Here is a 51,841-nt window from a genome sequence, read left to right as displayed (position 1 = left end):
AGCAGATAAGTGAAGAACCTACCTGCTTACTACTGTAACAAAAGAAAGAAGTACCAGCCGTGGATTAAGCGGCTTGGAAGTAGTATGTATTCATTTGGAAAAATTATTCAAGGGGTGAAGAGAAGAATGGCATCGATAGTGAATAATGTATGTGAAATAATTCGGTTAATGAGTAAAACGAAAGTAGAGCGCATCCAAATCACATACGAAATTGGAGATATCATCGAGCAGAAATGTAGACGTTGTTATTACAATCGTTCAGAAAAAGAATGTTTTAGTACCAGTGTTTGTAATAATTGCCCGACTGGCGAAGAATTACGCCAGTTGGGTAGATACCTTAATACACATCCGAAAGAACGCGGTGGAAAACGAAATGATATACCTATTGGACTTACTCCGGAGCGTGTACGCGAATTGAATCAGAAAGGCATCCCAGATAAAGATATCAGCATTATGTATGATCGTAGTCCTTCTTATGTCGGGAAAATGAAACAACAATGGAAACAAGCTGGTGTTTGGAAAGGACCAACTTTAATGTGGGAAATCAAAAGGAGTGGGGAGAATGACTGAAACCGTTGATGTGAAAGCCATGTCGGATGATGAGTTTATGAAAAAATACAAAAATCTAGTTTATAATTTCGTTTGGAAAAAATACAGTTCGACTGCTGAAGTGATAAAAAGTAATACGGGATTAGAAATAGATGATTTAATTCAATACGGTATGATCGGTTTACTGAAAGCGAGAGAGGGTTTTGATCCTGCATATGGATGCAAATTTTCTACCTACGCCATTCCAAAGATATTCGGCATAATTGCAGTGAACATTAGAGACGCTCAAAAGGTAAAGGTACCACGTGATGTTTATTACTTAAAAGGGAAAATCATGAATCAGGGACTTTGGGGAGAGAAACCAGAAGAAATTAGTAAGCAGTTAGATGTATCCCTACAAGAGATTGAAGAAGCCTTACAGTATCAACAAATAACAAAATCATTACATGAGGTAGCTCATTCAGCTGGGAATGGCGACGATGATTTAACAATAGAACAAATGCTGGTTGATGAATGGTCAATGAGTAAAACAGAAGAGATTGAGGATGAAATGTTGGTTAATTCTTTTGTTTGGACTTTACCGGATCGAGAAATGATTGTTTGGGATATGCATTCACAAAATAAATCGCAACAAGAAATAAGTAAACGAGCTGGCTTTAGTCAACCACATGTAAGTCGCATTTTAAAAGAAATCAATAAAAGAGCTGCAACTTTTGGGAAGGCGCAGGGAGTTGCAAAGTAGCATCAATTTTGAACGTTGTACAGAAAGGTGGAGTTACATTATGTTTTGGTTAGGATGCTTTTTAGGATTCATTGTAGGTTCAATTATTACATGTGCGCTACTTTACTTTGGTTTTAGAGCTGAGGAAAACCAGAAAGCAGATATACAAAGAAGAATGTTTGATGAATCGGTAAGGAAGGAAATTGAGCAACTGAAAGAGATTAAAAATGATGAAAAGAAAGCTCAATAAAATTGTTGTTTGATTGGAGGAACTCTTATGATTTATGAAGTTATAGATTATTGCAGTCAATGTGATAGAAAAATAGAGAATTGCGATTGTTGTTGTAATAAGTGTGATGAGTGGTTACATGATTGTGAATGTAAATGAAATAAAAAGTCCCAGCTTAAAATGCTAGGACTTAAGGAAGTAAAGTTGTTGCAATTGTCCATTCCATATTAATGACTGTTAGGAACTTTAATAGTATAAATAATTATTGAATATAAGTATATATAAATTTAAAAAAATTCTACAAAATAGTTATTTAATAGAATTTTGATAAAAAGCTATTCAGTTATTTGAAATATAGTTTCATCAGGTCTGGAGAATCCATACAATTTCCTTGCGAACTTTAAAATACCTTCTTCACTCTCTGTTAAAGTTTTAATATCGCTTTCAAAATAACGTCCTGTAATTTCTAATTCAGATAATCTTTTCTTTTCTTTATTAAGTGTAATTTGTTTTTCTTGAATCATTTGTTCTTGCTTATAAATGGAAATTTGAATGGAAATAACCATAGGTAGCATAAAAGCAAGCGCTAATAAAAGACGACGTCTTAGCTTTTTATTCGTTTGTAGGTTCATGTTAGGATTAATTTGTTTTTTTGAGATTGATTGTTGTGGTGGTAAATTTGGGATAATCCCCATTTTAATGCCTCCATTACTTATGTATAGAATTTAAATTGCTTAAAAGTATTATATATGCTAAATAGATAATTTTGAACCTATTTAGGCAAAGATAGGTTTTATGAAATTTAAATAAAATCCTTATTTAAATAAAAAAGAGCGCTTTTTAAGGCGCTCTATGACCAAGGTTTATTGTGATCTTTTTAGGATTGTGGAGTATTTGAACAATAATTTAGTTTAAGACAAAGATAATTTCTTATTAGTAATACCGACTTGCTTCAGTAGACATGGCAATTGCTTTTGTTTCATGAACTGTACCATATGGATGCTCTGGAGGTGCGTATATAGAGTAAATTTTAAGTGGTTTATTCCCCGTATTGATTACATTATGCCATTTTCCAGCAGGTATCATAATTGCATAGTCATCATAGGCCATTTCTTGAAAATATAATGTATCTATGTTATCACCCATTTGAACAAGTCCCTGTCCTTCTTCAATACGTATGAACTGATCAGTTGTAGGGTGTACTTCTAAACCTATGTCATCTCCAACATTAATACTCATCAAAGTTACTTGTAAGTTTTTTCCTGTCCATAAAGCGGTGCGATAAGTATGGTTTTGTTTAGTGGCCTGGTTAATATTCAATACAAATGGTCTAGCTCCATAATCTGTTAATCTAATGTTTTCACAATAAGGATTCCGGTTGTGATTCCAGGCGTTATTGTTGTTACTGTAATAATAAGGATTCCAATCGTAAATCCAATTATTGTTATTCCAGATGCTATCCATTGAGCTTTGACATTGATAGTAAAAACGTGGATTATGTTGCATATCCAAGCTCCTCTCATGATTTTATCATTTACCTTTTATCCTATGCTGTTGTCTATTTATAGGAATGCAGAATAAGAGGAAATGGGTAGTAATAAAAAATCATAAGCAAACTTTATTGTTTTTTCTATGGAATATGAAAATAAAAGGTTAATAAAGGATGTACAATTGGTGTAAAAAAGAATACTTAATAAAATTATTATTTAGATAAAAGAAACCCCGATTGTCTGCGGGGTTCCTAAGGGTAATCGTCAAGTAATGACGTACTCGACTAATTAACGATATCATGAATTTTTTGGTAAAAATACTGGTAAATGTGTCCAAATGGATAGGGCATCATTTTGAACAAAAACGCTATTTGGTATGAACCTTTAAAAGTCCAAAAGAGCTCCGTCTACTGGTCGGAAGCCCTTTTGGGGAAATCTAGTGAGTTTCGTTCATCCATTCATTATATGTGTAAATTATTTTATTGTGATATATTACAATAAACAACAAGCTAATAAAAATTTCATTTTGTAGAAAAAAGAAACTAGAAAAGAGCACCATGCACAAGTGCTCTTTAAGAAAGGAGGTAACCCAGTGAAAGAAACGTCTGGATTAGAATTATATGTTGAAAAAAAGAAAAAGAACAATGTTTTATTAACGTGTCAATACAAAAGAGCAGCTAGCAAAAGCTAGCTGCTAAGCCCTCGGGTATGAAGGGAAATCAGAAACTGTATCTACAGTATTGACGGGATATTGAGTTGTATTCAGGGAGGAAGAGGGAAATGAAAGAAAAAAAGAGCTCAAAATGGTACCTATGGCATCTTATGGGTGGAATACAGAAAAACAGATACATTATTTCATAGCAAATACAAAAGAGCACACATATATGCGTGCTCTTAGTTAAGAAAGGTAAGAATCTTATGAATGGAGAGTCTCCATACAATAATATATGCTTGTCTATTTTAAATGTGAAAATTTTTAATAAATATGCTATTTGATCAATAAGTTATGGAGACAAAAATGGTGCACAAAGTCTTTTGTGCACCACTATATATAAACTATGTCTTGTTAATTATATGTCTACCTCAGAAAAACGGGATTTTTCAAAAAATCGAAACTATTTGCAGTTTACACAAGCATTGATTAATTATACAAACAAAAAAGAGCACCTTGTATAGGTGCCTCAATAATCAAGATAATTACTTACCACCATTTTGATTTATATGTTTTAAATAAAAAAATAGAACAAGATCCTGATTTGAAAAATAGAGAGCTCTTTTCAAAGAGCTCTCCGACTAAAATTTATATTGAATATGAATACATACGATATTGTATGCGTGCTATTTAGGTAGGTGCAATTTTAAAACAAAATCCTTATTTGAATGGCGAAAAAAAGACAACAACCGGAGGGCTTGTTGTCTCACAAAAAAAGTGGAATGTCACTAATATATTAGTTGAAGACAAAACAGGTTATTTAAAGTATATGAATTGCGTAAAAAAATATACAGTAGAAATTAAGCAAAAAGAGTGCTTTCCAAAGCGCTCCTTAAGTAAAACTAAAATTAAAAAAGAATACCACATGATATTGTATGTATGCTTTTTAGAAATGTGCGGATTTAATACAAAATCGTTATTTGAATAGAAAAGTGGAATGGAAAATGAAACCAATATTTGAAATGTTAACTGTATCTTGATATGTATACGTAACTTCTGTAGAGCTGGGCATATCGATAAATATAAGGCTAAGTTACTAATCATAAATTTTAGGACTATTCACTTGAACATCTACGTACCCGTCACGGTCCGCAGTTATAAAGGTATCCAACTGTGACGGGTATCTGACTTATATTATTGAGGGAACAGGCCGGAAGGATGCTACGGTATTGTTGTAGGGTTCCAGACGGACCTGCGCGCTTGCCCCAGCATTTGCGAGTGCAGTCACCGCATTCAAGATAGCAGTTCTGCTACCGGATATGAAGGCTGTGCTATAGTTCATGATTAGGGGATGAACGGGATGTTGATTGAGAACTTCTTGATGATAAATTGTTTTCATCGTGATGTTTTGGGGATGAACGGGGTGTTGATTGAGAATTACTTGATGATAAATTGTTTTCATCGTGACGTTCGCTGTCTGTGTGAAGCCTTCTGTAGTGATGCCAGTCAGCGAAGTCCCATTAAATGAAGTGAGTTTGACTGTAAGCATGTGACCTTTTTTTATATTTATTCCTCCTTTATTATTAGACTCAATTTATTTTATGCTTGTCCAGCAATTTAGTGTGGGCACTTGCATCATAATAAGTTGAAAGATATTTGAGATTATATTTTGACAAGGCGCGGGGATTAAAAGGTATAAATTGAACAAAATCGTTATTTGATATAAAATAATCCCCTGAAATCTTGGGGATTTAGGGAAATATCTATGGAAAATTATTTTATAAGTACTGGCATTCTTTTAGTTTCAAATCTTTCGAATTCTATAGGACAATATGCAAATGTTGCTATAGGTTCTGAAGTTTCGTTTGTTAAAAAAGTGTGGTTAATTACTTCACCAGAAGAAGAATAAAATGTAATTTTGGTTTTTGATATAGGAGGAAGCGTTATTACTAGTGGTTTATTTGTCATACTAATCAACTCCTAAATTATTTGATTTTATAAGAACTTAAAATGTATTCAATAAATATGTATGAACTCATTTTATAAAGTTAGTACTTTGTGAATTGAGAAATTTAACAAAATAGTTATTGTATGATGATAAAAATTAAAGAACCTGTTAGTTATAACAGGTTCTGTGTACAAGAAGTTCAAGGAATACAAGGAAACTGGTCCGGAGAAACCTGTTTATTCCTGTATTTAATGGTAGTATATTCCGAAATTAATAAAAAAGAATAAAAATAAAAAAATCGTGTCCAAAAATGCACACGATTATAAAGCAACTATGTCTTGTCAGTTTATTTTATGTTGACTTTATGTAAAAGGTGACATATCCAAAGAAATTAAAAGAGCGCTTTTCAAGGCGCTCTCTGACCAAAACTAATATCGAAAAAGAATACCACTTGATATCGTATGTATATTTTCTATGTTTGTATGGTTTTAAAGCGAAAAAAAGAGCACCTAATAAGACGCTCCCAATCGCTAATAAATACCCAATCTCATTAAAGTATATGGGATGTTATCTGAATAATGATTACAAAAATTTCATTTTGTATTAGTTTAAAAGCAAAAAAGAGCACTTAATAAAGTGCTCCCGTGACGAGTTTCGTTCTCTCAAAAGAAAGGACTGACTATATCATACGGAATTTTTCTGAAATGTGCTTGTGTTAATTAATTAGTATATGTAAAAAGAGCAGCTAGCAAAAGCTAACCGCCCCATTGCAACTTGTTAAAAAAAGAAGAAGGTCGCTATTCAGGGAGTGAACAGCTTGTAGATATTATGTGGAAGTTTTGGGATTTTATTCAGATAAATTTAAAAAAGCAGCTAGCAAAAGCTAACTGCTTAGCCCCGAGGAAGAGAGAGGGGCGCTTTATTAGGTCTAAGGCTGAAATAAGGGTTTTAGATGTTAAGACCTAAGACTTAAGAGCTAAATATAGTATGGATCTCACTTCAGAAATTATGCATATACTTGTATTCCTATAAAAATGGTTAAAAAACAAAGCAGCTAGCTCAATTAGCTAACTGCTCGGTATCTCCAAGGGAGAACAAGGAGAAAATCTAATGTCATATACAGTATTGACGGGATGTTTATTAAATAATCATTCACTTATGGTTGGTTCCAAAAAAGTGACATACCAACAAAATATAAAATTATTAAAAGGACAATTGCTATGAGGATAACCAGAGAAAAAGTTTTCCATGATTTTTTCATCAATAGACCTCCTTTATGAAGAATTTTAACATCTATCTAAAATTCGAACAAAATAGTTATTTTATAGAAAAAGGAGACTGATAGAGAAATATAATTTTAATATTTTTATTTCATAAGTTTTACAGGTATGTGGGTATTATATGAAAAGATGCAATGGCCATAATTAAACATCTTCATTATGTCCGATTGATTTGTCTGTTCATATAATAAAACTAATTGTATAAAAAACAAATAAAAGATTAGAGGGATATATATGCAACAAAATAAAAAGGCTAAATCCCGTCTGCATGAACTTCAGAGGCAATGTAGGATTGCTTTTCCTGTTCCTGGTCCTCAAGGACCGTCCGGACCTCAAGGGCTGCCCGGACCTCAAGGGTTGCCTGGGCCTCAAGGAATGACCGGACCTCAAGGGCCACCCGGACCTTCAATTCCAAGTCCAATACCAGCAACAAATTTAATGTACTTTACTTTTTCTGACGGACAGAAACTGGTTTATACAAATAGTGATGGTAAACCTTTACTTGGAACAACTCAAATATTACCACCAGGTGAAGTCTCGTATATGAATTTATTTATTAATGGTATGATTCAACCGCAAACTGAATATCAAGTTACAGCTGGACAATTGACTTTATTAGGTCCGGAGCCTCCTTTTGAAGGAGTACCAATTGTTTTACAGTTTATCATTATTAATTAGTGTGTAGGTGGCTAAAAAAGGCAGGGTGACTTGTCACCCTGCAAAAAAGTTAACTATGTTACAACAAACTCAATGATGAGTGGAGTAGCTCCATCAAGCACAGCACCACCAACAATGGTGATTGCAGTAGTGGTAACTCCTGTTACAGTATCTGCAGTTTGTAGCACACCGTTAATATATAAGCTTAAATACGCATATGAAGCTGGAAATGTCGTGACAGCACCTGCATCATTTGTAAAATCAGTATTAGCAAAAGTTAAATCTGCCCCAGCCACAGTCCCTGCTCCTGCTGTACTGACAAACCTTCTACCAGCTATAAAGGGTTTAACAATAGGCATTTATGTTCACCTCTTTTTAAGAATTAACTCGGACAAGTTTTTAGAAAGCTTGGCCCTGTATTTTATACTATGTTGTGTTTCTTTGAAAAGAAACGGCTTGTACACTAGTATAAAAACGCTATTTTAGTAGGAGAAAGGGGAGTGAAAAATAGTGTCGGTCCTGTGGGTTCAGTCGGCCCTGTAGGTCCAGTAATGCCGGTGGGTCCTGTAATACCCGTTGAACCAGTAGGTCCAGTGTTCCCGGTAGGACCGGTTTCACCAGTTGGTCCAGTGAATCCAGTAGGTCCGGTGTTCCCGGTAGCTCCAGTAGCTCCAGTAGCACCCGTTGAACCAGTGGGACCAGTAGGAATTGAAAGGGTTGCACTGGTGGGAACGTCGGTCCAATCGATCCTTAAAAAGAACTGTATATTAGTGCTCTTCGGACCAAGTTTTTTATGGTAACAGTTATTGGTATTATGTGTAAGAATTAACGTGTGCCCTGAAAATAATGATTATTTATTCACATGTAAATTCACAATTAGAGCACAATCGCATCAATACGCTCACAGTTAACTACAGTGATATCTCCGTTTTCATCTATAAATGTAGCAAGGGATGATTTATTATGGAAACCTACAAATATAGAAGCTGTTAATATTGTGCCGTTAACTAAAAGTTGTTTTATTTTCTTTCCTAAGTAAAATGTTTCTAAAAGGTAGCAAATATCTTTGGAACTCTCTTTTGGGGGTGGGATAAAAGAAGATTGATTATTTGGAAGAGATGTTAGATTAGGACTAAATACTTTGGGAGTAATAGCATAGTTTATGAAAACTGACATTTTTCCGGCTCCTCTATTTTAAAATTTATAGTGAAATATACTTATGGAATTATGAAATAGGGCTTTTTTCAAAGCCCTATGTTTACTTTAATCAGCTTCAATTCTAAGCGCTTGAATATCACGACAGTCCAAAACAATTACAGAGCCAGGTTCTGTTGTGTTATCTACAAATGTTACACAAAAATTATCTGGATTAAAGTTAGTAAAAATAAGATCCTCTAGTGTTGTTCCTGTAAGGAAAACATCTACTTCTGTACCTAACTGTAATCTTTCTAATTGTTCGCAAACACATTTTGTATGCTCACCCATAAAAAAAAACCTCCTTTCCTTGGTTTACTATTAATATATGTATAAATTAAATAGAACGATTGGATTAATAAACTAGTACTAGTAACTATTTTGCAAGTTTATATTTTTATAAAATAATCCTTTTATAAGTAAGTAGAATGGACGGAGGGGAACCGTATCGTATGAATCAATCTTCTAGGCATGTAAATGAAAAGGAAATACGGCCTTTCGTGATAGAAGAATTACGAGATTATCGTGTGCTGAAAGTGAAATTTAAAAACCTTCAAGAACGGACGGAATTTGGAGTGGAATTGATGTTTCCAGAACTTAGAAAAAGTACACAGGATGAAATAAGGTACAGACAGTTAAAAAGGGCGTTTGAAGAAGCGCTTGATGAAGATGAGCAAAGGGTGCTGGAAGCGAAATATATGAGCGGTAAAGAGTTGAATAATGATTATTTGGCAACAACTTTAGGCATGAAAGAAGGAAAGTTTTATCGAAAAAGGAAGTCAGGAATTATCAATTTTGCAAGAGCATTAAACATGATATAAAAATGAAAATGGAAGTTTTGGGGTACCATTCAGGGCAGTGTTTTGGGCAGTGAATTGGATACCTTTTTACATTCAAATCAGCGATACGATATCCCTACAGTTACTTGTTCTTTGAAAAGAGCAAGTAACTGTAGGGATAACGTATCTATGCGCTCATAAATAAATGATCATAGCCCCTTTATCAAAACGTTACCGAAGAACGGGCATGGGCGGTAAGAATCCGCATGAAGGACGAAAAGACCAATTGAATTTATATATTCAGCCACGGTGCGTGAGTGTCGTGGCTTTTGTGTTTCTTATTGAGCTTAGTATTTTATATTATGTTCTGGTTAGGTTGTTTTGTAGGATATGTTGTAGGTTCATTTATTACTTGTGGGGTACTGTACTTTTGTTTTAGGGCAGAGGAAAACAAAAAAGCAGAATTACATAAAAGAAATTTAGAGGAATCGGTAAAGAAGGAAATGGAGCAGTTATCAAGATTAAGAGCTAGTAGTGATGATTAAACGAATAACAACGTTGCCGTGATCTGGTGGGCGTCTTTTTGTTGTTAAGGAAAGATAAGGGGTGAAATAGATTTGAAGCTTAAAAATTAGATAATAATATTATTACTTTAAAATACAAAAAATAGACTAGTAAACAAGCTGTTTTTGTTTTTTAGCATAGAATATGATGAATCCTAGAGTTAAGAGGAGGTAATTATATTTATGGGATGTAATTGTAATTTCAGACATTGCCGAGATTGTAATAGATTTTGGGATGATTTAATGTTCTGCAGACGCAGACATAGAGATTGTGATGACCGTCGTTGTAGACGTGACCATGACTGTGATTGTGATGAGTGTCGTCGCAGACGTAATCATGATCATGACCGTGATCATGATGATCGTCGGGATTGGTAAAGTCTTTTGAAAGAGTGCATTTCTTCATAGCACTCTTTTTTTGTTTATGTATTTTCTAAATTAATACTTATTAAATACAAAGAATGTAGTAGCAATTCGATTTAAAATCTAACAAAACAAACGAACACAACGAACAGAAAAAGAAAGCAAGAATCAAATGATTCCTGCTAGGTGGAGAGTTGTAGCTAACATTCCGATAGCGCTAATAAATCCTGGTGAAATGTAAAGGTCTGATTTAAATCCGTTTGGTAGTTTAATTTTTAGTTTCATGTTCCGTCTCCTTTTGAATTCCGTATTTTTTTGCCTTACACAGGTATATACAAACTCAAGAGGAGTTCTCCACAAAAACTGAACAAAAACAGATGGATTTTTTAAAAATAAGATTCTTTTCACAAAAAACATGAAACTATTCAAAAGTAGCTATATTTATTTTGTATAATAAATCTAAGGCGATTTGAAAGGGGATGCTATTGTGAGAAAAATAGATGAGTCAAAAAGACCGTTTTTTGAAACTCATGGAGAAAAGGGAACAACTTACTTTGTACATGGTTATGGGATAGAACAAAAGGTATACTTTGGAGAATTTAACTCATTAAAAGAAGCAAGGCAGTTTATTTACCGTTACGTTCATAGGAATCCTGAATGGTTCAATGGAAATGGTGATGTGAATGAATACAATAATAAACAGTCAAGACCGGACGCAGATGATGCATGGCATGAAAATGTGTTTAAAAACGAATATCCAAAGCAATATAAAGATCTTGAAGGTTGGAACAAATAAAAGTAGCGAATCCGCTGCTTTTTATTTTATTGAGCGATTAGCGTGAGGTGGTAGATATCAATAATCAACAATTCCAAAATCAAATAGCAGTGGCCAAAAGAGACTTAGAAATGACCGATGAGCAATTATCCCGTCATTTGAAGGTCTCTTTTTCGTATTACATGAAAATAGTGAAAGGTAAGGTGATTTTACCGGTGATTAAGCGTAAAGCATTTCTTGCACGTATTGATGGATTGTATAAAAGGTGTGGGATGAAATAGCAATACGTACCTACACCTACTATTTAAGAGGGGGTGTGGTGGTGTGACGTGAGTAAACAAAAACACGAATTAGCTGAACAGGATTATATGAAGAAAATGAAATATAAAGACATTGCTGAAAAATATGGCGTTAGTCTGAATACAGTAAAGTCGTGGAAAAAGAAACATGGATGGAACCGAGAAGGTGTGCACCCGAACAAAGAAAAAGGGTGCACACAAAAAGAGGAACCGAAGAAAAAAGGTGCACCCTACAAAAATGCAAATGCTGCAGGTAATCGTGGTAATACAAATCCTAAATGGGGTAACAAGAATGCAGTTGGTCATGGTCCGCCAAAAGGGAATGACAATGCTGTTACTCATGGATTCTTCCGTAAACACTTCCCAGAAGATGTAGCTGACTTAGCTGCTGAGATCATGGAGAAGAAACCGATTGATATGTTATGGGAAAACGTAACGATTCAGTATACAGCTATTATTAGAGCACAAAGGTTAATGTTTGTAGTAAATCAGGAAGATATGACAAAAGAATTGAAGAAGACAAAAGAAAGCTATTCTGATTCGGGAAGTTCATCTGAAGAAGAATGGGAAATTCAATTCGCTTGGGACAAACACGCTACCTTCTTAAACGCTCAATCAAGAGCAATGAGTACGTTATCTTCTCTTATTAGAGACTTTGATAAGTTAGCTAATATAGATGATGAAAGACGAATGAAGTTAGAGCAGATGAAGTTAGGTATTGAGAAGACGAAAGCAGAAGTTGAAAAATTAAGTGGTAATGAACATGATGGTCCAATCGAAATTGTGGTTTCTAGAAAGAGTGAGCGATCATGATTGAGAAACAAATAAACGAACGATTTGAAGAGTACATCTTTAATTGGGATCATAAAGACTATTTTGTTTTCGGTGGATACGGTTCTTCAAAAAGCTATCATACTGCGTTTAAGATATTCTTGAAATTACTTGAAGAAAAGAGAAAGTGCCTTGTAATGTTTCGTGATGAAGAAGGGATACTTCATGCAGTCGAGGTAGATCGTTCGCAGAAAATGAAAGTGAATGAAGAGAAGTTAAAAAAGTATGAAGAGCTTACGCAGATTTATAAACAGAAGCATAATGGGAAAATGCCGGTGATTCATTTCTTTACAGTTACAAAATACAGAGAAAAGAAACTGGAAGAGTTAGCAGCAAAATATGCTGTGTTTGTGAAGGGATATGTGATAGAAGAAGTATAAAAAGTGCTAACATGTTCTAAAACGAACTTGCTAACACTTGAAGTACGAGTGCTTATAGAAATACCTAGTACACAACAGCAAAGGTAAAACATACTATGTAACAGCAAGCGAAGCCTATGTATATGTGAAATGATTTTTAAAACCGTCTCCTTTTAGGGGACGGTTTCTTTTATCAATGAATATACTATATTAAGAAATTTAAGAGGTGATAATAATTGGATTATTTAATCGAATTAAATCAGTGGGGCATAAAAGAAGGGTTACCTACTAAACCCTATGTAGATGCAGATTATATACAAGCTGATAAGAATATCCAGGGGATAAACAATGTGCTACAATTTGCAGCATCTAATAATTACTCTGAAGTTATTCTTCCAAAAGGCAATTACGCTCTATGTTATCCACGTGAGATTGTTATGGTTTCCAATTTAGATTTTAATTTAAATGGATCAACATTAAAAGTTATATACGATTCTAATAAGAAATCGCCATTTGACAATAGAACAACTACTGATTATTACAACTTCAAAGGGAATAGTATCGTATTTAGTAAAGTCACCAATTCTAATTTATTTGGTGGAACTATAATTGGATGTAGGGACGACAGAAGTTTCTCTAATCCTTTAGAAGTGGCAATGGAGAATACGTATGGTATTCTCTTTCAAAAAAGTTCAAATTATTGTTCTGTGAAAAATTGTAAGGTTCGCGATTATATGGGCGATAATATTTCATTTAGCTCAAACTCGATATTTGACTATGGAGAATTTGATCAAGGTCTTACTTTGAGTGCCTTAGATTACAACACTGGACAACCTATTACCTCTACGAATACACTCACAACAAAGATGTTAAATATACCTCAAGATTTAACACCAAAGATTACTTCCTTTCTTATAGCTGGAGCAGGATACGCTAGAACAACAAATTTAAATAGTAAAGACTTGGATATCTTCTTTTACGATAATAACAACAATTTCATAGGGGTTATGAAGAAAAGAAGAATCTATACAGATATTTCAATCCCAGTTAACGCAATGAAATTTAGACTTCAATTTTATAATGAAAACAATGTAAATAAGAATCTGCAATATACAATTATGTTTGGTGGTATCCCTCACCATAACACTGTTGAAAAATGCGAGGTTTTTAATGGGCATAGGGGTGGTATCACTTTAGGGGGGAATTACAACGAAGTTATAAATAATAAAATCCGCGATAATGGAAAAGGATTGGTTAGGTTTTTGGATGGAAAACCTATTTTCAACAATCCAACTCGTTATTCAATAAACATGGAAGATTCATACGGAGCAAGCTGTACCATAAAAGATAACGAAATTTACGGCAGTTATCACGGTATTTTAGTTGGTTGCTATGATGTCTTAATAGAACATAATCACATTTACAATATAGATTACCTAGCGATTAATCTTTATTCTTTAATGCATGCAACTATTAAGGATAATTACTTATACAACTGTCAAAATAATATTGGACTCATGACTTCTAATTTTAGTACGGCGTTTGTGAATATAATAGACAACAGTTTCACAGGTGGTAATATGAATTTAACTAATGATTCGTATAGGGTTTCTTTATCTAACAATCAATACGTAAACCCTGATTTCGTTGCATTGGGAGATAATTGCACATTTGATAATAATTATATTATTTTTACAGAAAATCCGACTACCACACCATGGATAAAAGCAAACAAAATAAGCAAATGTACCTTTAAATCGGTTTTAACACAAAGAGAGATGACGTTTAAAGTTAAAGAATATGATAGCTGTAGATTCGAAAATTTACGAGTCAGATCAGAAAACCCTAATACTCAAACTGTAGACGTTTGTGAGTTCACAAGGTCAGAACTTCTTAATTGCGAGTTGAGAAATCATTTGTTTAGTGGGCGTCCAATGAATATTAGAGTTACTAAATCAAAACTTATAGATACAACTTGCGAAGTTGGTATTACAAATGTGGATAATCAAGTACCATACACTTCACTGGAAGACTGTGCTATCTCCATTAATACGAAAAATAATTTATTCTTATCTGATACAAATCGTCCATATACAACTTATATAGTAGAGAAATGCAATGTTACTATTAATAATCCAGCATTCGCTGCTCTCTTAGCTTCAGGAGCAGCAGCGGGGGTAAACGAGTTAATTTTAAAAGACAATGGATTTGTTTATACAGGAACAGCACCATTGAATTTAAAATATTACACAAATAAAAATCATATTCGTAACTTCATCAATTCGAATAACACCTTTACAAATATCAATTTACCTGCTGCGAATTAAAGCTGGCTCTTTCGAGTCAGCCCTTTTTTATTCTACATCCACAAATTCATTAAGTTTAAATTCTGTATTCAATCCAAATGCATCGGTGTAGTATACCGTTAATATTCTTATACATATTTGCAGTTATAATGCATGACTTTACATAGATGACAAACATACATTTTCGTGATACTTCATCTCGACAGGATAAAGATGTGGCCGTAACTGTAGATGGAGATTTGGGATTTACTATTGATGCAAAAATAATGGTAAGTGGTTCGCCGCAATATAAGGTTCATAATAGCCGCGGTAAAACATACTTTATTAATGCAAGTTCGATATATGTAGTTGTGAATTAAGAAAACTGTCTCTATAACAAACAAAAATCCCTAATACTCGATTTAATAGAGCATTAGGGATTTTTGTTGTTTGATAGAAGGAAGGAAGGTCTTCTAATCAAACATTTCAATTTTCTTGGTTATGACATTACGAATACAAAAGTTAAATAAAAACATCACCATATAAAGATACTACATTACACAAGATAAATGTTATGCAATTTTGCATAATCGTAGTTTGATATTATTTTCCTATGAAAATCATTCTTCAACGAAATGTTTTTTTAGAAAAAAACTGACTATAATCAGTCAGCTATCCCCACAAACTCATCAACTTCAAACTCTATATTCAATCCAAATGCATCGGTGTAGTATACCGTTAATATTCTTATACATATTTGCAGTTATAATGCATGACTTTACATAGATGACAAACATACATTTTCGTGATACTCCATCTATATTCATAAATTTAAGAGTAATCCTGTTATAAAAATCGTCGGTACATATTATAGTGTTATTCAATGGGTGTATATCAGTTACAGTCATATAGTTAGTAAGTAGATGACCGTCCTCAAAAAATGATAGTAAGCGATAAGAAATTAAAATGTTATAAAGAGTTCACGTAATTTTATAAACAGAAATATAATGGAAAAATGCCGGTGATTCATTTCTTTACGGTAACGAAATACAGAGAAAAGAAATTGGAAGAGTTAGCAGCAAAATATGATATATATGTGAAGGTCTATGTGATTCCGAGTATATAAGAGCGAAATAAAAAAATAACAGTCCTTCTGTGGGGACATATATCGTTGCAACGCAAGCGTCAAATCTTATTGTTTCGTTTTTGGTGATTATTTTTCTTAAGTTAATGTACATGAGAACTCGTCAACCAAATGACATAAAACACACGGATTTACCTTCTAATAGATGTATTAACTTTGGGAATGTGATGTTTCGTTGGCTACCATTATTTCCTTAATCTCTCAATTTTAAATATTACAATATGTTCCTTATATCTTTATATTTCGGTAAAAAACATGGTAGTATTATTGTTACACATCACAACTAGGAGGACATCTATGAAAAAGAAAGTAATTATTGCTATTGTAATGATAATTGGCGTCATAGGATCCATTTTTGTTTACAAAGAGTACAAGGCAATTACAGAGTTCGAGGCATTCAATAAACAATTAGATAAGGAATATAACCCATTGGTTTTGGATATGATTGATTATTTTGATGTCGTCAGCAAACACCCATTGGATTTAGCTGACTGGTACATTTCGGAATCTGGACATACGGATAAATTAAATTACGAAGATAAATTAAGAGCGCTAAGAGAAGAAATTATAAACACCGATGTCCATTACAAAGACGCATCAGATCTTAAAAGAAATGCTTTAAATACAATAAGCTTGTTAGAAGATTGCTTAAATACCTTAGATACTCTTTATTCAGATGATAATATGATGTATAAAATATTAACTAAAGATATGGAAAAAGTAACAAAATCCTTAAGCGAAAGAAATGAAATTTTAAGCAGATATGATATGGTTAAATAAACATATAAACTAAAAAAGGGATGCTCATGTCATCTCTTTTTAGTTTATATGCTATTTTTAAATTTTGAGGAGTGTTATGAAATGAACCATCAATAAGGTGCAACTAGATAGAGCGTAAGTTCAGTATAATCCTTTTGGGAGTATGCACAGCTTTTATCAGATTGGCTCCCATATTTAACCTTTCCAGTTGCTTATCGTATTCACATTGCATAGTGATTTCTTCCACGCGATTAGCTTCATTAGCTATCATTTCAAAGCGGTTTCCTTTTTTTCGTAAACAGAAAAAAGGAAATTGTCAAAGTCTGCGTTAGGAGATTGCCAGTCACTGGTACAGAAGTGGCTATTGGACTAGCGTTTACAAGTGAAGATTGTAACGTTCCTGTTGTAGCACCCGGTCGTTTGTTAGTAAATGGCATAGGATTTGCAGGAATACCAGTTACGTTCACAATAGAAGGTGCAGCAACTGTTTCACCAACTACGGTGTTTACAGAAGAAGGCGGATTTTTTAGTACGAATGTTACTGCTACCGGACCTGGAAATATAACTCTTATAGCGTCTGGTACGGTAAATGGATTTCCTTTCTTTGGAGAAACGACTACAACTTCACCTTGTCTATGATTAAGTGAAATTCCCATAAGGGGTAGGACTTCATTACTATCAATCTAAAAAATAACCCACCTCAAAACGAAAAAGCTAACTTCTTATCTTTTTTCAGATAAGAAGTTAGCTTTTTGTTTATGACTGATAAGGAAGCGACTATTATAAGTTGTTTCTTTAATTGATGATTTTCGTCATAATGGCAGTACGAGTGATGTGTAAAAGAAGAGATACAATGAAGTTTTTTAGTAGAAGAAATATAAAAAAGTGCTAACAAGTTTGCAAACGAACTTGCTAACACTTATAAGGAATAGACATAAAATATCGCTGATATGTCATCTTCAATAATAGCCATAATCAGTAAGAACACACTAATACGAGATACTCATAAAATCATTCTTAATATCAAGAAGATAATCCTAATACACAATACTCATGAAATTATTCGTGATATTAGTTATATTATTATTTAGCATCTAACTTTTCTTTTACTTTTGAAGGTAAATCATCTTTTTGAATTTCCTCATAGGATTTAACTTCCGTAGATGATACCTCTGTTTTGTTTTCATCATCTTGGCTAACATAAAGACATAAAAATGCATTTTCATTTAATTTCTTATCTTTTGATGATTTTTTACTTCTAAATGTAACCTTTTTTTTCACTCCATTTTCATCATAAGCAGGTAAGGTGTAATTACGTAAGGTGTGACCTTCAACTTCTTCAACTTTACCTTCTCCTTTTATTTGTACATAATATACATCTTTTCCAATCCTATTTAGAGAAGCTCTCTCACATCCAATAGCTAAACTAGAAAAAAGTATAAATACCGCAAAGATAGTTGAAATTCTTTTCATGCCATTCTCTCCTTTTTATGCTCCTTCAGAGAGTATACAGCTGTTTTAATAATAGAAAAATCGAATTAGATTACAAAAAGCTTACGGTTTTGTAATCTTACATGAAATGAAAGCATTCAGGATGCAATCACATACTCATCACGTTAAGATTTTGAAATATCCCCCAAAAAAAATTTTATATCTTTACGGTTATTTATGGACATTCAGCATATTTTCTCATTTTGGGGAAGAATGTGCTTCTTAACTTGATAGCGGTGGGGTAGTACCAACAAAACACGAATTTTACAGCCTAAGAAAAATTTGAAAAATAAAAAAATCTGCAAGTTAAGGAAGCGACTATTATAATTTGTTTCTTTAATTGATGATTTTCGTCATAATGGCAGTGTGAGTGATGTGTAAAAGAAGAAATACAATGAAGGTTTTTAGTAGAAGAAAAATAAAAAAAGTGTTAACAAGTTTGCAAACCAAATTGCAAACAAAACTGCAAACTAAACGAATGCTTCCAAGTAATGGTAAGAGGTAAATGGTCGCTGATATGCCCTCTAAACCCTTATGATATAACGTTTTTTAATCTTGTATACTCATGCATAAAACGTACTACTTCACCCGCACACAATCCGGGCACCACGTTGTAAAGAACTTAATAACTACTGGCTCCTCGCTTGCGATGATGTCTTTGAATTTTTTTTCAGACTTGATTTCTCTCATGTTTTTGACTCCTCTCAATGTTACACGGATAAGCTAGTATTTTTATGCAAAATCCGTAATTGCAAACATTAGTGCTTTTGAAATAGATTGTTTGCAAAATCTTCGACTGCTTTTTCTTGAAGTCCTGGTACAACATGTGAGTAGGTGTCCAGTGTGATGCCTACTCTTTTATGTCCTAATCGTTCACTTACAATCTTCGGGTGAATACCTTGTTTCAACATTAATGTTGCATGAGTATGCCTTAGATCGTGGAACCGAATATCAGGAACCTCACTTTTCTTTATAAGCTTTTTCCAGAGCTGTGTCAAACTTCTGAAATTGTAAGGTTACTATTATAAGTAGGGTAAATCAAATTGTATTCATGATAGCCATCGCTATAACGTTCTTTTCCTGAGATATTTTTATGAGTGAATGGAACAACAAGCAGGAAATTCAAAGAATGATGTAGAGGGTGCATGTATGAATTTGGAGGAATCGTTAAAAGAAATTATTCTTTAAAACAATACCCACCTTACTTTGTTTGAGAGAAACAAGAAGGTGAGCTTCAATTAAACGAAACAGATGGGATTTGTGAAAATTGCACCCAAATTATGCATGAGCTAGGTAATGAAATTCATAACTAGTACCTGTTATATCTTGTTCCATATATAACAAAATTGATTAGCTTCTGATTCAAGTGCTATTAAATGCTCATTATTAATAGAGTTATTCGTATACATTTTGTTCTTTTGGATGTTAAGGACTGTATAATTCACATCGTTATGTTCATTTGAAAATGTTGATTCATTTAATAATGTTAGTGTTGAGTTGATGTTGTATTTATCAATTCGCTCTCTTTTTCCTTTGAAAAATAGTTTGATAAGATGCGGCTCATCATTAATGAGCAAACCGAGTTCAGGTGATGAGCGGACGATTAAATCATCTGATATCCAATGTGATTTACCTGGATCGAACCAAGAGACGTCTTTGTTTTTAATAAATTTTTTGTACTGTTTTATGACATCAATGTAGTTTTGCTTTTTCTTCTGATCAACCGTTTGTACTAATGCTTCGAAACATTCAAAAGGTAGTTCATTTTGATGGAATTTAATAACAGTTTCTCGTAATTGTTTCCAGTAATCAAAAGCTGGTTGGTATTCAGGTTGAGATTTTAGATTCTTTACAAAATTTGTTTTAGCTGCACTACTTTTCAGTGTGAAGTCTAAAAATTGTGTAAGTCTCACTTTAATTTCCGCCATAGTACACCCCCTTTCCAAACATTACTAATTCGATAATAGAAGGGAAAATCCTTCCTAAAAGGGCAGCTAGCAAAAGCTAACTGCTCCACTCATGGAATATTGAGTTTTATAAAAGTCGGGATAAAATATCTTTGATTAATCCTGAAGCCCCAATTAGGAGTATCGATAGAAAAACAATTGAGAATATACTTTTTTTAGGTTTTTTAAACTCTAGGTATAAGTTAATGATTGCACCAATTGCAACAACAATAAAGATAACAAGTCTTAATGTATCTGGCAGGAATAACAATCCTATAAATCACTTAATTGTATTATACAGGAGTTTTTCTGGTGGTTAGGTTGTTTGAGTAAGATTTAAGGTAATTTCAAACGGAAAATTGCATTAAAGAAGATATGTGAAATTACTGGAGTAAGCCGTACAATTCTATAGGAGAGAGCAAATGAAAAAGGGATTATGTAGAGCTCAAGTTTTTTAGGATGATAAAATGTTTAAAATGAAAATAGGGGTTTGCCTTAAACATTTCTTGCGGTCAAGAATATTTATAACAATATGAACAAAGAAATAGGTCCAATTTTTGTAATGGTGGAGGGGATTATTGTGGACATAACTCAAAGTGTGGTAAGAATAGTGGTTAATGGGAAAGACCTTCCGTTCACTTCAGCTCAAACCTCCGCATGGAATCATGGACCTGTAAATGATTTAATCGTGTCGACGAATCAGAGAGTGAATGAGCTTTATCAATTCATGTGGTCACAAGTACCGGTTACGATCTCGGTGTATTTTCTTCAAGGGGCGGACTTAATGAGGTTCGCTAGGGTTGCTGGAATTAATGAACGTGTAACGGGAGAATATATATATCATTTCATTTGGGGATAATAAGAATTAAAAGTAGCCTAACTTATAGTACTAACTGAAATAAAGAATCATAACATACTTCTTAATAACTTATATGAAAGTGAGTTGGAAATAATGTTTTATTCATATTTTGATTCTCAAGCTGGCATGCGACCAGCGTATGGTACGTCTATAACGTATAGCGGGGAACAAAGTACAGTTCAAGCTGTTCAACAAGCATTACAAATGCAACAATAAGTGCAGCAGCAAGGTATACAACCGTATTATTCATCTATGGAGTATTTTTACCCGGTGCATCATATTACACCGTATGGAAGTACTTTTCTTACCATTCCGTATGGAACTGTATACAATTTATAAATAGTAAGGAATCAAGTTGTGTATATAAATAAGGGTGCAAGTATAGAGCGCCCTTATTAGAAAAAATAATAGCTAGCCCAAACCTTATTAATCCCTCTTACATGATATATGGTAATAAGCATGAAAGGGGAACTAGTATGTCTTGCTATTACTACTGTAAGTATTGTAAGGAGTATAAAAAGAAGAATCATGATTGTTGTAAGAAGACAAGTAAGTGTTATGCGGACAAGGACAAGCTTGTTAGGGCATCTGCATTTAGAGCTAGAAATACGGTGGATCAAACGGTTCCTGCCAATACTTTTGTAAAAGTATTGTTCCAAAATGAACAATTTGATTTAGCAAATGAGTATAATCCAGTAACGTCCATTTTTATTCCGAAGACTAGAGGGGTTTATTCTATTATTGGAACGATTGGTTTCTTTCCAAACGATATAAACTTAAATTATAGAGCGCGTGTAGAAATTCGTGTGAACGGAAACGCAGCAATCGCTATAGATAATGACTTTTTTGGTCCAATAAGTTTTGGAAATATAGTAAGTGTTTCGACGATAGTCCAATTGAATGAAGGAGATCAAGTTGAAGTCTATGCACAAAGTAGTATAGATGGAGTTATAAGTCCATCAGAAGATGGTGCACATTTTGAAGCTGCAAGATTTCCTTCTCCAACTGAATAAAGCAAATCATTAAGCATTTTTCAGTAGATTTAATCAATCCTCCCTCACCAAATGGTGAGGGAGGATTATTGTTTTTCTAAAATATATAAGTGAATAGGTAAAATGTAGTTTATTAAAAAAAATGGAATTGAATAAATACACAAATCTAACAGAGGTCAGTTTAAACGAAAAAGAGCCTGATGTGACTACCAAGCTCTTTTCTCAATGGCAAGGAGCAAGTCTTTTTATTAAAATATTAAAATGAATTATCGTATTTCAATTTATCAAATGTATAAAAAATGCAAGGGTTATTGTCGAGTCCATACTGATTAGATTGCTCATAAGCAGCAGAGAGATTTATCACTCGTGAAAATAAACATGATGAACAAGTTTATATGTATAGAAGGATACGAATGATGGTTAAATAAAAAAAGAGCATACATGAAAAGTATGCTTTAAAGAAAGATAGGTTTTATGAGTGGATAATCTCCATACGATAATATATGCTCGCTTAATGAAAACGTGTAAAGAATCAATAAATTATCAATGGAATATCATGAAATGAGTAATTTAGATCTATTAATGAGGTTGTTTTCTTTCCAAATTATCGAAGTGTCTAGTTGTAAAAATCGTGAATTACATGAATCAACAATGGAATAATGATCGTACTTCGGTTTCGTATTTCTTATAATTCGGATATTGCGTGATAGTTTGACATTTAGGGGTGAGAAGTTGATTAATTATAGAAACATTTGTAATTACTTCGTTACAAGGACCGAAAAATGTAATTTTTAGTTTTGAGTTCGGTGGAACTTTGAACACGAGAGGTCTTTTTTCCATGAAATCAGCTCCTAATATTGATTATGAAATATCATTAACCTTTTGATTCAGATGAATAGGTGTATTAATATAATATGTAATTTTCGTGAAGCTGGTTATGATACTGTAAAAAGACATTGTCATTAAAGGTAATGTTTTTAAAGGAATATGTATTTTAAAAAATAATAAAGATTCCTCTTATTTATATAATAGATTGATAGCATTAGGCATAAGGGACTTACGATAAAGCGATATTTGAATATGATAATAAAAAGGAGTTGAATGGTATGGGTTTTATTGTAGATATTTCAAAATGGAGCGGAATTATTAATTGGGATATTGTAGCCTCTCAGCTAGATTTAGTTATTGCTAGAGTTCAAGATGGCTCGAATACGGTGGACTTTATGTATCAAAATTATGTGAATGAAATGAAAAAGCACAGTATTCCATTTGGTAATTATGCATTTTGCCGTTTTATATCTGTGGCTGATGCAAAGAAAGAGGCCCAAGATTTTTGGAATCGTGGCGATAAATCTGCTAAGTTTTGGGTGGCGGATGTAGAAGTTCAAACGATGGTAGATATGCAAGGTGGAACACAAGCATTTATAGATGAGTTACGTCGTTTAGGTGCGAAAAAAGTAGGGTTATATGTAGGGCATCACACGTATATATCATTTGGAGCACGTAGTATTGAAGTGGATTTTGTTTGGATTCCCCGTTATGGAGGGAATAAGCCGGCATACCCGTGTGATATTTGGCAATATACGGATTCTGGAAATGTTCCTGGTATTGGGAAATGTGATTTGAATAAATTGATAGGAAATAAATCACTTTCATGGTTTATAGGTTCGAATCAAGAAAATCAATCTATTCAATCTAACGTAGTGGATACACAGCAATCAAGTGGTATTGGTATTGCAGTTTCAAAATATCCTGATGGATATGGCATAAATTTATATGAAAATCCTATGAATCCTCAATTTACGGGTACAATCACTCGGAAAATCCCATATTTAATCGCAAACGGTTATTGGGGATGCGATGATAAAGACATGATTTGTTTAGGGAATGATAAGCAGTGGGCATATTTAAAACATTTTGATGTGAAATGGTTTTATGCATCTTCAAAATATCCCATCGGGTACGGAGTAAATTACTATGGAGAGCCTGAATGTATTAATTATAAAGGAAATATAGATGGATCAAAATCTTTCCGTGTTTGGGGAAGAGTAAAAAATGCGGTAGATATCGGACAAAATAATTGGATACTGGAAAAACATTTAATTATTAAGTAACTAATAGTAGTTAAATGTTTTTTGATGAGTACGTAAATAATCTTCTTACTAATATATAGTAAGAAGATTATTCAAATTGGAAGATAAAAACGTGGCACATAGTCGATTCAAATGAAATGAATTACATGTAGAAAACACACTGTTTTCACAATAACAGTGTATAGTTACTTTTACATATTGATAAAAGTGAGGTATTTGAATTGAAAAAGAAAAAGCTATTTTGGGGAACGATAATTTCATGCGTGGTGCTAGCATTATCTGCATGTGGTTCCTCAGGAAACGTAGTAACATCAAAAGTGGGAAACGTTACAGAGAAAGAATTAAGTAAAGAATTGCGCCAAAAATATGGAGAAAGTACTTTATATCAAATGATGTTAAGTAAGGCGTTGCTGGATAAATATAAAGTTTCAGATGAGGAAGCAAAAAAGAAAGTAGAAGAAGCGAAAGATAAAATGGGTGACAACTTTAAACCGACCTTAGAACAATTGGGATTGAAAAACGAAGATGAATTAAAAGAGAAAATGAAGCCAGAAATTGCATTTGAGAAAGCGATTAAAGCGACTGTTACAGAAAAAGATGTAAAAGATAACTATAAACCAGAAATGAAGGTAAGTCACATTTTAGTAAAAGATGAAAATACTGCTAAAGAGGTAAAAGAGAAAGTAAATAATGGTGAAGATTTTGCCGCTTTAGCGAAGCAATATTCAGAAGATACCGGTTCAAAGGAACAGGGCGGGGAAATACCTGGTTTTGCTCCTGGGCAAACAGTGAAAGAATTTGAGGAAGCTGCGTATAAATTAGATGCAGGACAAGTTAGTGAGCCAGTGAAAACCACTTATGGTTACCATATTATTAAAGTGACTGATAAAAAAGAATTGAAGCCTTTTGATGAAGTAAAGGGTGAAATTCGTAAAGATTTAGAACAACAAAGACTACAAGATACGACAGGTAAATGGAAACAACAAGTAGTCACTGACTTATTGAAAGATGCGGATATTAAGGTAAGTGATAAAGAATTTGAAAATACATTTAAATTTCTAGAAGAGAAATAATACGAAAAGAGGAAAAACAGAGATGGAGCTTAGTGCTAAATTTCTGTTTTTTTATGTTAAAATTCCTGAAGATTGGAATAAACATTATTCCGAAGCAAATAAAACAAAATGCAGTTGGTTTATCAAAAAAAGTTACGTAACCTAAATTAGAAAAGGGAACTCATATAGAGTTCCCTTTTTTAATTAGTGTGTGTGTTATAAATAGATAGTAAGACAATATAATATTACATTTTAATATTATGAATTACAATAGAAAATTATGGATAGAATTGAAAAAGAAAAAATAATTACTTAATAGAATGTTGATATTATAATGTTTTAGTTATTTAATTTTATTAAATATAAATTAAATATAGTAATTCTTTTGAAGTAGATAAACATTATTTTATGAAAACTACATATAATATTATTGGGGAAATACTGTGGTTATAAGAACTGAAAATCTGAGCATTCTATTATAAAGGATGTTCTTTTTACTATGAAAATTTTAGGGAAATGAATGAATAATTTTTAGACTATTTATTTACTAGATGCATAAATGAAAATGGGGGAGAATATATGAAAGTTATTTAGGCTGTAATGTAAAAGTGCTACTAACGGATCCAGATTCTAATAATCTAATTGTTTTTGGCCCGTGTTTTTCAGATGAAAGTATGCTAGAAGTTGTACAAGAATTTTAGTTCCAAACAAATTATACTTATGAGGTTTCATCCGGGCGGGGAATTGAATTGGTTGAGTGGCAAAGCTTAAAGGAGAAGAAAGAAGCTAAAGAAAAGCTTTTAACTTTATGCTCGATTATGGAAGGGTATTTGAATTATTTAGTTGTTGGGTTGGTGATGAAGAGCAAGAGCGAGTAGGAGAATTAAATTTAAAAATAAATCATTTTAATATAAATGACATATGTATTCCGGAAAGAACATTAGTCAGGATAGAAAAATAAACTTGATAATATATATTTTTAGAAAAAGCGACTTCACTCTGTGTGAAGTCGCTTTTTGAGTTGTTATAAGTATTTAATTTTACTTGAAAAATGAGAGGCTTGTTTGATAAAGGAACAATAAAATATGGATATAAAAAATCAATGATTAAAATTATTTGTTGTGGAAAAATATAAGAATAACTCTTCTCAAAAGAACAAAAGTTCGTGTATAATTAAATCGAACTTATGTTCTTTTTGGTAGGAACATTATTTATAGTCTAGAAATAAATACGAATTTAGTAATTATTAAAAATAACAAAGAAACAGTATGTGCTAAATAAAATGGATAAATGATTAAGGAGATAAAGAAATGAATCAAGTAAAGATACAGAAAAAAGAAAGAGAGTGGGTTCCATTTACAGTAATGTCAGAACAATTGTTAAGTATGCGAAAGATTATTGGAGAGAAATTAAAAGTGCAAAAGCCGATTTTAACAAATGAAGCAAAAGAGAGAATTTCTGATAAATTGTTAACTTCATTATTGTCTGAGAAAGAAATGTTGGTGACATATTTTGAAGATGGCTACATACTTACAAGCTATATGACAGTCGTACATATTAATCCGGTAAAGCAGATTGTAATGTGTACAGACGCTTTTTATAAAACTTATGTATTTAATAGTATGGATATCATTGAAATAACGTAAAAGAAGCTGAAATTTAAAGAATAAGAAAAAAAGAAAAATCATACAAAAAAGCAGCTAGCTTCATACTAGCTGCTTAGCCCCAGGGAAAGGGAGAAAAAGATAGGGTACTCCAAAAATCAACAATAGCTGTGTAACAGCCTGATTATAGTATAGGCAAATTTAAAATTTCTAAACAGAACGATGGAAAAATAGGGTTAGGCCGTACCTACTTGATTTTGATCTGCAAGGTCAGAATCAAACGTATTAGTCGCACTAACGCCGCTAAAAGTATTAACAACAAAACCAACATTTGATGCGCCAGATCCATTATAAGCTTTCGTATTTTCTTTCGGAGAAACGTTGTAGAAATCACCTAAGTTAAATGAACCGTTACTATTTTGTACAACTAAATTTCCTACAACTGATGGCATAGTTTTCACCTACTTTACAATTAATTGTTAACACTACTATATGGAATTATAGTCCAAATGGTTCATTTTACAAAGAGTGTGGAACGGTAAAACGTTTGAAGTATAGTTTAATCATTCAAAAGTGTGCTAAAATTAATGTAAAGTTAAGTAATTAAAAGAATAAGTTTGTATAATTAATATATATGAAAATAAAGGAGGTAAAATGTCATGAATGATGTTATAAAAAAAGTAGATTTAACAGATGCAAAATCAAGTACTCTTGTTGCGCTTATTTATAGCAATGGAGTTATATTGGTTGAAAAAGCATTTTGTCCAAATGAAATAAAATTAAAGTTTAATGAAATTGCAATTTTATCGGCGATTAAAACAGCGCATATTACGAAAGTATCCATAAGGAAAGAACTCGAAGCGATTTTTCATGATACTGGTGTTTTATTGGTGAAGCAAAATGCTGATTATGGTAGCAGTTAATCTATTACCATGCATTTTGAACAATTTAAAAAGTTGCAAAATGAAATTGAGAATTTAAATAAGAGTATTTGTCCCAGCGATGGTAGTCAGGAAAGAAGGAATTATTATTAATATGAGTTCTAGCTAGGGAAGAGAAGATGAGCTTGCAACATACTGCGCCTCGAAGTTTGTAATTGAAGGTAAGGTATTACGAAATCTATGGCGCTGGAATTACCCCATGACATGGCTGTAGTTGCTTTAGATCCTAGAGGGAGTATTAGTACCCCAATTTTGAATTCATGTGCACCACAATATGTAAATGAATCACCTATACCTGAAATGTGGTCACATAAAGCAATTCGATATATTAAATAGATAACAATGGAGAAATATTGAAAAACGATTCGTCAAAAAAAGTACCTTAACGGTGCTTTTTTTATATTAATAGCACATAATATAATGCACAAAATTACATATAAAAAATAAAATAAGAGATTAGGGTAACATTTGTTTATTACGAAAGTACTAAAAAATTTCTATATAGGTGATAAAAATGAATCCAAGCAAATTAAAAGTTACAGGAGCATGGTTTCAAGTAGGTGGAAATCTTACAGCGGCAATTGGAACGACTAGAGGATTTAATGGAGAAGAAAAAGTTGAATCGGATCTTGTTATTGTAGGAAGCTCATTACAAGCCCTCGGGTATATATTACAAATTGTGGCAAGTAATTATAGCGAAGATGAAGGGAATAGAGAAAATCAAAATATATGTTTAGACAATCAAAGTAAGTTACTTGATAAAATGGGGATTGAATTATTAGCATTAGGAAATATATCAAATGTAATAGGAACGTATTTTAATATAAACGAACAACTGAAAGAGAATGATTATCTTATAATTGTTGGGAACAGTTTACAATCGATTGGTGCCTTTTTAGGAGTAGAAGCAGCATTGATAGAGAGAAAGGCCATACAAAGAATTATTATTTTAGGCAATTCTATGCAAAGTTTCGGAGCCGGACTTCAAGCGTATCAAGGAATTATTAATTTATCGGAAGATGAAGTTGAAAATGAAGACAGTATTATGGATAAGAAGAATAAGAGGGTAATAGCACTCATCGGTATTTGGATACAAGCAATAGGAACTGTTATTTCTGCAATTGGACTAACTATAATAGAGGAAGAAGAGAGAGTAGAAAAAAATAAAGGTATTAAAATAAAATTTAAAGGCAGTATGTAAAATTGACGTAGTAGGTTTTTTTTCCTATGAATAGAATATATAACAGTAGAAAAGTTTTTATTGTGTAATTGAAATGTATGAAATACCAAAATAATAGGGTTGGTTAGCGTACGAAAAGAAGAGAAGAGAGGTAAAAATATAAAACAAGGAGTTTTCAAGAGATGATGTATTTATTAGCAATTTTTCTTCCACCTGTAGCGGTATTATTTTGCGGAAAACCATTTCAAGCAATAATAAATTTCATATTAACATTAATATTTTGGGTGCCAGGAGTTATACATGCAATTCTTGTTGTCCATGAAAAAAAAGCTGATCGGCGTTTGAAAAAACAAATTCAAGCGTATGATGAAATTAATAAGAAAAATAGAAGATAACTGTAGCGTGAAAAAAGAAAGGGGGATTATCCTCCTTTCTTTTTTATATAGCGCTTAAGTTTAAATTTTGGTGTAGCGGTAAGAATTTTTAATATAAGTAGTATGATAATAACTTTTAGAGTGTGCGTTTAATAAACCAGTGTAAATGCTTTCTGGCACGTTAAAGAAATCATACATACCATTCTTTAGTTGAATTCTTAAAATCATAGCAAAAGGATTATAGCCAACAGCAACTAAATTTTTTGAGGTAACGGGAGCGAGCTTCATCATTACGCAACTCCTTACTTTTCATTTTAGATGGTTTCTTGTAAATAAGGGGATTGTAGTGTTGAAATCCTCATAATTAAAGAGGTATTATATTTATATGCAATATATCAAATGTTCTTTATACGTAATTATAAGGAAGTTCACACGAAGTACATATCATTGTGCTATTTTTATTTCACCTTTGGTTTATAAATAAGAAAATATTGACCATTTGAAAAAAAGGTATATTATTTATACGAGGTATTAAAAATTCACTTCTTACATTCTATGCTTTAAGGGGCAGCAATATTAGAAAAATAGAAGTGAAAATAGCTTGTATAAGAAGTATTCTGAAATTTATAATCTGTGAATTGGGAAAATATTGAATGCTCCAGGTCAATACACTTTCTTGACTAAATGTATTTATGAAAGTGACCTCAATATTTTCAAGTAAATCAACGGGAGAATTGAAAGGCAGGAGAAAGTAACATGTCAGAAAATTATCGTTCTCGAGAGGAGCGACGACAAGTTAAAAAGAAAAAACAGCCAGCTTCTAAAAAAACAAAACCAAAAGGTAAAACATCGTTTTTCCGTAAATTTTTAATCAGTTGTTTACTACTTGGTATTGTAGGTTTAGTGGCAGGGGTTGCTACCTTTTTCGTAATGATTAAGGATGCACCAAAACTTGAGAAAGCAAAACTTGTTAATCCGTTATCCTCAAAAATTTATGATAAAGACGGCAATTTGGTATATGAATATGGGAAAGAAAAAAGGACGAATGTTACGTATGATCAAATCCCTAAATTAGTAGAAGAAGCATTTTTAGCGACAGAAGATGCACGTTTTTACGAGCATAGTGGAGTTGATTTTAAGGGTACTGCACGTGCGGTTTTAGTTAGCCTTAAAGGAGATTATGGCTCCCAAGGTGGAAGTACGATAACGCAGCAAGTTATTAAAAACTACTTCTTATCGATGGAAAAAACGTCAAAGCGTAAGGTTCAGGAAATATATTTAGCGTATAAGCTAGAACAACAGTATTCAAAACATGAAATATTAGAGATGTATTTAAATAAAATTAATTTAGGTAACCGGTCATATGGAATCGCAACAGCAGCACAAAACTACTATGGTAAAGAATTGAAAGAGTTAACATTACCAGAAGTTGCAATGCTAGCAGGGTTACCGAAAGCACCAAATAACTATGATCCAACGAAACCAGAAAATGTTCAAAGAGCAACAGAAAGAAGAAATACTGTACTAGGATTAATGAATCGACATGGCTACATTACAAAACAAGAAATGGAAGAAGCTTCGAAAGTTCCAGTAACAGATGGACTTAAGCCAGCAACAGAACTTCAAGCAATGCCATATCCTGCATTTATGGATGCCGTTGTGAAAGAAGTAGAAAAAGAATTACCGGATGCTAACATTGGTTCTGACGGTTTAGAAATTTATACAACACTGGATCAGGATGCACAAAAATTAGCTGATAATATTTTAAATACAAATATTATTGATTATCCAAATGATAAATTCCAAGGTGCTTTCACATTTATGGATACGAAAACAGGAGAAGTTCGTGCTATAGGTAGCGGACGCGGTGAAAATAAAGCAGTATTTAAAGGGCATAATATGGCAATCGAATTAGATCGTGCAGCTGGTTCGACAATGAAGCCAATCTTTGATTACGCCCCTGCTATTGAATACTTAAAATGGGCTACTTATCATCAAATTGATGATTCTCCATTTAAATATTCAACTGGACAAGAAGTTCGAAATGCAGACAGAAGTCATTTAGGTCCAATTACGATGCGTGAAGCATTAAAGATGTCACGTAATGTTCCGGCAGTTAAAACTGCAAAAGAAGTCGGAATTAGTAAATCGAAAGACTTCTCTGAGAAACTAGGTATTACATTTAATACAGCCCCGACTGAATCAACAGCGATTGGTACAAATGAAGTATCACCAACTGAAATAGCGGGTGCTTATGCGGCATTTGGTAATAATGGTAAGTATACGAAGCCGCATTTTGTGAAGAAAGTAGTTTATCCAGACGGCAAATCACAAAGTTTTGGGCCAAAACCAAAACAAGTAATGGCGGATTCTACAGCATATATGATTACTGATATGCTTCGTTCTGTCGTTACATCAGGTACTGGTACAGCAGCAAATATAGCTTCATTAGATATCGCTGGTAAAACAGGTACAACAAATTATGATTCAAAACAATTAGCGCAATATAAAATTCCAGAAAGTGCAACTCGTGATAGTTGGTTTGCAGGTTATACGCCGCAATATACGATGGCAGTATGGACTGGATATATGAAAGATGGTAAAGACGAGTATATTAGTAGTAAAAATACGAAAATTGCACAGTTGATATTTAAAGAAATGATGAGCGAGATGGCTACAGATAAATCACGCTTTAAAATGCCAAGTAGTGTTGTTCAAGAAGGTAGTGAATTGCGTATAAAAGGTGAAAAACGTGATTCTTCGCCAAATAGGAGCGTGCCTGATACAACTGAAAAACCGCAGCAAAATCAACAGCAAAAAACTGAAGAAGAGAAAAAGCAAGAAGACTTAAAGAAACAGGAAGAACTTAAGAAACAAGAAGAACAAAAGAAACAAGAAGAGCTTAATAAGCACGAAGAACAAAAGAAACAGGAAGAATTAAAGAAACAAGAAGAACAAAAGAAACAAAATGAACAAAATAACGGAAATACAACACCGCCGAACAACGGAGGAGACCAAGGAAATACAACGCCGCCGAATAATGGTGGAGGTGGAGGAAATACAACGCCGCCAAATAATGGTGGAGATCAAGGGAATACAACCCCAACTCCACCAGCGACAACCCCACCGAATAATGGCGGGAATGCAGGAGAGGTTCCTGTCAATAATGGACAATAAATAAATGCATTTAAAAAGCACCAAAGGTACCGGGAAAAACGGTTTCTTTGGTGCTTTTTGTATTATAAAGAGTAATATTATTTTTAAATGTTAAAAGTACCATAGAAATTTTGAAAATAAATTGACGGAAAATGATAAAAAACTTGAGTCGGGGGTAGTGGCGCATAACTTGGAGGATAAAAGGTAGTACTACTTGGATGCATGCCATGATGCCAAAATGAGGGGGTGCCTTGACCAGGTAATTGGTATTGTTGCCAAGTTGCCGGAAGTTCAATGCCAACATCAGAACTAGCTGTATGGACGGCGGGAACGTGTATGGAAGGAACGGATGGGACCGCAATAGTTATTCTTCGTGATACCCACATGAAACGATCACTCCTAATTTTAATGATGAAATAGTATATTCTTTTAGCGTGTATAAAGGTACATGTTTAGGGTTTTTACTGAAACATAGGTACAAAGTCGTAGGACTATTTATGTTGAAAAGATACGTCTATTTGCGGAAGGAAAAGGGATAGAGAAACTGTGAAATTTATGATTTAGTTGTAAGTGATCATGAGGAAACGGAAGAAATTCAATTTAATTATGTAAAATAATAACTTTATTAAAAATAAATAAATTTTATATAAGAATTATATTTAGGGGATAGTGAAATAAATATCATATTGAAACGAGCTGTATATATGGGCAGCTCGTTTTTTTCTATTTCGTAAAGGAAGTTGGGTAAATGATATATTTCATGGGATTATATGGAGTATCTTTATACTTTGTTTTATGAATACATAAAAAGAAGTCTGTCCTTTCTTTGTAAAATACGAAAATTATTTTCAGAAAATTATATTATTACATTGGTGAAAGTATAGGAAACTTATCATTATAAAATAAATTGAAATCTTCTAAAAACTCTGATACATTGAAATAGAAATGTAGTTCCACAGTATTGTAAAGGCTTACAGTTATGTGCACGAAGATCTATTAGGATTGGAGGAAATAATGATGAAAGCTGAAGAGAAATTTTCCCCGGGATTAGATGGTATAGTGGCAGCGGAGACGAAAATCTCGTTTCTTGACACAGTGAAAGGTGAAATTGTAATTCAAGGGTATGATTTAATCGAACTCTCAAAAACAAAAGAGTATTTAGACATTGTGCACCTTTTATTGGAAGAACATCTACCGAATGAGGATGAAAAAGCAACAATTGAAAAGAAATTAAAAGAAGAATATGCGGTGCCAGAAGGTGTATTCAATGTGTTAAAAGCATTACCTAAAGAAACGCATCCTATGGATGGATTACGTACAGGTGTGTCTGCATTAGCTGGTTACGATAATGATATCGAAAACCGCTCGTTAGAAGTGAATAAAAGCCGAGGGTACAAGCTATTAAGTAAAGTACCGAACATTGTAGCAAATAGCTATCATATTTTAAATAATAAGGAGCCAATTCAGCCTCTTCAAGAATTGTCATATAGTGCGAATTTCTTCTATATGTTAACTGGTAAAAAACCGACTGAGCTTGAAGAGAAGATCTTTGATCGTTCCCTTGTTTTATATAGTGAACATGAAATGCCAAACTCTACATTTACAGCTCGCGTAATTGCATCGACACAATCAGATTTATACGGTGCTTTAACAGGAGCAGTTGCATCTCTAAAAGGTAGCTTACACGGCGGTGCAAATGAAGCGGTTATGTACATGCTTTTAGAAGCTGGAAATGTTGAGAAATTTGAAGAGTTATTACAGAAGAAACTTTATAACAAAGAAAAGATTATGGGCTTTGGACATCGCGTATATATGAAGAAGATAGATCCAAGAGCGCTGATGATGAAGGAAGCTTTAAAACAGCTTTGTGACGTAAAAGGCGATTATACACTATATGAAATGTGTGAAGCTGGAGAAAAGATTATGGAGAAGGAAAAAGGCATTTATCCGAATCTTGATTACTATGCTGCTCCAGTATATTGGATGCTCGGTATTCCAATTCAACTATATACGCCAATCTTCTTTAGCTCTAGAACAGTAGGACTATGTGCACACGTAATTGAGCAACATGCGAACAATCGTTTGTTCCGTCCACGTGTAAATTATATTGGCGAGCGACATGTATTTAGTAAATAAAAACAACTGGGGAGTTGTTAGCGCCGCCCGCCAGATGGGTGTTTGACCGACACCCATCATTAATAATAACGAATTTTCGACAGAAAGGGAAGAATAGTATGATTAAAACAAATGAAATTAAACAAAAAGATGCATTATTAGAAGAGATTACAGATTATGTATTAAATAAAGAGGTAACAAGTGCAGAAGCATTCAGTACTGCTCGCTACGTATTACTAGATACACTTGGATGCGGAATTTTAGCGCTGCAATATCCAGAGTGTACGAAATTACTAGGACCAGTTGTACCAGGAACTATCGTGCCAAACGGTACACGTGTACCAGGAACATCTTATGTGCTAGATCCAGTGAAAGGTGCATTTAATATCGGATGTATGATCCGTTGGTTAGACTATAACGATACTTGGCTTGCTGCAGAGTGGGGACATCCATCTGATAACTTAGGCGGCATTTTAGCAGTAGCAGATTATATTAGCCGTGTTCGTATTTCAGAAGGAAAAGAACCATTAAAAGTACGTGAAGTATTAGAAATGATGATTAAAGCACATGAAATTCAAGGTGTACTTGCTTTAGAAAATAGTTTAAACCGCGTTGGTCTTGACCATGTATTATACGTAAAAATAGCAACAACTGCTGTAGTTGCGAAAATGCTTGGCGGAACACGTGAAGAAATCTTTAATGCATTATCACATGCGTGGATTGATAATTCTAGTCTTCGTACATATCGTCATGCTCCAAATACTGGCTCACGTAAATCATGGGCAGCAGGTGATGCGACGAGCCGCGGTGTTCATCTTGCAATGACTGCTCTAAAAGGTGAAATGGGTTACCCAACAGCATTATCTGCACCAGGATGGGGATTCCAAGATGTATTATTCAATAAACAAGAATTAAAATTAGCTAGACCACTAGAGTCATATGTAATGGAAAATGTATTATTTAAAGTATCATATCCAGCAGAATTCCATGCACAAACAGCTGCAGAATGTGCAGTGAAGTTGCATCCGGAAATTAAAGAAAGATTAGATGAAATTGATCGTATTACAATTACAACTCATGAATCAGCAATTCGTATTATCGATAAAGAAGGTCCATTAAATAACCCAGCTGATCGTGATCATTGCTTACAATATATTACGGCAATTGGTTTATTAAAAGGTGATATCGTTGCAGACGATTATGAGGATGTAGTAGCAAATGATCCACGTGTAGATGAATTACGTAATAAGATGGTTGTTGTTGAAAACAAGCAGTACAGTTTAGATTATCTTGACCCGAACAAGCGCTCAATCGCCAACGCTGTTCAAGTTCACTTTAAAGATGGTACTGTAACAGAAAATGTGGAATGTGAATACCCACTTGGTCACCGTTTCCGCAGAGATGAAGCGATTCCAAAAGTTGTTCAAAAATTCACTGCAAATATGGCAGGTCATTATTCTAGTAAGCAACAAGAACAAATTCATGAAGTTTGTTTAAATGAAGAAAAACTAGAAAATATGAATGTAAACGAATTTGTAGATCTATTCTTAATTTAATAATAGGGGGAATCTAGAATGGCTTGGGTTGTGAATAAACAGTCAACACAAGAAGAGCTTGCGAATTGCTTCCGAGCTTTAGTAGAAGCAAATGAAATTTTGCAAATTCCAGGTGCTCATGATGCAATGGCAGCTCTTGTTGCGAAAAATACAGGTTTTTCAGCTCTTTATTTATCGGGAGCTGCTTATACTGCAAGTAAAGGGCTACCAGATTTAGGTATCGTGACGTCTACTGAAGTTGCAGAGAGAGCAAGGGATCTAGTAAGAGCTACAGATTTACCAGTTCTTGTTGACATTGATACAGGATTTGGTGGAGTACTAAATGTAGCGAGAACAGCTGTAGAAATGGTAGAAGCGAAAGTAGCTGCTGTTCAAATTGAAGATCAACAATTACCAAAGAAATGTGGACATTTAAATGGCAAGAAACTTGTTTCTACAGAAGAATTAGTTCAAAAGATTAAAGCGATTAAAGAAGTTGCGCCAAGCTTATATATTGTAGCACGCACAGATGCTCGCGGCGTTGAAGGATTAGATGCAGCGATTGAAAGAGCGAATGCATATGTTGAAGCAGGTGCAGATGCAATTTTCCCAGAAGCACTCCAATCAGAAGAGGAATTCCGTTTATTTACTAGCAAAGTGAATGCACCTTTACTAGCAAATATGACTGAGTTCGGAAAAACACCATATTATAGTGCAGAGGAATTTGCGAATATGGGCTTCCAAATGGTTATTTATCCTGTAACTTCACTTCGCGTAGCAGCGAAAGCGTATGAGAATGTGTTTACTTTAATTAAGGAAACAGGTTCTCAAAAAGATGCACTTTCTAATATGCAAACGAGAAGTGAGTTATATGAAACAATTTCATATCATGACTTTGAAGAGTTAGATACTGGTATTGCAAAAACAGTATTATCAGAAGATCAATAGATAAAACAGCGAAGGCGATGAAAATACATCTTTGGCAAAATAAAATGCTTGATGTGAAAAATCATCGCCTTCTATTTTCAAAAAAAGATATTCCACTCATCGTAGACGAGCAAAAGCAAAAAAGCTATGAAAGCCGAATGATAGGGGGATACATATGGAGAAAACGAAGTTACCATGGGATGAATTTTTTTCACTCAATAAAGATGTAAATCATACTTACTTTACACCAGAAGATTTTTCAGGTGATGAGGAGTTAATCGCAAAAACAACTGAACAATTTGTTAAACAAGAAATTGTTCCACAAATGGAAAACATTGAAAAACATAACTATAAAATTTCTCGTCAATTATTTGAAAAAGCTGGAGAACTTGGACTATTAAGTATCGAAGTCCCAGAAGAATACGGCGGGTTCGAGTTAGGAAAGGCAGTTTCAGGACTAGTAGCAGAAAAAATGGGATACGCTGGTGCATTTAGCGTTTCATTTAATATACACGCTGGTGTAGGTACATTGCCTTACATATATTACGGAACGAAAGAACAGAAAGAAAAATATTTACCAAAAATCGCATCGGGAGAATGGATTGGGGCGTATGCTTTAACTGAGCCAAATGCTGGTTCGGATGCATTAAGTGCAAAAACGAGCGCAGTATTGAATGAAGAGGGTACAGCTTGGAAGTTAAATGGCGAAAAGCAGTGGATTACAAATGCTCATATGGCAGATGTATACGTTGTTTTTGCGAAGACAAATAAAGGAATGACAGCGTTTATTGTCGAAAGAACATGTGAAGGTGTATCCATTGGAGTAGAAGAAAAGAAAATGGGCATTAAAGGTTCTTCAACAGCGACCCTTATTTTAGAAGATGTTGTCATCCCTGTTGAAAATGTTTTAGGGGAAGTTGGGAAAGGGCATCACGTAGCTCTTAATATTCTTAACTTTGCTAGACTAAAACTTGCCTTTGGAAATATTGGAACAGCAAAGCAAGCAATTGGATTGTCAGTTCAATACGGAAAAGAACGAAAACAGTTCCAAACGGAATTAGTAGACTTTACGATGATTCAAGAGAAAATTGCAAATATGATCATTGCTACATATGGAGCAGAAAGTGCAGCGTATCGTACAGCAGGTGTAATTGATGAAGCGATTCATGAGAGCGATGAAGATCTTATGAAAAAAATGTCCCAATTCGCAATTGAATGTGCACTAAATAAAGTAAATGCTTCTGAAACACTTGGTCATATCGTAGATGAAGCTGTACAAATTCATGGTGGTTACGGTTATATGCAAGAATACGAAGTAGAACGTTTATATCGTGACGCTCGAATTAGTCGTATTTTTGAAGGAACAAATGAAATTAATAGATTAACAGTTGCCAAAATGTTAATGAAACAAATGGAGCAAATTGAAGATCATGAAGTAGAAAGTGATTTGGAAAACGTCGAAAGAAACCATCGTTACATTTTATTAGCGAAACAATTGTTGAAACAATCTTTGAAAACGCTCTCTAAAACTCCAGGATTAAAAATTGATCAAGAGCAAGAATATTCACGTGTATTATCAAATATGTTGACGGACGTGTACGTCATGGAATCAGCATTTTTACGTACGAGTAAAGCAATTAGTAAAAATGGTGAAGAAAAAGAGCGTACGAAACAAATGATAACGGATGTTATTTGTGAAGAAGGTTATCGTAAAGTAGAAGAAGCGGCGATTTCTATACTTTCAGCGGCTGTCATAGAAGAACAAGATAGACACATTATTTTAGCTGAAATCCGTCAATTATTAGTGCCTTTATACACGAACGTATTTACGAAAAAGAGAGAAATTGCGAAAGCTATTATAAATCGTGGGAAATATATTGTGTAATTAGGAGGAAAGCGATATGAAAAAGATTGGTTTTATCGGCTTAGGTAACATGGGTCTTCCGATGTCTAAAAATTTAGTTAAATCAGGTTACACAGTATACGGAGTGGACTTGAATAAAGAGGCTGAAGCTTCCTTGGAAAAAGAAGGAGGAATTATCGGCCTATCAATCTCAAAACTAGCAGATACATGTGATGTGATTTTTACAAGTTTACCTTCACCTCGTGCCGTTGAAGCGGTATATTTTTGGGAAGAAGGATTATTTGCAAATAGCCACTCGAATGTAGCTTTAATTGATACAAGTACAGTATCTCCACAATTAAATAAACAATTAGAGGAGTCGGCGAAGGAAAAGAAAGTAGACTTTTTAGCGGCGCCTGTTAGTGGTGGTGTAATTGGAGCAGAAAACCGTACATTAACGTTTATGGTTGGTGGATCAAAAGAGGTATATGATAAAACTGAATCTATCATGGAAGTGTTAGGAGCGAATATTTTCCATGTTAGTGAGCAAATCGATAGTGGCACAACTGTTAAATTAATTAACAATCTATTAATTGGTTTTTATACTGCTGGTGTGAGTGAAGCTTTAACATTAGCGAAAAAGAACAATATGGATTTAGATAAAATGTTTGATATTTTAAATGTAAGTTACGGTCAAAGTAGAATTTATGAGCGTAATTATAAAAGTTTCATTGCATCAGAAAACTATGATCCGGGCTTTACTGTAAATTTATTAAAGAAAGATTTAGGGTTTGCGGTTGATTTAGCTAAGGAAAGTGAACTTCACTTACCAGTAAGCGAAATGCTATTAAACGTATATGAAGAAGCGAGTGAGGCAGGATATGGTGAAAACGATATGGCTGCTTTATATAAGAAAGTTAGCGAGCAATTAATTTCTAATCAAAAGTAGTAGACTTATATAAATTATAAAAAAGGAGAGAATATAATGATTACAACTGAAATTAAACGAGTAAAAAATCATATTAATGGCGAGTGGGTAGAATCTACTGGTACGGAAGTAGAAGCAGTACCGAATCCAGCGACGGGAAAAATTATCGCTTACGTTCCACTATCTCCGAAAGAAGATGTTGAAAAAGCTGTCGAAGCGGCAAAAGAGGCATACAAAACATGGTCCAAAGTGCCAGTTCCAAATCGCTCAAGACAGCTATACAAATATTTACAACTGTTACAAGAAAATAAAGATGAACTTGCAAAAATCATTACGCTAGAAAACGGTAAAACGCTAACGGATGCAACTGGTGAAGTGCAGCGTGGTATTGAAGCAGTCGAACTTGCAACATCAGCACCAAATTTAATGATGGGACAAGCTCTTCCGAATATTGCTAGCGGAATTGATGGATCGATTTGGCGCTATCCAATCGGTGTTGTTGCTGGTATTACACCATTTAATTTCCCGATGATGATTCCATTATGGATGTTCCCACTTGCAATTGCTTGTGGTAATACATTCGTATTAAAAACATCTGAAAGAACGCCACTTTTGGCTGAAAGACTTGTAGAGTTATTCTATGAAGCTGGTTTTCCAAAAGGGGTATTAAATTTAGTACAAGGCGGAAAAGATGTTGTAAATAGTATTTTAGAAAGTAAAGATATTCAAGCTGTTTCGTTCGTTGGCTCTGAGCCAGTAGCTCGTTACGTATATGAAACAGGTACGAAACATGGAAAACGTGTACAAGCATTAGCTGGTGCGAAAAACCATGCGATTGTAATGCCAGATTGTAACCTTGAAAAAACTGTACAAGGTGTTATTGGATCTGCATTTGCAAGTAGTGGAGAACGCTGCATGGCATGTTCAGTAGTAGCAGTAGTTGATGAAATTGCTGATGAATTCATTGATGTATTAGTAGCAGAAACGAAGAAGTTAAAAGTAGGTGATGGTTTCAACGAAGATAATTATGTTGGACCACTAATCCGTGAATCTCATAAAGAGCGCGTTTTAGGCTATATTAATAGCGGTGTAGCTGACGGAGCAACTTTATTAGTAGATGGCCGCAAAATTAATGAAGAAGTTGGAGAAGGGTACTTTGTTGGTGCAACAATTTTTGATGACGTAAATCAAGAGATGAAAATTTGGCAGGATGAAATTTTCGCTCCAGTATTAAGTGTTGTAAGAGTTAAAGATTTAGAAGAAGGTATCAAACTGACAAATCAATCTAAATTTGCAAATGGTGCTGTTATTTATACTTCAAATGGTAAGCATGCACAAACATTCCGCGATAACATCGATGCTGGTATGATTGGTGTAAACGTAAACGTTCCAGCACCAATGGCATTCTTCGCATTTGCAGGAAATAAAGCTTCATTCTTTGGTGATTTAGGTACAAATGGTACGGATGGTGTTCAATTCTATACACGCAAAAAGGTTGTAACTGAGCGCTGGTTTTAAAAAAAGTATGTAAATTGTTACATAAAAAAGCCACTCAAAAGGGTGGCTTTTTTATTGTGTATTAATTATTTTTTTCAAATGCTAATTTAATACCGAATCCAATTAAGACAATCCCTGTTAGTCCTTGAATATAACGCTGTGTCTTCGGTTTCTTCATAAAAGCACTAATTTTATCAATTAAAAATATATAAAAAGCAAACCAAATGACTGTTAAAATGAGATAAGTAAGACCCATTACTAGAAGTTGAATAAATGTATTATGATTTGGGTTTAAAAACTGTGGTAAGAAAGTTAAAAAGAAGACTGCGACCTTTGGATTTAATAAATTCGTAAGAAATCCTTGACGGAAGCAAGAAGTATGTTCATTATCGTTATTCATAGATACATCATTTGTATTTACTTCTTCTTTGTTTCTTACTGCTAAAAGGGCTTTAATACCTATATAGATTAAATAAATAGCCCCAACATACTTGAAAATAGAAAATAAAAGAGCTGACTTTACAATAAGTGCGGAAAGACCAATTACAGCAGCTAAAGTATGAATTAATAGTGCAACACATGTACCGAACACTGTTTTTACTCCACCAATCTTACCAGCAACCAATGTGTTTTTCGTAGCCATTGCTGTATCTGGGCCAGGTAAAATGATAAGACAAATTGACATAATGATGAAAAGAAGATAATTTTCTATCATAAATTGTCCTCCTTTGTATTTTTAGAAAATTCGATTAAAATTAGTGTAGCACACATTTTGGTTTAATTAAATTAAATTTTATTTAAAAATATTAAATAAAAAAGGCTATATAGTAGTGTTGCATACACTACTATATAGCCTTTTTGTTATGCATTAAGTAAGTTAAAGAAACGATTTACGTCTTCTTCTGAAACATCACTTAACTGTTTATATTTATAATTCGGATTTTGATCTTTATCAACGACAACGGAGCGTACTCCTTCGAAGAAATCTTCATGTCTCATAAAATTTTTAGCTAGTATAAGGTCTGTAGCGAAACATTCTTCAACGGACTTATCTTGTCCATCAATAAACTGTTTTAATGTTACTTTTAGTGAAACAGGTGATTTTGATAATAGCGTTTCTTTCGTTTTTAGTGCAAATGAACTTTGATCTTTCTCCAATGAGTGGATGATTCCTTCAATTGTATCGAATGCAAAATGTGAATTGATTACTTCTAATGAAGGAACAAGCTCGCTTTCTAAGTTTGGAGCAGTTGCAAATGTACGAATGACTTCTTTCAAATTGGTATGTACATCATCTTCTTTATGCCAATTTACACTTTCAAGTTCAGTAAGGAAATTTGGTAATGTATCTGATGACATAAAGTAGTCAGCAGCGTTTATAAACAATACGTCAGAAGCTTTTAAAATAGATGCTGTTAAAGCAACGTAACGACCTGTATATTCAGGTGCTTTATTTAAGAAATATGCAGCGCCGACGTCCGGGAAGAAGCCGATGTTCATCTCAGGCATTGCCCATTTTGTTTTTTCTGTCACAATTCTGTATGTAGCACCATTTGTAAGTCCGACACCACCGCCCATTACAATACCATCTAAACAAGCGATAATCGGTTTTTTATATTGATAAATGTAAGTATCAATTTCATACTCTTCTTCAAAAAATCGCTCAGCATGCTGCAGTGCAACTTCGCTTGAACGTGCTTCGTAAAGAGTTTTAATGTCACCACCTGCGCAAAATCCTTTTGTGCCAGCTCCCTTTAATACGATAACCGCAATACGCTCATCGTGCTCCCACTCTTTAAGTTTTTGTCCAATTGGCTGTAACATATCATAGGATAAAGAGTTAAGTGCTTTTGGGCGGTTTAAAGTAATTGATGCAACACCGTTTTCACTAACAGAAAATAAAACGTTTTCAGTCATGATTCATCCTCCTTTATATATCTTCTTATTCTTAATTCTTGATACATATTGAAATGTCCTTTATAAATTTTGTCTAAAGTTGGCGGTAAGTGTTAATTTATCTCGTTATTTGTGAGAGATAACTGTTCGTAAAAGCTGGATTGATGTTGGCTAAAAATCAGGGGAGATGGACCAAATCGGACGGATTAAAGTTTCACTTGATCCACCGCATATTTTGACGAGTTATCTTTGCAGGATTTTGAAGGTTGAAGATGAATAATACAATATTAATGTAAGTGTAATTAGTTGAAGTTATGATGATAAAAGCGCTATTATATATGTGTAAAATGTACAAAATAACTTCAAAATTTAAATTATACTGAATGTTTGCATGTAATTAGAAATAGAGAAAGGAGAAATCGGAATGCCAGGACCTTTACTATTGTCGGTTATTATTTTGTCATCATTAATGATAGGGATTACTCAGTATTTTCATCATACAGATACGACAGAAGAAGTGAAGGATAAAGTTCGACTCGTATTTCCGATTTTTATAGTATCTATTTCCTTATGTTTTCTATTAAATAAAGATGGGTATATTGTGGTGGTCTTTTCATTTTTCGTAGCAATCGTTTTAATAACGATTTTATATTATGTAATGAAAGATTATATACAAAAATAAAAGTGTCTATATAGACATTTTTATTTTTGTACAACATTAAAATTTCACATACCGTATTTTGTTTAAAAACATAAAACAAATGACAATAGAAAAGTATATACTTTACCTTGTATTTACTTGTCAATCTTGCATAGCCACTATACTATAAATAATGTAGAGATTAGAAAAAGGGGTTGTATCTAACATGAAATTTGAGATGCACACGAAAATTATTTCAAATGAAAAAGAAGTAAGATTAAATATGGAAGAAAATCTATTTCAATTAAACTTGGATGGTTATCATTTATTTACAGTTCAAGAAATATTACCTTTATATAAAACGAATCAAGAAAGAATTGGTAGTGCAGTAGTTCGAAAATTAGAGTGGGAGAACGGAAAAACTACAGTAAACTATCAACTTGTATCACTACAATCAGTTAATTAAAAGGAGAAGAAAAATATGAAGTTATTTCATACAGCGGATTGGCATTTAGGCAAGCTTGTTCATGGCGTGTATATGACTGAAGATCAAAAGATTGTATTAGAACAGTTTGTACAAGCTGTTGAAGAAGAAAAGCCAGATGCCGTAATTATTGCCGGGGATTTATACGACCGAGCAATTCCACCGACAGAAGCAGTAGACTTATTAAATGATGTTTTACAAAAAATAGTTATTGATTTACAAACACCAGTTATTGCAGTAGCTGGGAACCATGATAGTCCAGATCGTATCCATTTTGGAAGCAGTTTAATGAAAAAGCAGGGGTTACATATTGTAGGACAATTTCAATTTCCATATGAACCTGTTGTATTAAAAGATGAATATGGAGAGGTTCACTTCCATCTCGTTCCGTATGCGGATCCAAGCATAGTTAGACACATATTGAAAAACGAAGACGTACGTTCTCATGATGATGCGATGCGTATTTTTATGAATGAGCTTTCTGAAACGATGGATAAAGTGGCTAGACATGTATTTGTTGGACACGCATTTGTAACTTCTTCAGGAGAAGCGGAGGAGAATACAAGTGATGCAGAGCGACCACTTTCAATTGGTGGTGCTGAATATGTAAATAGTCATTATTTTGATAAGTTTCATTACACAGCGCTTGGGCATTTACATCAAGCGCATTTCGTACGTAATGAGACAATTCGATATTCAGGTTCGCCACTTGCATATTCTATTTCTGAAGAAAAACATAAAAAAGGATATTACATTGTGGAACTGGATGAAAAGGGTGAAGCAACAATTGAAAAAAGGCTGCTTTCACCACGTCGTAAAATGCGAACAGTAGAAGCGAAAATAGATGAATTATTACAACATCCAGTAAGTGAGGATTACGTATTTGTAAAATTACTAGATGAAAATCCTGTTTTGCAACCAATGGAGAAAATACGCTCTGTATACCCAAATGCCATGCATGTTGAAAGATCTATTCAAAGACGAGAGTTCACGGATGAAAATGAAGTAACTGTTTCAAGACATAAAACGGATGATTTATCTCTTTTAAAAGCTTTTTATAAAGAAATGAAAGGCTTAGATTTATCAGAAGAGAAAGAACGTCTATTTATAGAAGTATTACAAACAGTGCAAGAACGGGAAGGTGAACGAGGATGAGACCGATTCAGCTTATTATGACAGCATTTGGACCATATAAACAGAAAGAAATAATCGATTTTGACGATCTTGGAGAACATCGTATTTTTGCCATTTCCGGAAATACGGGAGCTGGAAAGACAACGATTTTTGATGCGATTTGTTATGTATTATATGGGGAGGCTAGTGGAGAAGAACGTAGTGATACGAGCATGCTTCGAAGTCAATTTGCTGATGATGATGTTTATACGAGTGTAGAACTAACTTTTCAGTTAAAAGGGAAACGCTATGAAATAAAACGACAACTTGGTCATAAAAAACAAGGCAATAAGACGATTACAGGACATGCAGTAGAGTTATATGAAGTAATTGATGGAGAAAAGGTTCCAGCTGTTGATCGTTTTCACGTTACGGATGTAAATAAAAAAGTGGAAGATTTAATCGGATTAAGTAAACATCAATTCAGCCAAATTGTCATGTTACCACAAGGAGAATTCCGAAAACTATTAACATCTGAGACAGAAAACAAAGAAGAGATTTTACGTCGTATTTTTAAAACAGATCGTTATAAATTAATGCGCGAGTTACTTGATCAAAAACGAAAACAATGGAAAGACGTTCTGCAAGAAAAACAAAAAGAACGAGAGCTATATTTCCGTAATGTTTTTAAATTACCGGTTCGTGATGGGGCTCTGTTAGAAACTTTAATAGAGCAGGAGCATGTGAATACACATCAAGTAGTAGAGGCGCTAGAGCAAGAAACAACTATGTACACGGCGGAAGTTGAGCAATTACAAGTAGAGCAAGGTGTTCAAATGAAGCAATTAAAAGAAGCAGAAACACGTTTTCATGCAGCGAAATCTGTAAATGAGAAATTTACAGATTTACAGCAAAAGAATGAGAGATACAATACGTTACAAGAAAACCGTGCAGCGATTGAAATGAAAGAAACATCTTTTAAACGCGCGGAACAAGCGAAGCGTTTATTACCGTTTGAGCAATGGTATGAGGAAGCAATGCTAAATGAGCAGAAGGCTGAAAGTTTGTTAAAACAGATAAACACAAAAAAAGAACATATAATGAATAGTTTTGAACTTGCTCAGGAGAAATATGAAGCAGTAAAGAATAAAGAAGCAGAACGAGAAGAAGCAAAAAAACTTGTTCGAAGGTTAGAAGAGTTACAACCAATTATCGCATCATTAGCTGAGAAAAAGTTGAATTTACAAAATGCTGAAATCCAAATAGGGAAATTAAAAGAAAGTATGCAAAAGCTGGATCTAGAACTAGAAGAGCATACAAATCAAAAACAGAGAATGTCTGGTGAATTACAGCAATTAGAATTAGCGCTTGAGCAATACGTAGCTAAAGTAGAAGAACTAACAAATATGAGAGAAGATGCAAAAGTTTTAAAGCAAGCATATGATGTTTGGCAAGAAAAACAAAAATTCGAGCAAGAAAAAGAAGCAGCAAATAATAAGATGCAAGTGGCAGTTATGGCATATGAAAATATGGAACGCCGCTGGTTAAGTGAACAAGCAGGTATATTAGCACTTCATTTACATGACGGTGAATCTTGCCCAGTATGTGGTAGTACGAATCACCCGAAAAAAGCTACAGAGCAAAGTGGTGCAATCGATGAAAAAGAGTTAAACGATTTAAGAGAAAAGAAGAACGTTGCTGAAAAATTACATGTTCAAGTAGAGGAGAAATGGAATTTCTATCGACTACAATATGAACAGGTGATAGAAGAAGTCATGAAGCGAGGGTACCACTCAGAACAATTAGTTGAAACATACAGTGCGCTCGTTCAAAAAGGAAAGCAATTAGCAGCAGAAGTGAATACGTTAAAAGAAAGCGAAGAAAGACGTAAACAAATTGCTGTGAATATAAAAAGCATAGAAGAAAAGGTAGATGAACTTCAGAAACAAAAGCGTGAAATAGAAACATTGCAGCACCGTACAGAAATGGAGTGCATGCAACTTCGTACGTCATATGAACATGACCAGAAAAATATTCCAGACAATTTACAAACAGTACAAGTTTGGAAAGTACAGTTTGACCAAGCTATGCAACAACTTAGGTTAATGGAAGATGAATGGAAGAAAGTGCAAGAAGCATATCAACATTGGCAAAATGAACATATACGTATTCAAGCAGAACATGAAAGTGCTTCTAATCAATTTGAAAGTGCAAAACTGAAAAAAGAAGAGACTTTCGCACGCTTTATGAAAGAGTTAGAACAAAGCGGATTTACAGATCAAATAACGTATAAAGCAGCCAAATTAAATGATGTTGAGATGGAGATGTTACAAAAAGAAATTCAAAGTTATTATTCATCTCTTGAAGTACTTGCAAAACAAATCGAAGAGTTACATGCTGAATTAAAAGATAAAGAGTATATGGATATTACGTCGTTAGGTGAACATATAAAAGAATTAGAAATTAATCTTGATATAATTAAAGAGAAACGTCAACGTGCGCAAAACGCTGTAGCATATATTTCTGATTTACATGAAAATATTAAACGAATTGATGAACAAATTCATGAAGAAGAAAAAGCATTCCAAGAACTTGTTGATTTATATGAAGTCATGAAAGGTGATAACGAAAGCCGTATATCATTTGAACGTTACATCTTAATTGAGTATTTAGAACAAATTGTTCAAATTGCAAATGAAAGACTACGTAAATTATCAAATGGACAATTTTATTTAAAACGAAGTGAACGAGTTGAAAAGAGAAATCGTCAAAGTGGATTAGGTTTAGATGTGTATGACGCATACACTGGCCAAACGCGTGATGTGAAAACATTATCAGGCGGTGAGAAATTTAACGCATCACTTTGCTTAGCGCTTGGAATGGCAGACGTAATTCAAGCGTATGAAGGCGGTATATCCATAGAAACGATGTTTATCGATGAAGGATTCGGTTCATTAGATGAGGAGTCATTAACGAAAGCGGTTGACGCCTTAATTGACTTACAAAAATCAGGCCGATTTATCGGTGTCATTTCACACGTTCAAGAGCTGAAAAACGCAATGCCAGCTGTATTAGAAGTAACGAAGCAGAAGGATGGATGTAGTCAGACGAGGTTTGTGGTGAAGTAAGTTCGGAAATTAAAGTAGGAACTTTGTGTGGTATGTATGACAAATAAAACGTCGTCTCTTCAGTGGAGACGACGTTTTATTTTACCATATTTCTACGAATTATCGGAAGAGGGTGGCGTATTTGCCAAACGGTTATAGGCTTTAAAAGCTACGATTGCCGATATAACACCACCTACTAGAAATAGAGATGATCCACCGACTAAAATGATACGACTGACATATGTCTCACGTGCTTCTTCGACTTGTTCTTGTAACGCGGTAGGCATATGAAAACCTCCTTTACAAAATTGTTTTGTAAATAGTATATACAAACGCCTAAAATATGTTAAAATTTATTGGATCGTTTTATCCCGCATTAACTGCCCGTAAAACCCCCGCTGATTATAGTTTCACTTTATGCAGAAGGCAATATTTGTATTAAGAATTATTCAGTATGTAGTAGGATACAAGTGATTTCTTAAATCTTCATTACAAATTTATACTAACTTCACATACAGCACATATTAAAATTGTATTATGTATATGTATCAAATAAATAAAGTGAATAATAATAAGTTCGATTTTTGAAAATTGGAAATCCTATTATTTTTATATAAAGGTCTTGATTAGGGATTTTAAGTTTTAGAAATGGTTCTTAATAAAAAGGAATTCATATAAAAGGGGAATGTCTTATGACAACATATACGAGCGAGATGAGAAAAAGTGTAGTTTCAGAAGAAGATGTAGATATTTTAAAAATTATGGCGCATCCAATCCGATTACAAATTGTAAATGAATTAAGTACAAGGAAAACTTGTAATGTAACACAATTAACAGAATTACTAAATATTCCACAATCGACTGTTTCGCAACATTTATCAAAAATGAAGGGTAAAGTGTTACGAGCGGAGAGAAGAGGTTTAGAAATTTATTATCACATTAATAATTTAAAAGCGAGTAAGATTGTTAGTGTTTTAGGATATATAAACTAAAGAAGTATTTTCATATAAAATAGCCTCTGCTGTTGAGCAGGGGCTATTTTATGTTGTTTTATGTACTTGCATTTAAAATTTTATAGTTTTTATGATTTACAATTGTTCGATCAAATTCAAAAGTACCACCGCTTACATTTGTAATCTCAACTAAGACCGATTCAGTATATAGTTTTAGTACAGATCCTGTAATCTTTAAATTATTTCGTTGAAAAAGTATAGTATCCCCTACGTTTGCTTTCATAGTACCTCCTCATTTAAGACAGAAATATTTTTTATTATATATATTAAACCACGTATGGATATATTAGTGAATATTTAGTTTATTTATAAAAAAAATATTTTTTATTTAATAAAAATTGAAGTGCAATATTATGCGGGAAAATTACAAAAAACATAAAAATAGAAATGTAGGAATGGTAGAATTTTTGAGTACAAGCATTGTAACGAAAGCCAGATTACAAGACTATTAAATGACTTGTATCAAGACACATGGGAGCAACATGTTAGAAAATCTGAAGAGTAAAAAAGAATAGGTTGTTTTTGTATGTATAGGAAAATCAGAATTTTGAAATTCAACCATGGTATAACTGGGCTCATAACCTTTATAAAAGAAGATGCGAAAACAGCTGTAAGTCGTATTGATGCAAAACATAATAAAGGCTACTACGTATTTAATAAGCAGTTTTTTGTATTTCACCCTTCGTTTTATGTAACTGATTCCATATTTTTGACGCTCTATCTTGTAAGTGCTTACACAAACGTAGACATCCTATACAATGAAGTTGTTAAATCAAAAGAGGTGGTCAAAATGAACATAAAAAAAGAAAATTTAGCGTATGGCATTGAAATAGAAAGAGGAGACGGGATAATATGAAAAAATCAAATGTAAATCCATGGCTTGTTGTCCTTGGAACAGTCATAGTACAAATGGGGCTTGGAACGATATATACATGGAGTTTATTCAATCAGCCTTTAGTTAGTAAATACGGTTGGAGTCTTAACGCAGTTGCTATAACTTTCTCAATTACTAGTCTTTCTTTAGCGTTTTCAACTTTGTTTGCGAGTAAATTGCAAGAAAAATGGGGACTTCGTAAACTTATTATGATAGCTGGACTAGCATTAGGACTAGGATTAATACTTAGTTCACAAGCTTCCTCATTAGTATTACTTTATGTACTAGCAGGATTTGTTGTAGGTTATGCAGATGGTACAGCATATATCACTTCACTATCCAATTTAATAAAGTGGTTTCCAGAGCGTAAAGGTTTAATCGCTGGTATTTCTGTCTCTGCATATGGTTCGGGTAGCTTAATCTTTAAATACATTAATGCACAGTTGATTGAATCAGTTGGTGTATCACAAGCGTTTATATACTGGGGTGCAATTGTTACAGCTATGATTGTGATTGGTGCTTGTTTAATCCATCAAGCCGCTGATCAAGGTGCAGTTCAGGAAACAAAAACTAAAGAATATACAACAAAAGAAATGTTAGGCACAAAACAAGTATACTTATTATTTATTATGTTATTTACATCATGTATGAGTGGCTTATACTTAATTGGTATGGTAAAAGACATCGGTGTTCAACTTGTAGGGCTTAGCGCAGCAACAGCAGCTAATGCGGTGGCTATGGTTGCAATCTTCAATACATTGGGTCGTATCATTCTGGGACCGTTATCAGATAAAATCGGCCGTTTAAAAATCGTTACTGGTACTTTTGTTGTTATGGCGACTGCAGTCTTGGTTCTAAGTTTCGTAGATTTAAATTATGGTATCTACTTCTTATGTGTAGCAAGTGTAGCATTTTGCTTTGGTGGAAATATCACTATTTTCCCAGCTATTGTTGGTGATTTCTTCGGTATGAAAAACCATAGTAAGAACTACGGAATTGTGTATCAAGGATTTGGATTTGGAGCGCTTGCAGGTTCCTTTATCGGTGCACTTCTAGGTGGATTCAAACCAACCTTTATGGTGATCGGCGTATTATGTGTCGTGTCATTTATTATCTCAATTTTAATTAAAGCACCTAATCAGAAAAAAGAAAACGAAGAAGAGTATCGCAGCGTAGCGTAAGCATATAAATCTTCTATTACACTATTATAACTAAAACATACTAAGATTAGTAGTGCAGACCAAGGCATTGGTTCGCACTACTATTTTTTATATAGTAGAAGTGAAGAAAAGGTCGTGGGTGCT

51 protein-coding genes and 11 pseudogenes are annotated in these 51,841 nt (G+C 33.6%); 42 read left to right on the top strand and 20 right to left on the bottom strand.

Features of this window, described 5'->3' with window-relative positions; all coding sequences use genetic code 11:
* The first annotated feature begins 126 nt into the window (after positions 1–126).
* From MR065_RS21780 to MR065_RS21770, 3 genes are read left to right on the top strand one after another with little or no spacing between them, the layout of a single operon-like run.
* Entirely contained in the window at positions 127–570 is a 444-nt protein-coding gene (locus tag MR065_RS21780) for a zinc-finger domain-containing protein (protein WP_242215038.1), read from the top strand.
* Positions 563–1,291 carry a sigma-70 family RNA polymerase sigma factor gene (locus tag MR065_RS21775; protein WP_242215037.1) on the top strand — a complete coding sequence of 243 codons (729 nt, stop codon included), beginning with the start codon at positions 563–565 and terminating at the stop codon, positions 1,289–1,291. The genes MR065_RS21780 and MR065_RS21775 overlap by 8 nt, the downstream gene beginning before the upstream one ends.
* 40 nt (positions 1,292–1,331) lie before the next feature.
* A complete protein-coding gene (locus MR065_RS21770; RefSeq protein WP_242215036.1) occupies positions 1,332–1,520 on the top strand; it encodes a Z-ring associated ZapG family protein in 189 nt (62 codons plus the stop codon).
* A 314-nt stretch (positions 1,521–1,834) separates the two neighbouring features.
* On the opposite strand, the gene MR065_RS21765 is transcribed toward MR065_RS21770, so the two are convergent.
* The 3 genes from MR065_RS21765 to MR065_RS21755 all read right to left on the bottom strand — a co-directional run bounded on the left by MR065_RS21765 (position 1,835) and on the right by MR065_RS21755 (position 5,609).
* Positions 1,835–2,194 carry an FtsB family cell division protein gene (locus MR065_RS21765; RefSeq protein ID WP_242215035.1) on the bottom strand — a complete coding sequence of 120 codons (360 nt, stop codon included), beginning with the start codon at positions 2,192–2,194 and terminating at the stop codon, positions 1,835–1,837.
* 238 nt (positions 2,195–2,432) lie between these two features.
* Entirely contained in the window at positions 2,433–3,005 is a 573-nt protein-coding gene (locus tag MR065_RS21760; protein WP_097906079.1) for a cupin domain-containing protein, read from the bottom strand.
* A 2,409-nt stretch (positions 3,006–5,414) separates the two neighbouring features.
* The gene (locus tag MR065_RS21755; protein WP_242215034.1) at positions 5,415–5,609 is read right to left on the bottom strand and encodes a hypothetical protein; all 195 of its coding nucleotides are present in this window, start codon (positions 5,607–5,609) and stop codon (positions 5,415–5,417) included.
* Between the two features lie 1,635 nt (positions 5,610–7,244).
* On the opposite strand from MR065_RS21755, the gene MR065_RS21750 reads away from it, so the two are divergent.
* On the top strand, positions 7,245–7,547 hold the full coding sequence (locus MR065_RS21750) for a DUF4183 domain-containing protein (RefSeq protein WP_242215033.1): 303 nt from the start codon (positions 7,245–7,247) through the stop codon (positions 7,545–7,547).
* A 53-nt stretch (positions 7,548–7,600) separates the two neighbouring features.
* On the opposite strand, the gene MR065_RS21745 is transcribed toward MR065_RS21750, so the two are convergent.
* From MR065_RS21745 to MR065_RS21725, 4 genes and pseudogenes are all read right to left on the bottom strand, one after another.
* Positions 7,601–7,885 carry a DUF4183 domain-containing protein gene (locus MR065_RS21745; protein ID WP_242215032.1) on the bottom strand — a complete coding sequence of 95 codons (285 nt, stop codon included), beginning with the start codon at positions 7,883–7,885 and terminating at the stop codon, positions 7,601–7,603.
* Between the two features lie 125 nt (positions 7,886–8,010).
* A pseudogene (locus tag MR065_RS21740) lies at positions 8,011–8,270 on the bottom strand (exosporium leader peptide-containing protein); the annotation flags it as partial.
* A 132-nt stretch (positions 8,271–8,402) separates the two neighbouring features.
* Positions 8,403–8,702 (bottom strand): hypothetical protein, encoded by a 300-nt coding sequence (locus tag MR065_RS21730; protein WP_242215031.1) that lies wholly within the window; start codon positions 8,700–8,702, stop codon positions 8,403–8,405.
* A gap of 87 nt (positions 8,703–8,789) precedes the next feature.
* Entirely contained in the window at positions 8,790–9,011 is a 222-nt protein-coding gene (locus MR065_RS21725) for a penicillin-binding protein (RefSeq protein ID WP_242215030.1), read from the bottom strand.
* 161 nt (positions 9,012–9,172) lie between these two features.
* Here MR065_RS21725 and MR065_RS21720 point away from each other — a divergent pair, with 161 nt between their 5' ends.
* From MR065_RS21720 to MR065_RS21670, 10 genes and pseudogenes are all read left to right on the top strand, one after another.
* Positions 9,173–9,541: an ArpU family phage packaging/lysis transcriptional regulator gene (locus MR065_RS21720; protein WP_242215029.1), complete on the top strand. Its 369-nt coding sequence runs from the start codon at positions 9,173–9,175 to the stop codon at positions 9,539–9,541.
* A 320-nt stretch (positions 9,542–9,861) separates the two neighbouring features.
* Positions 9,862–10,044 (top strand): hypothetical protein, encoded by a 183-nt coding sequence (locus MR065_RS21715; RefSeq protein ID WP_242215041.1) that lies wholly within the window; start codon positions 9,862–9,864, stop codon positions 10,042–10,044.
* A gap of 201 nt (positions 10,045–10,245) precedes the next feature.
* Complete coding sequence (locus MR065_RS21710) at positions 10,246–10,440, top strand: hypothetical protein (RefSeq protein WP_242215028.1); 195 nt, start codon at positions 10,246–10,248, stop codon at positions 10,438–10,440.
* A gap of 472 nt (positions 10,441–10,912) precedes the next feature.
* The gene (locus MR065_RS21705) at positions 10,913–11,221 is read left to right on the top strand and encodes a hypothetical protein (RefSeq protein ID WP_242215027.1); all 309 of its coding nucleotides are present in this window, start codon (positions 10,913–10,915) and stop codon (positions 11,219–11,221) included.
* A gap of 110 nt (positions 11,222–11,331) precedes the next feature.
* Positions 11,332–11,481, top strand: coding sequence for a hypothetical protein (locus tag MR065_RS21700; RefSeq protein WP_242215026.1), 150 nt, complete (start codon positions 11,332–11,334; stop codon positions 11,479–11,481).
* A gap of 87 nt (positions 11,482–11,568) precedes the next feature.
* A complete protein-coding gene (gene terS / locus MR065_RS21695; RefSeq protein ID WP_242215040.1) occupies positions 11,569–12,312 on the top strand; it encodes a phage terminase small subunit in 744 nt (247 codons plus the stop codon).
* Positions 12,309–12,710, top strand: a complete 402-nt coding sequence (locus tag MR065_RS21685) for a phage terminase large subunit (protein ID WP_277927503.1) — start codon at positions 12,309–12,311, stop codon at positions 12,708–12,710. Before terS ends, MR065_RS21685 begins: the two co-directional genes overlap by 4 nt.
* A 58-nt stretch (positions 12,711–12,768) precedes the next feature.
* Positions 12,769–12,843: pseudogene (locus tag MR065_RS21680) on the top strand (N-acetylmuramoyl-L-alanine amidase); the annotation flags it as partial.
* A gap of 82 nt (positions 12,844–12,925) precedes the next feature.
* Positions 12,926–15,016, top strand: a complete 2,091-nt coding sequence (locus tag MR065_RS21675) for a right-handed parallel beta-helix repeat-containing protein (protein WP_242215025.1) — start codon at positions 12,926–12,928, stop codon at positions 15,014–15,016.
* A gap of 152 nt (positions 15,017–15,168) precedes the next feature.
* Positions 15,169–15,354 (top strand): annotated as a pseudogene (locus MR065_RS21670) (N-acetylmuramoyl-L-alanine amidase); the annotation flags it as partial.
* A 438-nt stretch (positions 15,355–15,792) separates the two neighbouring features.
* Here MR065_RS21670 and MR065_RS21665 read toward each other — a convergent pair.
* Positions 15,793–15,924 (bottom strand): annotated as a pseudogene (locus MR065_RS21665) (YolD-like family protein); the annotation flags it as partial.
* Between MR065_RS21665 and MR065_RS21660 the strand changes: the two are divergent.
* The 3 genes and pseudogenes from MR065_RS21660 to MR065_RS21650 form a co-directional block, all read left to right on the top strand.
* Positions 15,900–16,100: pseudogene (locus MR065_RS21660) on the top strand (replication-relaxation family protein); the annotation flags it as partial. The pseudogenes MR065_RS21665 and MR065_RS21660 sit on opposite strands and share 25 nt — an antisense overlap.
* Before the next feature lie 315 nt (positions 16,101–16,415).
* Entirely contained in the window at positions 16,416–16,898 is a 483-nt protein-coding gene (locus tag MR065_RS21655; protein WP_242215024.1) for a hypothetical protein, read from the top strand.
* Positions 16,899–17,213: 315 nt separating this feature from the next.
* Positions 17,214–17,516 (top strand): hypothetical protein, encoded by a 303-nt coding sequence (locus MR065_RS21650; RefSeq protein ID WP_242215023.1) that lies wholly within the window; start codon positions 17,214–17,216, stop codon positions 17,514–17,516.
* Positions 17,517–17,960: 444 nt separating this feature from the next.
* On the opposite strand, the gene MR065_RS21645 is transcribed toward MR065_RS21650, so the two are convergent.
* The 4 genes and pseudogenes from MR065_RS21645 to MR065_RS21630 form a co-directional block, all read right to left on the bottom strand.
* The gene (locus tag MR065_RS21645) at positions 17,961–18,350 is read right to left on the bottom strand and encodes a YxeA family protein (RefSeq protein ID WP_242215022.1); all 390 of its coding nucleotides are present in this window, start codon (positions 18,348–18,350) and stop codon (positions 17,961–17,963) included.
* 603 nt (positions 18,351–18,953) lie between these two features.
* Positions 18,954–19,058, bottom strand: a pseudogene (locus MR065_RS21640) (thioredoxin domain-containing protein); the annotation flags it as partial.
* Positions 19,059–19,126: 68 nt separating this feature from the next.
* A pseudogene (locus MR065_RS21635) lies at positions 19,127–19,455 on the bottom strand (tyrosine-type recombinase/integrase).
* 232 nt (positions 19,456–19,687) lie between these two features.
* Entirely contained in the window at positions 19,688–20,296 is a 609-nt protein-coding gene (locus MR065_RS21630) for a hypothetical protein (protein WP_242215021.1), read from the bottom strand.
* Between the two features lie 580 nt (positions 20,297–20,876).
* Here MR065_RS21630 and MR065_RS21625 point away from each other — a divergent pair.
* The 3 genes and pseudogenes from MR065_RS21625 (at position 20,877) to MR065_RS21615 (ending at position 22,186) form a co-directional block, all read left to right on the top strand.
* Positions 20,877–21,173: a hypothetical protein gene (locus MR065_RS21625; RefSeq protein WP_242215039.1), complete on the top strand. Its 297-nt coding sequence runs from the start codon at positions 20,877–20,879 to the stop codon at positions 21,171–21,173.
* 93 nt (positions 21,174–21,266) lie between these two features.
* Positions 21,267–21,512: pseudogene (locus MR065_RS21620) on the top strand (DUF3947 family protein).
* A gap of 137 nt (positions 21,513–21,649) precedes the next feature.
* The gene (locus MR065_RS21615; RefSeq protein WP_242215020.1) at positions 21,650–22,186 is read left to right on the top strand and encodes a complement C1q domain-containing protein; all 537 of its coding nucleotides are present in this window, start codon (positions 21,650–21,652) and stop codon (positions 22,184–22,186) included.
* 624 nt (positions 22,187–22,810) lie between these two features.
* Here the strand turns inward: MR065_RS21615 and MR065_RS21610 are convergent.
* A complete protein-coding gene (locus MR065_RS21610) occupies positions 22,811–23,005 on the bottom strand; it encodes a hypothetical protein (protein WP_242215019.1) in 195 nt (64 codons plus the stop codon).
* A 266-nt stretch (positions 23,006–23,271) separates the two neighbouring features.
* Between MR065_RS21610 and MR065_RS21605 the strand changes: the two genes are divergently transcribed.
* The 4 genes and pseudogenes from MR065_RS21605 to MR065_RS21590 all read left to right on the top strand — a co-directional run bounded on the left by MR065_RS21605 (position 23,272) and on the right by MR065_RS21590 (position 26,956).
* The gene (locus MR065_RS21605; protein ID WP_242215018.1) at positions 23,272–24,279 is read left to right on the top strand and encodes a glycoside hydrolase family 25 protein; all 1,008 of its coding nucleotides are present in this window, start codon (positions 23,272–23,274) and stop codon (positions 24,277–24,279) included.
* Between the two features lie 200 nt (positions 24,280–24,479).
* Entirely contained in the window at positions 24,480–25,331 is an 852-nt protein-coding gene (locus tag MR065_RS21600; protein ID WP_242215017.1) for a peptidylprolyl isomerase PrsA, read from the top strand.
* A gap of 554 nt (positions 25,332–25,885) precedes the next feature.
* Positions 25,886–26,271 (top strand): annotated as a pseudogene (locus MR065_RS21595) (hypothetical protein).
* Positions 26,272–26,620: 349 nt separating this feature from the next.
* On the top strand, positions 26,621–26,956 hold the full coding sequence (locus MR065_RS21590) for a YolD-like family protein (RefSeq protein WP_097905363.1): 336 nt from the start codon (positions 26,621–26,623) through the stop codon (positions 26,954–26,956).
* Positions 26,957–27,150: 194 nt separating this feature from the next.
* Here MR065_RS21590 and gerPF read toward each other — a convergent pair whose 3' ends face one another.
* The gene (gene gerPF / locus MR065_RS21585) at positions 27,151–27,366 is read right to left on the bottom strand and encodes a spore germination protein GerPF (RefSeq protein WP_001141569.1); all 216 of its coding nucleotides are present in this window, start codon (positions 27,364–27,366) and stop codon (positions 27,151–27,153) included.
* A gap of 207 nt (positions 27,367–27,573) precedes the next feature.
* On the opposite strand from gerPF, the pseudogene MR065_RS21580 reads away from it, so the two are divergent.
* From MR065_RS21580 to MR065_RS21565, 4 genes and pseudogenes are all read left to right on the top strand, one after another.
* Positions 27,574–27,948: pseudogene (locus MR065_RS21580) on the top strand (hypothetical protein).
* Positions 27,896–28,191 (top strand): annotated as a pseudogene (locus MR065_RS21575) (SDR family NAD(P)-dependent oxidoreductase); the annotation flags it as partial. The pseudogenes MR065_RS21580 and MR065_RS21575, both read left to right, overlap by 53 nt.
* Before the next feature lie 178 nt (positions 28,192–28,369).
* Positions 28,370–29,056 carry a DUF6944 family repetitive protein gene (locus tag MR065_RS21570; RefSeq protein WP_242215016.1) on the top strand — a complete coding sequence of 229 codons (687 nt, stop codon included), beginning with the start codon at positions 28,370–28,372 and terminating at the stop codon, positions 29,054–29,056.
* A gap of 161 nt (positions 29,057–29,217) precedes the next feature.
* Entirely contained in the window at positions 29,218–29,430 is a 213-nt protein-coding gene (locus tag MR065_RS21565) for a YqaE/Pmp3 family membrane protein (protein WP_097905360.1), read from the top strand.
* 60 nt (positions 29,431–29,490) lie between these two features.
* On the opposite strand, the gene MR065_RS21560 is transcribed toward MR065_RS21565, so the two are convergent.
* Positions 29,491–29,700, bottom strand: a complete 210-nt coding sequence (locus MR065_RS21560) for a KTSC domain-containing protein (protein WP_141436484.1) — start codon at positions 29,698–29,700, stop codon at positions 29,491–29,493.
* Positions 29,701–30,165: 465 nt separating this feature from the next.
* Here MR065_RS21560 and MR065_RS21555 point away from each other — a divergent pair, with 465 nt between their 5' ends.
* The gene (locus MR065_RS21555; protein WP_242215015.1) at positions 30,166–32,586 is read left to right on the top strand and encodes a transglycosylase domain-containing protein; all 2,421 of its coding nucleotides are present in this window, start codon (positions 30,166–30,168) and stop codon (positions 32,584–32,586) included.
* 83 nt (positions 32,587–32,669) lie between these two features.
* On the opposite strand, the gene MR065_RS21550 is transcribed toward MR065_RS21555, so the two are convergent.
* Complete coding sequence (locus MR065_RS21550) at positions 32,670–32,951, bottom strand: hypothetical protein (RefSeq protein WP_242215014.1); 282 nt, start codon at positions 32,949–32,951, stop codon at positions 32,670–32,672.
* Positions 32,952–33,579: 628 nt separating this feature from the next.
* Between MR065_RS21550 and mmgD the strand changes: the two genes are divergently transcribed.
* The 6 genes from mmgD (at position 33,580) to MR065_RS21520 (ending at position 41,431) form a co-directional block, all read left to right on the top strand.
* Positions 33,580–34,701, top strand: a complete 1,122-nt coding sequence (mmgD, locus tag MR065_RS21545) for a citrate synthase (RefSeq protein WP_242215013.1) — start codon at positions 33,580–33,582, stop codon at positions 34,699–34,701.
* Between the two features lie 98 nt (positions 34,702–34,799).
* Complete coding sequence (prpD, locus tag MR065_RS21540; protein WP_242215012.1) at positions 34,800–36,236, top strand: 2-methylcitrate dehydratase; 1,437 nt, start codon at positions 34,800–34,802, stop codon at positions 36,234–36,236.
* Between the two features lie 18 nt (positions 36,237–36,254).
* On the top strand, positions 36,255–37,163 hold the full coding sequence (gene prpB, locus MR065_RS21535) for a methylisocitrate lyase (protein ID WP_242215011.1): 909 nt from the start codon (positions 36,255–36,257) through the stop codon (positions 37,161–37,163).
* A gap of 154 nt (positions 37,164–37,317) precedes the next feature.
* Positions 37,318–39,027 carry an acyl-CoA dehydrogenase family protein gene (locus tag MR065_RS21530; RefSeq protein WP_242215010.1) on the top strand — a complete coding sequence of 570 codons (1,710 nt, stop codon included), beginning with the start codon at positions 37,318–37,320 and terminating at the stop codon, positions 39,025–39,027.
* Positions 39,028–39,043: 16 nt separating this feature from the next.
* Entirely contained in the window at positions 39,044–39,934 is an 891-nt protein-coding gene (locus tag MR065_RS21525) for an NAD(P)-dependent oxidoreductase (protein WP_242215009.1), read from the top strand.
* A gap of 36 nt (positions 39,935–39,970) precedes the next feature.
* Entirely contained in the window at positions 39,971–41,431 is a 1,461-nt protein-coding gene (locus MR065_RS21520) for a CoA-acylating methylmalonate-semialdehyde dehydrogenase (RefSeq protein ID WP_088230322.1), read from the top strand.
* Positions 41,432–41,492: 61 nt separating this feature from the next.
* Here the strand turns inward: MR065_RS21520 and MR065_RS21515 are convergent, their stop codons facing one another.
* Together MR065_RS21515 and MR065_RS21510 are read right to left on the bottom strand one after the other, a co-directional pair.
* Complete coding sequence (locus tag MR065_RS21515; RefSeq protein WP_242215008.1) at positions 41,493–42,125, bottom strand: LysE family translocator; 633 nt, start codon at positions 42,123–42,125, stop codon at positions 41,493–41,495.
* A gap of 146 nt (positions 42,126–42,271) precedes the next feature.
* Positions 42,272–43,327 (bottom strand): enoyl-CoA hydratase/isomerase family protein, encoded by a 1,056-nt coding sequence (locus tag MR065_RS21510; RefSeq protein WP_242215007.1) that lies wholly within the window; start codon positions 43,325–43,327, stop codon positions 42,272–42,274.
* A gap of 403 nt (positions 43,328–43,730) precedes the next feature.
* Between MR065_RS21510 and MR065_RS21505 the strand changes: the two genes are divergently transcribed.
* From MR065_RS21505 to MR065_RS21490, 4 genes are all read left to right on the top strand, one after another.
* Positions 43,731–43,988: a hypothetical protein gene (locus tag MR065_RS21505; RefSeq protein WP_001119410.1), complete on the top strand. Its 258-nt coding sequence runs from the start codon at positions 43,731–43,733 to the stop codon at positions 43,986–43,988.
* 184 nt (positions 43,989–44,172) lie between these two features.
* Positions 44,173–44,412 carry a DUF2584 family protein gene (locus tag MR065_RS21500; RefSeq protein ID WP_242215006.1) on the top strand — a complete coding sequence of 80 codons (240 nt, stop codon included), beginning with the start codon at positions 44,173–44,175 and terminating at the stop codon, positions 44,410–44,412.
* A 15-nt stretch (positions 44,413–44,427) separates the two neighbouring features.
* Complete coding sequence (locus tag MR065_RS21495; protein WP_242215005.1) at positions 44,428–45,585, top strand: exonuclease SbcCD subunit D; 1,158 nt, start codon at positions 44,428–44,430, stop codon at positions 45,583–45,585.
* Positions 45,582–48,671, top strand: coding sequence for an AAA family ATPase (locus MR065_RS21490; protein WP_242215004.1), 3,090 nt, complete (start codon positions 45,582–45,584; stop codon positions 48,669–48,671). The genes MR065_RS21495 and MR065_RS21490 overlap by 4 nt, the downstream gene beginning before the upstream one ends.
* Before the next feature lie 92 nt (positions 48,672–48,763).
* On the opposite strand, the gene MR065_RS21485 is transcribed toward MR065_RS21490, so the two are convergent.
* Complete coding sequence (locus MR065_RS21485; protein WP_242215003.1) at positions 48,764–48,937, bottom strand: hypothetical protein; 174 nt, start codon at positions 48,935–48,937, stop codon at positions 48,764–48,766.
* Between the two features lie 405 nt (positions 48,938–49,342).
* Here MR065_RS21485 and MR065_RS21480 point away from each other — a divergent pair, with 405 nt between their 5' ends.
* Positions 49,343–49,642 (top strand): ArsR/SmtB family transcription factor, encoded by a 300-nt coding sequence (locus MR065_RS21480; protein WP_097905346.1) that lies wholly within the window; start codon positions 49,343–49,345, stop codon positions 49,640–49,642.
* A 58-nt stretch (positions 49,643–49,700) separates the two neighbouring features.
* On the opposite strand, the gene MR065_RS21475 is transcribed toward MR065_RS21480, so the two are convergent.
* The gene (locus MR065_RS21475) at positions 49,701–49,886 is read right to left on the bottom strand and encodes a YkvS family protein (protein WP_000646790.1); all 186 of its coding nucleotides are present in this window, start codon (positions 49,884–49,886) and stop codon (positions 49,701–49,703) included.
* Between the two features lie 303 nt (positions 49,887–50,189).
* On the opposite strand from MR065_RS21475, the gene MR065_RS21470 reads away from it, so the two are divergent.
* Positions 50,190–50,519 (top strand): hypothetical protein, encoded by a 330-nt coding sequence (locus MR065_RS21470; RefSeq protein ID WP_242215042.1) that lies wholly within the window; start codon positions 50,190–50,192, stop codon positions 50,517–50,519.
* Positions 50,516–51,718 (top strand): L-lactate MFS transporter, encoded by a 1,203-nt coding sequence (locus MR065_RS21465; RefSeq protein WP_098266731.1) that lies wholly within the window; start codon positions 50,516–50,518, stop codon positions 51,716–51,718. Before MR065_RS21470 ends, MR065_RS21465 begins: the two co-directional genes overlap by 4 nt.
* Positions 51,719–51,841 lie beyond the last annotated feature (123 nt).

Origin of the sequence: Bacillus cereus group sp. BfR-BA-01383 (assembly GCF_022663495.1) — a bacterium.
Taxonomy (GTDB): domain Bacteria; phylum Bacillota; class Bacilli; order Bacillales; family Bacillaceae_G; genus Bacillus_A; species Bacillus_A cereus_AU.
The sequence above is the reverse complement of the archived record's forward strand: the minus strand, read 5'-3'. Positions and strand labels throughout refer to the sequence as shown.

What these genes read in the sequence shown, in the direction of transcription:
- MR065_RS21465 (WP_098266731.1), top strand. Translation starts at nt 50,516, where the DNA reads ATGAAAAAATCAAATGTAAATCCATGGCTTGTTGTCCTTGGAACAGTC.
- MR065_RS21770 (WP_242215036.1), top strand. Translation starts at nt 1,332, where the DNA reads ATGTTTTGGTTAGGATGCTTTTTAGGATTCATTGTAGGTTCAATTATT.
- MR065_RS21590 (WP_097905363.1), top strand. Translation starts at nt 26,621, where the DNA reads ATGAATCAAGTAAAGATACAGAAAAAAGAAAGAGAGTGGGTTCCATTT.
- MR065_RS21530 (WP_242215010.1), top strand. Translation starts at nt 37,318, where the DNA reads ATGGAGAAAACGAAGTTACCATGGGATGAATTTTTTTCACTCAATAAA.
- MR065_RS21550 (WP_242215014.1), bottom strand. Translation starts at nt 32,951, where the DNA reads ATGTGGGTATCACGAAGAATAACTATTGCGGTCCCATCCGTTCCTTCC.
- MR065_RS21685 (WP_277927503.1), top strand. Translation starts at nt 12,309, where the DNA reads ATGATTGAGAAACAAATAAACGAACGATTTGAAGAGTACATCTTTAAT.
- gerPF (WP_001141569.1), bottom strand. Translation starts at nt 27,366, where the DNA reads ATGCCATCAGTTGTAGGAAATTTAGTTGTACAAAATAGTAACGGTTCA.
- MR065_RS21485 (WP_242215003.1), bottom strand. Translation starts at nt 48,937, where the DNA reads ATGCCTACCGCGTTACAAGAACAAGTCGAAGAAGCACGTGAGACATAT.
- MR065_RS21645 (WP_242215022.1), bottom strand. Translation starts at nt 18,350, where the DNA reads ATGAAAAGAATTTCAACTATCTTTGCGGTATTTATACTTTTTTCTAGT.
- MR065_RS21505 (WP_001119410.1), top strand. Translation starts at nt 43,731, where the DNA reads ATGCCAGGACCTTTACTATTGTCGGTTATTATTTTGTCATCATTAATG.
- MR065_RS21780 (WP_242215038.1), top strand. Translation starts at nt 127, where the DNA reads ATGGCATCGATAGTGAATAATGTATGTGAAATAATTCGGTTAATGAGT.
- prpD (WP_242215012.1), top strand. Translation starts at nt 34,800, where the DNA reads ATGATTAAAACAAATGAAATTAAACAAAAAGATGCATTATTAGAAGAG.
- MR065_RS21725 (WP_242215030.1), bottom strand. Translation starts at nt 9,011, where the DNA reads ATGGGTGAGCATACAAAATGTGTTTGCGAACAATTAGAAAGATTACAG.
- MR065_RS21525 (WP_242215009.1), top strand. Translation starts at nt 39,044, where the DNA reads ATGAAAAAGATTGGTTTTATCGGCTTAGGTAACATGGGTCTTCCGATG.
- MR065_RS21755 (WP_242215034.1), bottom strand. Translation starts at nt 5,609, where the DNA reads ATGACAAATAAACCACTAGTAATAACGCTTCCTCCTATATCAAAAACC.
- MR065_RS21605 (WP_242215018.1), top strand. Translation starts at nt 23,272, where the DNA reads ATGGGTTTTATTGTAGATATTTCAAAATGGAGCGGAATTATTAATTGG.
- MR065_RS21730 (WP_242215031.1), bottom strand. Translation starts at nt 8,702, where the DNA reads ATGTCAGTTTTCATAAACTATGCTATTACTCCCAAAGTATTTAGTCCT.
- MR065_RS21750 (WP_242215033.1), top strand. Translation starts at nt 7,245, where the DNA reads ATGACCGGACCTCAAGGGCCACCCGGACCTTCAATTCCAAGTCCAATA.
- MR065_RS21565 (WP_097905360.1), top strand. Translation starts at nt 29,218, where the DNA reads ATGATGTATTTATTAGCAATTTTTCTTCCACCTGTAGCGGTATTATTT.
- MR065_RS21560 (WP_141436484.1), bottom strand. Translation starts at nt 29,700, where the DNA reads ATGATGAAGCTCGCTCCCGTTACCTCAAAAAATTTAGTTGCTGTTGGC.
- MR065_RS21510 (WP_242215007.1), bottom strand. Translation starts at nt 43,327, where the DNA reads ATGACTGAAAACGTTTTATTTTCTGTTAGTGAAAACGGTGTTGCATCA.
- MR065_RS21775 (WP_242215037.1), top strand. Translation starts at nt 563, where the DNA reads ATGACTGAAACCGTTGATGTGAAAGCCATGTCGGATGATGAGTTTATG.
- MR065_RS21520 (WP_088230322.1), top strand. Translation starts at nt 39,971, where the DNA reads ATGATTACAACTGAAATTAAACGAGTAAAAAATCATATTAATGGCGAG.
- MR065_RS21500 (WP_242215006.1), top strand. Translation starts at nt 44,173, where the DNA reads ATGAAATTTGAGATGCACACGAAAATTATTTCAAATGAAAAAGAAGTA.
- MR065_RS21630 (WP_242215021.1), bottom strand. Translation starts at nt 20,296, where the DNA reads ATGGCGGAAATTAAAGTGAGACTTACACAATTTTTAGACTTCACACTG.
- MR065_RS21710 (WP_242215028.1), top strand. Translation starts at nt 10,246, where the DNA reads ATGGGATGTAATTGTAATTTCAGACATTGCCGAGATTGTAATAGATTT.
- MR065_RS21490 (WP_242215004.1), top strand. Translation starts at nt 45,582, where the DNA reads ATGAGACCGATTCAGCTTATTATGACAGCATTTGGACCATATAAACAG.
- MR065_RS21615 (WP_242215020.1), top strand. Translation starts at nt 21,650, where the DNA reads ATGTCTTGCTATTACTACTGTAAGTATTGTAAGGAGTATAAAAAGAAG.
- MR065_RS21555 (WP_242215015.1), top strand. Translation starts at nt 30,166, where the DNA reads ATGTCAGAAAATTATCGTTCTCGAGAGGAGCGACGACAAGTTAAAAAG.
- MR065_RS21610 (WP_242215019.1), bottom strand. Translation starts at nt 23,005, where the DNA reads ATGGAAAAAAGACCTCTCGTGTTCAAAGTTCCACCGAACTCAAAACTA.
- MR065_RS21765 (WP_242215035.1), bottom strand. Translation starts at nt 2,194, where the DNA reads ATGGGGATTATCCCAAATTTACCACCACAACAATCAATCTCAAAAAAA.
- prpB (WP_242215011.1), top strand. Translation starts at nt 36,255, where the DNA reads ATGGCTTGGGTTGTGAATAAACAGTCAACACAAGAAGAGCTTGCGAAT.
- terS (WP_242215040.1), top strand. Translation starts at nt 11,569, where the DNA reads ATGAAGAAAATGAAATATAAAGACATTGCTGAAAAATATGGCGTTAGT.
- MR065_RS21625 (WP_242215039.1), top strand. Translation starts at nt 20,877, where the DNA reads ATGGTGGAGGGGATTATTGTGGACATAACTCAAAGTGTGGTAAGAATA.
- mmgD (WP_242215013.1), top strand. Translation starts at nt 33,580, where the DNA reads ATGATGAAAGCTGAAGAGAAATTTTCCCCGGGATTAGATGGTATAGTG.
- MR065_RS21655 (WP_242215024.1), top strand. Translation starts at nt 16,416, where the DNA reads ATGAAAAAGAAAGTAATTATTGCTATTGTAATGATAATTGGCGTCATA.
- MR065_RS21470 (WP_242215042.1), top strand. Translation starts at nt 50,190, where the DNA reads ATGTATAGGAAAATCAGAATTTTGAAATTCAACCATGGTATAACTGGG.
- MR065_RS21700 (WP_242215026.1), top strand. Translation starts at nt 11,332, where the DNA reads ATGACCGATGAGCAATTATCCCGTCATTTGAAGGTCTCTTTTTCGTAT.
- MR065_RS21515 (WP_242215008.1), bottom strand. Translation starts at nt 42,125, where the DNA reads ATGATAGAAAATTATCTTCTTTTCATCATTATGTCAATTTGTCTTATC.
- MR065_RS21475 (WP_000646790.1), bottom strand. Translation starts at nt 49,886, where the DNA reads ATGAAAGCAAACGTAGGGGATACTATACTTTTTCAACGAAATAATTTA.
- MR065_RS21480 (WP_097905346.1), top strand. Translation starts at nt 49,343, where the DNA reads ATGACAACATATACGAGCGAGATGAGAAAAAGTGTAGTTTCAGAAGAA.
- MR065_RS21715 (WP_242215041.1), top strand. Translation starts at nt 9,862, where the DNA reads ATGTTCTGGTTAGGTTGTTTTGTAGGATATGTTGTAGGTTCATTTATT.
- MR065_RS21760 (WP_097906079.1), bottom strand. Translation starts at nt 3,005, where the DNA reads ATGCAACATAATCCACGTTTTTACTATCAATGTCAAAGCTCAATGGAT.
- MR065_RS21720 (WP_242215029.1), top strand. Translation starts at nt 9,173, where the DNA reads ATGAATCAATCTTCTAGGCATGTAAATGAAAAGGAAATACGGCCTTTC.
- MR065_RS21570 (WP_242215016.1), top strand. Translation starts at nt 28,370, where the DNA reads ATGAATCCAAGCAAATTAAAAGTTACAGGAGCATGGTTTCAAGTAGGT.
- MR065_RS21495 (WP_242215005.1), top strand. Translation starts at nt 44,428, where the DNA reads ATGAAGTTATTTCATACAGCGGATTGGCATTTAGGCAAGCTTGTTCAT.
- MR065_RS21745 (WP_242215032.1), bottom strand. Translation starts at nt 7,885, where the DNA reads ATGCCTATTGTTAAACCCTTTATAGCTGGTAGAAGGTTTGTCAGTACA.